Here is a 40,762-nt window from a genome sequence, read left to right on the forward strand (position 1 = left end):
AATAATATCTCTAAACCACGATATTCTATTTCCTTCAGAATCATCTTCGACTTTTTTAGTAATGCCTTCTTTGTATGCCCAGTGAGCCGCAACACCATACTCAGCTACTGCATGCATTTCTTTTGTTCGGATCTGAACTTCGATAGGCTTACCATATTGGCCAATAACTGTCGTATGAATAGATTGATACATATTTGATTTCGGCATAGCAATGTAATCTTTAAATCTACCAGGCATCGGTTTCCAACGAGTATGAATCGCTCCTAATACGGCATAACAGTCTTTAATTGAATCAACAATAACACGAATTGCTAATAAATCGTAAATTTGATCAAATTGTTTTTTCTGATCGCGCATTTTGCGGTAAATGGAGTAGATGTGTTTCGGTCTACCAGTGATATCGGCTGTTATATTTAACTCTTCAACGGACTCTTGAATTTTTGAAATAGAATCAGAGATATAAGCTTCTCTTTCTTCTCTTTTAGAATTCATTAAATGAACAATTCGGTAGTACTGTTGAGGATTTAAATAGCGCAACGAAGTATCTTCTAATTCCCATTTAATTAAATTAATCCCTAAGCGATGAGCTAACGGAGCGTAAATTTCAAGTGTTTCATTAGCGATACGTCTTTGTTTTTCTGGTCTATGAAATTTTAAGGTCCGTAAATTATGCAAACGGTCAGCTAATTTAACCATAATTACTCTTAAATCTTTTGCCATCGCTAACAACATTTTACGATGATTTTCTGCTTGTTGTTCTTCATGAGATTTAAATTTAATTTTTCCTAACTTGGTAACACCATCTACTAGCATAGCAACTTCTGGCGAAAACTCTCTTGAAATATCTTCAAAAGTATACTCAGTATCTTCTACAACATCATGAAGAAATCCAGTTGCTACAGTTACAGGATCCATTTTCAATTCAGCTAAAATACCCGCAACTTGTATGGGGTGGATAATGTAAGGCTCTCCTGATTTTCTAAATTGATCTTTATGAGCATTTGTAGCAAAATCACAAGCCTTTTTGACAAAAGCCACATGACTGCTATTCATGTAAGTAACGGTTAGCGCAATTACTTCTTGTGCAGTGTAATCTTTATTTTTGGGCATCTTGTCACCTTCTTTTCATTTATCACTAATTTAAGCCTCATTATTCTTTCTTATTTCAACTCGATTAGTATAAAAATAAGCACTCCAAATGGGTGCTTTAAATACTGATTCACCCTATATTATACTCATATTAATGATTAATTTCAATATAAACTCAAAAATCAAAAAATTATGAAAAAAAGAATGCAAGTCACATCAGACTCGCATTCTTTCTACTTTATTTATTCAGTTATTTCATATACGAGTTAGAACCCAATTAACCTTTTACGATTGCTACTCCATTTGAAGAACCTAAGCGAGTTGCTCCTGCTTCAATAAATTGGTGAGCATCTTCAGTTGTACGAACTCCACCACTAGCTTTAACGCCCATGTCTGGTCCAACAGTAGCACGCATCAATTTGATGTCTTCAAGAGTTGCTCCACCAGTTGAAAAACCAGTAGATGTTTTTACAAAATCAGCTCCTGCTTTTTTAGCAAGTTCACAAGCTCTTACTTTTTCATCATCTGTTAATAATGACGTTTCAATAATAACTTTAGATAACGCTTTTCCTTTTGAAACAGCTACAACACTTTCAATATCACTTTGAACTAAAGCGTCGTTTCCACCTTTGAGCGCGCCAATGTTGATAACCATGTCTACTTCAGTAGCACCATTCTTAATCGCATTTTCTGCTTCAAAAGCTTTAACTTCAGCTGTATTAGCTCCTAAAGGAAAACCAATAACGGTACATACGGCTACATCTGTACCTGCTAATAATTCTGCTGCTTTTTTTACCCAAGTTGGATTTACACATACAGACATAAAGTTATATTCTGCTGCTTCTTCGCAAAGTGTGATGATTTGTGCTTCTGTTGCTTCTGGTTTTAATAATGTGTGATCAATTGTTTTATTTAATTCTACTGTCATTTTATATCCTTCTTTCTTATAGTGATGATAGCATTTTCATTATACCTGACTTTTCAGTCTGGGACAAAAAAGAAATTTCTCATTTATACATTAACTCAAAGTGATACGACGTCGCTGCTAATGCATACAATGGAGCAGTTTCTGTTCTTAAAATTCTAGGACCTAATGCACAAGGCAAAAATCCGCTCTCAATAAAGGCATCAACTTCTTCTTTAGACAATCCGCCTTCTGGACCAAAAACAATTAATAATTTCCCACCAGCAGGCAATAGTTTCAACCCTTTAACGAAATTTTGGTCTTCACCTGCTTTAGCACTTTCTTCATAGGCAACTAAGCACACATCAAATTGATTTTTCATTTCAACAAGTTGCTTAACTGAAGAAAGCGGTTGAACGGTCGGTATTTTTGTGCGATGAGATTGTTCCGCTGCTTCTTGAGCAATTTTTTGTAATCGCTCGGTTTTCTTAGCGGCTTTTTTCGCATCCCACTTTGTGATAGAAAAAGAACCTGCAAACGGGATAAAGGCATGAGCGCCTAATTCGGTTCCTTTTTGGATAATCAAATCCAGTTTATCTCCTTTAGGCAATCCACTAGCAATTGTTACTTCAATCGGTAATTCTTGTTGCCTAAGGTCATCTTCTACCCAATTCAATAAAACATCTTGATCTTCTATTGCATTTATTTCAGCAATAAAGGCTTTTTGATCTTTGGTTACAAGGTAGACACGATGACCAACTTTCATCCGCATCACTTTTACCATGTGATGAAAACTATCTCCATCAATTGAAATGGTTTGATTTTGATAGTCTGTTAAGTCATCTTTTAGAAAATAACGCTGCATCTATTCATCCTCCGCTAAAGGTTTTTGAGCGACAATACTGCACCAGTCTTTCATTTGTTGCACTTGAATAATTGTAAAACCTTGTTTCTTTTGTTCTGAAAGAATCAGTTCTTTTTTATCTTCAATAATTCCTGACGTTAAAAATAGACCGCCTGGTTTCAATGCTTCATAAGCTTCTGGTATAAGAGGAACGATAATCTCAGCTAAGATATTTGCTACAACGATATCAGCTTCAATCGTTACGCCTTTCAACAAATCATTGGCTTTGACAACTACATCTTTTGCGTAGTCATTTAAATTGATATTTTCAACAGCTGCTTTGACCGCAACATCATCTAAGTCATACGCATGGACATGTTTAGCGCCTAAAGCTTTACTTGCAATGCTCAATACTCCTGAACCTGTCCCCACATCTAAAATCGTTTCATTTCCACGAATATAGGTTTCTAGAGCTTGTAAGGAAAGAATCGTCGTTGGATGCGTACCTGTACCAAATGCTAAACCTGGATCTAAGCGAATCACACGCTCATCCGCATGTTGCACTTCGTAATCTTCCCAACTTGGGACAACGGTTAAAAAGCGGGTCACTTGCAATGGACGGTAATATTTTTTCCAAGCGGTTGCCCAGTTCTCTTCCGTTACTTCTTCAATTTTCAATCTATTTGGGGCAATCGTTAAACCAAAACTCTCTAAAGCTTTGATTCTTTGTTGAATGCCAGGAACCAATTCAGGTAAAAAAAGCGTGTCTGGAAAATAAGCTTTGATAATAACGCCTTCTTTAGAAAAGTCGGCTTCATCTAAGGCCCAGATTTCACCAAAACCATCATCCGGTGTATTTAAAAAATCTTGTCTGTCTTCAATCGCAACTCCTTGCGAGCCAGATTCAATCAGAATATTTGAAACAGCATCTACCGCTTCATTTGAGGTTTGTATTTGTAATTCAGTCCACTTCATTTTATCGCTTTGCCTCCAATTAACAATTTTCTTCGGTTAATTTAATATTTTGGATAAAGTAGTTTCTCTTCACTATATCGATTGATATCTTTCAACGTTTTAATTGTTCCGTCAAAATTCAGATCATTCCAGTTTAATTCAAATTCTTCAATTGCTGGATCAGTAGCAAAATCTAACAAATCAGATTGGCCTTCTGTTACAACGATGCGCAAGGTTTTAAGTATGGCATCAATATACCCTTTTTCGACACCCATTTTAAAATCAAACGGAAACGCTTTTAAATAATTATCCATTTGAATCTTTGATTTCTTAGGGTCAAAGAAACAGATTGCGTCTTCAAACTGAATGATTTCATTTTGTGTAGCTGTTCCTTCAATATCTTCAATAATAATATTATTTTCTTTCTGTTCTGCAAAAATTGAAAAATATACCTCAATAACATGCTGTTTTTTATTCCATTCTAATTTCCAATCAAATTCAAAATCACTTTCTTCTAACGCTTCACCTAAATAATCTACTAGTGTTTCTTGTGCCATTCTTTTTCGCCTCCATTAATTTGTTGGTTCATCCCAGCCGAAATCTGCTTCAATTTTACCTTTTTTTCTTGACACATATGGATTTCCTGCAACAGTATACCGAAGCGGCGCATCCGTCCATTTCCCTTTATTTGGAATGCCAATTCTAGGCGATACTTCAATTTTCTTAGGGCTTTTTCTTGTGTCGACATCAATTCTTAAAGGAGGATCCCAGGCAAGTGTGCCGTCATCCAACTTAGTGATGTTCATTGCCTTTGTTAATTTACCAGGGCCATCGGTTACTACAAAACCAGCTTTCCCTCTCCGTTCAGCCATTAAATCCATACCTGTATAAGGTTCAATAGCTCGAATTAAAATTGCTTCTGGTTTTCCTTCTTCTTGAACAACGACATTCAACATTAGATGAGTGTGCATACTATAGATGTAAATCGTTCCTGATTCTTTGTACATAGATGCTAAACGAGGCGTCTTCTTTAACCCATAACTATGAGCCGCTCCATCTATTTCGCCTAAATAAGCTTCCGTCTCAACGATCCAACCCGATGTCACCCCTTCATCAGTTTCTTTGATGACTAAACATCCCAATAAATCTTGAGCTATTTCTTCTGTTGTTTTAGTATGATCTTTCCAAAAATCCAATTTTATTCCTCTTTCTTGTTTTGTTCATTTTTAGTGATTGTTTCTTCAAGTTCTAGTATACAATAAAATAACACTTAGATAAAAAGAAAGTCATTTTTAAGATTGATAATTAAATAAATCACTTTGAAATTTTCATTGTGTTTAATTTATAAATTTCTCAAACTATTATTTTTCGCCGACTTGAATATTAGTAACCTTTAATGAATGTTACTTCCCCTTCATCAGATGTTGGTGGTTGGAAATTTTCGTAATATTGAGCTGCAGTTTGTTTGTCTAACATAATATCATTAGGATTCTTTCCTTTTCGGTCGGAAATTCTTTGCAAAGTAATTTCTTTAGGGGTAACGATTACAATGATCTCTGGTTTTATTCCGAATGGAACCAGCATATTTCTATATTCATCACGCATTTCACGTGACCAAAAGGAATAATCTAGAACAACATTTTCATTTTTTGTAATTAGTGCTTTTAACTTTAGATCAAGAACCGTTTTGATTTCATCGTAAACATCAGGTGGCAGTGGGTGAACTGTGAGTCCTCTATTAAATGACTCTACATCATAAGATAAACGAACGAATCCTTGTTGTTTTAACATCTGAGCATAAGTCGACTTTCCTGATCCTGCTGTTCCACACATGAAAATAACTCTGCTTGTTGAATAATATGGCTCTTTCATCTGAAATACCTCCATAGTTTATAGTTCCCTTCAAGGATCGTTCATCTGTCCGATTATTAAATTTTTAATACTTAAACTTAATCTCGGATTAACGAAATTCATCTTGGTGCTTTTCGAAAAAATTATAATAGGTTTGAATATTTTCTAACTGTGACCGTTTTTTCATGCCTGCTAATTCTGAGTCTAGGTCATAAAAATTTTAACTTTTCAGAAATGATATTTAATATCTGTAGTTTTCCCATAATTATTTCTCCCATAAAGAATCGTAATGGAATCAAAATTAATTCTTTCTAAACTGTGTTTGACCAAAGTTTGAAAGGGATAAAAAAAATCATAGATTGTTTGTTTGATTTTGAGGAAAAAGTCAACTTTTGTTTCTATATTAGGAAATGAAATTGAACTTAAATAGTTCATAATAATTTCCTTTCTAGAACATCTTCAATTTAATTATCATTATGAAGGAAGATTATTATGAAGTAAACTAAGTATCCTTTTTGTTGTTCTTATTTAGATCATGTACAACAATAGTGCTTTTCATTTGATGCTGCATTAATTTTTTATTTTTTTAGATACACAACCTAATATTTACGACAGTTAAAAAGGTCCTCTCCAACAATTGGAAAGCACCTTTTATAACAATTGTTTAGTTCATTTCAAACGCACCCGTGTAAAGTTGGTAGTATTCCCCTTTTTGAGTAATCAATTCATCATGAGATCCTCTTTCAATGATACGTCCTTGTTTCATTACCATGATGGCATCTGAATTGCGAACCGTTGAAAGTCGATGAGCAATAACAAACACCGTTCTCCCTTTCATCAGCGCATCCATCCCACTTTGGACAACCGATTCTGTCCGTGTATCAATACTTGAAGTAGCTTCGTCAAGAATCAAGACTGGCGGATTCGCTACGGCTGCTCTAGCAATTGCAAGTAATTGTCTTTGTCCCTGAGAAAGTGAACCGCCATCGCCCGTTAATTCAGTATCGTAACCATGTGGCAATTGTCTGATAAAGAAGTCGGCATTTACTAATTTTGCAGCTGCTTCCACTTCTTCATCACTAGCATCTAAACGTCCGTAACGAATATTGTCTTTTATCGTTCCGGTGAACAAATGCGTATCTTGTAGTACAATGCCTAATGATCTTCTCAAATCATCTTTCTTGATTTTCTTGACATCAATCCCATCATAAGTGATGGCTCCTTCTTGAATATCATAAAAGCGATTAATTAGATTGGTGATCGTTGTTTTCCCAGCACCAGTTGCGCCAACAAAAGCAATTTTTTGACCTGGTTTTGCAAATAAATTAATGTTGTGAAGAATCGTTTTATTGGTATTGTATCCAAATGTAACATCTTTAAAACGCACATCACCCGTCAATTCTTTATAGATAGCTTCCTGAGCAGCTGTTGTTTGTTTCCAAGCCCAACTACCTGTACGTTGACTAGCTTCCTCGATTGTTCCGTCAGCTTGTTTAGTGACATTGACTAATTCAATTGTTCCTTCATCTTCTTCAGGTTTTTCATCTAACAAATTAAAAATACGTTCTGCACCCGCTAAAGACAAAATAACTGCATTAAACTGTTGCGAAATTTGAGCTACTGGCATGGTAATACTTTTTGTAAACTGAACAAAAGATGCAACACTCCCTACTGTTAACGCTGTAAGTCCCGTAATCGAGAGAATAGCTCCGATCACTGCGGTCAATAAATACATAAAATTTCCAATATTTGCCATAATTGGCATTAAAATATTTGCATACGTATTTGCTTTCGTCGCATTTTCTCTTAGTTCCTCATTTAATTCACTAAAATCAGCAATTGCCTCTTCTTCATGATTAAATACTTTCACGACTTTTTGGCCCTCAATCATTTCTTCCACGTACCCATTTAACGTTCCCAATGCTTTTTGTTGGATTGAGAAGTAAAGACCACTCTTGCTCCCAATTGTGCGAATCACAGCAACCATGATACCTACCATACATAAAACAAATAACGTCATTGGTATATTAATGATAAACATCGCAATAATAATCGATAAAATCATAATCAGCGAAGAAAAAATCTGTGGAATGGATTGGCTGATCATTTGTCTTAACGTATCCGTATCATTCGTATAATGACTCATAATATCACCCGTTGCATTGCTATCAAAGTAACGAATCGGCAAAGACTCCATATGTGTAAACATTTCATCACGAATATCTTTTAAGATGCCTTGAGACACTGTGACCATTGTACGGTTAAAGATGTAAGTGAATACAGCACCGGTTAAATACAATAGTGCCATCCAACCAATAATACGCGCTAAATCAGAATAATCAGGCGTTTGCTGAGTCAGCAAAGGCGCAATATAATCATCAATCAATGTCTTTGTAAAACTAATCCCAATCGCATTGGTTGCAGCACTAATGATGATACTGACCACTACGATGATGATGCGTAATTTGTATTGTTTCGTTGCATAAGAAAGAATACGTTTGAATATTTTTAACGGACTAACAGCTGGTCGCGTAATCGGTTTATTCTTCAACTATCGTCCCTCCTTTTACTTGAGAATCGTATACTTCTTTATAAATTTTATTATTTTTCAACAATTCGTCATGTGTTCCAATCCCATCGATCTTACCTTCTTCTAATACGATGATGCGGTCAGAATCTTGGATAGATGAAATGCGTTGTGACACAATGATTTTTGTTGTATTTGGAATTTCTTCTATAAATGCTTTTCGAATATAAGCATCTGTTTTTGTATCCACTGCACTTGTTGAATCATCTAAAATCAAGATTTTAGGCTGCTTTAATAACGCACGTGCAATCGTTAACCGTTGTTTTTGTCCACCGGATACATTTGAACCGCCTTGGTCCAGAACCGTTTCATAGTTATCCGGAAATCCTTGAACAAACTCATCTGCTTGGGCTAATTTAGCCACACGCTGAATTTCTTCTTTGGAAGCTTCTTTATTTCCCCATTTTAAGTTGTCGCTAATCGTTCCAGAAAACAACGTGTTTTTTTGCAATACCATTGCGATTTGATCACGCAAGGTCACTAAATCATAGTCTTTTACATTATGACCTGAAACATATACTTCTCCTTCAGTTGCATCGTAAAGTCTTGGAATTAATTGAATCAGTGAGCTTTTCCCACTCCCAGTTCCGCCAATAATCCCAATTGTTTCGCCAGATTTGATTGTAAAGTTGATTTGACTTAAATCAGCTTCCTCAGACAACTCATTGTATTTAAATTGAACATTTCTAAATTCAATCTCCCCATTCTCAATGGTCATTAGCGGGTTTTCTGGATTAGACAATGAGGCTTTTTCATTTAAGACTTCAGTAACACGCTCTACTGAAGCTTCAGAAATAACAATCATGACAAAAATCATTGATATCATCATGATGCTGCTTAAAATTTGCATCATATACGTAATAAAACTCGTTAATTCCCCCGTGCTCATTGTTCCGCCGACAACATATTTTGCTCCAAACCAATAAACGAGCAGTAAACAAGAATAAATTGCAATCTGCATAACCGGAGCATTAAGGGCCGTAATTTTTTCAGCTTTCGTAAATAGGTTTTTGATATCTGCAGAAGCTACTTTAAATTTTTCGATTTCTTTTTCTTCACGCACAAATGATTTTACAACCCGTACACCGTTAATATCTTCTTGCACAGTTTGATTTAATCGATCGTATTTTTTGAAAACTTTTATAAAATAAGGATGTACACGATAGATTAAGCCGATTAAAATAAATGCGACTATCGGAACAATAATTAAAATAGTTAACGACAATTTCAAATTCGTATAAGCTGCCATTGCAAACGCAAAGGCAATCATGAAAGGTGCTCGAATAATCGTTTTTAAAACCATTTGAAAAGCCATTTGAATATTTGTAATATCTGTTGTCAGTCTGGTAATCAGGCTTGATGAAGAATATTTATCAATATTATCAAATGCAAATGTTTGAATATTTTCGTAGATGTCTTGACGAAGATTTGTTGAAAGTCCTACTGCAGCATCGGAAGAAAATTTCCCGCCCAGTACTCCAAACAACATAGAAAAACAAGCCAACACAAACATTAGTGAACCTATTTTCAAAACATAGCTAAGATCGCCTGCTATCAACCCTTTATCAATAATTTTTGCCATGAGAAAGGGGATGAATATCTCAACAGCAACTTCTAATGCCATAAAAAGCATCGTTAAATAGGCTGGTTTCTTATATTGTCGCAAAGATTGCATTAATTTTTTATACATTATTCTTATCCTCTCCTTTTAATCGAGCAAGTATGCCTGCTCCATTAAATCATGAATCCGGTAAATTGTTTTTATTGTTAAACGCATCTCTTCTTCAGGAATAGCTTTTAAAACCTGACTATTTTCTTGATGAAAATCATGAAAAACTGTTTGATATAATGCTAACCCTTTTTTGGTTAACTGAATATTTACTACTCGCTTATCGTTTAGGTTTGATTCTTTTTTTATATAATTTAAATCTTCTAGCGTTGCGATGTTTTTTGTAACACTAGGTAACGTTACACCAATAGACTCAGCAATGTCACTGACACGTACCTCAGTTAACTCCTTTGATAAGTTATACAATGTTTTGATAATATAAACGTGTCTTTTTTGTAATTCAGGAGGTGGTTCAGGTAAGAACCGTAACGTTTGTTTGGCGCTAAAACAGGCATCAATATATTTTTCAGATAGATGACTATCCATGGCTTTTTCTCCTTTCAAATTAAGTTACTTAACATAGTTACTATAGGTAACTATGTTAGCAAAAAAAAGAATAAATAGATAGTTAAATCTACTTATTCTTTCAAAGTAATTTTATTTAGTCTTTATTTTCTTTTACCTAAGCTTGTTAAAAATTTAACTGTCTCTGGATCGTAATGAGAGAAAAACAAACTTTCTTTTTGGTTTAATCCTAGAATCGTTGCCATTTCTTCATCCGTCAATGAAAAGTTAAAGACATCAAAATTTTGAATCATACGCTCTTTTGTGACTGTTTTAGGAATGACCACAATATTCCGTTGAATCAAATACCGTAAAGCAACTTGCGCTACAGATTTGCCATAGTTCTCACCGATTTTTTTCAATGTTTCATTGTTAAAGAAATCATTTCTCCCTTCAGCGAATGGTCCCCATGATTCAATTTGAGTATTGTATTCTTCCATAATACTTTGAGCTTCTACTTGTTGGTTAAATACATGCGTTTCAACTTGGTTCACCATAGGTTTGATTTCGCTGAACTCAGCAATATCAATAAAACGGTCCGGATAAAAATTACTAACCCCAATGGCTTTTATTTTTCCTGCTCTATAATATTCCTCCATCGCACGATAAGTTCCATAGTAATCATTAAACGGTTGGTGGATCAAAACCAAATCCAAATAATCAGTTTGCAATTTTTCCATAGACTCTTCGATGGAAGCTTTTGCTTTTTCATATCCTGCATTTGAGATCCAAACTTTTGTTGTGATAAAAAAGTCTTCACGAGGAATTCCGCTCTTCTTCACAGCATTTCCAACAGCAGATTCATTCCCGTAGGCTTGTGCGGTATCAATTGAACGATACCCTACCTCAATGGCTTCACTTACAACACGTTCACATTCTTCAAGATCATTTACTTGATACACTCCATAACCTAAAATTGGCATTTTTATGCCATTTGCTAACGTAACTAATTCCATTTAATTGGCCTCCATGTTTTTATTTTACTTATTTCTCTATGAAAAACCAACAATGCGATGTGGAATATAGGGTTCTTCTAAAAATTGAACATCTTCTTGAGTAAGTTTAAAATCTACCGCAGCAACAGCTGTTTCTACATGTTCGAGTTTAGTTGCTCCAATGATCGGTGCAGCTACCCCCTCTTTTTGCAAGAGCCATGCAAGTGCTACATGCACTCTACTGACTTCATAACGTTCCGCTAGTTGTGCAACTCTTTCAATAATTTCAAGATCCTGATCAGCTGTTTTGTCATATTTAAGACGCGCTATCTTATCCGTGTCTGTACGTTTTGTCTGAATCGATAAATCTCGTGTCAAGCGACCTGAAGCTAAAGGACTATAGGGCGTCAGAGAAATTTTTTCTGATAAGCAATAAGGAATCATCTCGCGTTCTTCTTCACGGTAGATTAAATTCAAATGATCTTGCATAGATATAAATTTAGTCCACCCATTCCGTTCTGCTATATTTTGTGCTTTTTGAAATTGCCAAGCATACATTGAAGAAGCACCAATATATCTTGCTTTACCAGATTTCACGATATCATGCAGTACTTCCATCGTTTCCTCTATGGGCGTATCATAATCCCAGCGATGAGTAATATATAAATCAACATAATCGGTTTGCAATCGTTCTAAACTTTGGTCAATTTGAGAAAGAACAGCTTTTCTTGATAGACCTCCACCGTTTGGACCATCAAACATATGACCATGGACTTTTGTTGCTAATACGATCTCATCTCGATTAGCATACTCTTTTAATGCTTTTCCTAAAATTTCTTCACTTTTCCCAATTGAGTAAATATTCGCAGTATCAAAAAAATTGATACCCAGTTCCAATGCTCGTTTAATAATCGGGAGACTTTCATTTTCATTTAATACCCATTTGTGAATCCATTTTTCTGGATCTCCAAAACTCATTGCTCCTAGACAAATCCTTGAAACATCCATTCCTGTATTTCCTAGTTTAGTATATTCCATCTATTCACCCCTTAACTAATAATGAAGCTATCTCATAAGGTTCATTTTACTAAATGATGCTTGTTCTTACTACTCAAAAGCCTTTTCAATAAAAGTTACCTTATTAGTGACCAGGATACACCTTGAAGTGAACTTTAAGTCAAGTAAAAACAACTTTTTTTTAATGAAGAAAATTCAATATTCCTTGGACTATGTTAATCATAAAAGTAAAATAACTGAGTCGTCGATTGCTCAATTAAATTGAGTTCAGTTCCCACTTTTGCCCAATGTAGTTACTTTTTTAAAAACAGAATAAGACTCCCCTATGTTAGTGGACTTTGCATTAGGATAATCTGATTCCATATACCAGTGTCTATAATCTATTGATTGATGATGACATTATTTTTTATGAGCCTAGTTTTTTTTATTCTGTATGCTAGCTAAAATACTCATAGCTTTTTGATAATCTACGTTAGGGCTTCCATCTAAATTATTATCTGTGATCTCAAACCCTAGTTTTTGATACAAGTGAATTGCTGCATAACTCCACGTTTGAGTGTGCAGATAAATAGGTGAATTTTTTTCAAGTTCTTGCAATAGTTTAAGAGTTCGATTTACCATTGCTTTTGCGAGTCCTTTTCCTTGATAACCTGGTTTTACAGCTACCCAATGAACTAATGGGTAACGCACACCATTCGGTGATTCCTTCCACCAAGCTAAGCATGTGCCAACCTTTTCTCCTGAAGAATCTACGACAAATAACAATCGCGTTCTCAGATCTTTAGAGTATGGCGCAAATTTTTCCTCGAAGTAATTCAATGCTAGTCCCTCATTCTCAAATTCCGAAACAGCCGTTTCAATGGCTGCCCATCCTACTTCATCGCCCTCTTGATAACTTTTAAAGTAAAAACCTTCAGGTAAAACGGGTTCATTAACTGGAAGATTTTTTGAACGATACATCCAAATTTCCGCATATGGAATTGTTTTATCTAACAAAAAAGCACCATCTTTCTTTTATTGTTGAAAATAATTAACGATTTTTAGAACATTATACTTAAGACCTACTCTTTCAATCTTTTATTCATGCCACAACAAATGACTCGAACAATAAAATTTTAAATATACTTAATTTTATTATAATACTAGCACTATTTATAAGAAAGTGTTTTAAATACGTTTATATAACTCATGAACTAGTTAGTACAAAAGACTCAATATTTGAGTTTCATTTTTAAACCTCTTATTTTCTTTTGAATAGAACTATTTTTTATGTGTGTTCGCTTTACAAAAAGAACAAACGTTCGTATAATAGAATGAAAGGAGGGGTTCTTATGTCATTCAATTATGCTAAAGAACGAAGCGATGATATTTTTTGTATTGACGTTAAATCTTTTTATGCGTCTGTGGAATGTGTTGAACGTGGCTTACATCCTCTAAAAGCTCTATTAGTTGTTATGAGTAACGCAGATAAACCCGGTGGCATCGTGTTAGCTGCTTCGCCAATGGCTAAAAAAGTATTAGGTATTAGAAACGTTACTAGGAAATGGGAAATCCCTTATCACCCGGATTTGGTTATCGTACCACCTAGAATGAGCTATTATATTAAAAAGAATACTGAAATCAACGATATTTTTCGTAAATACGTTTCTGATGAAGATCTACATATTTATAGTATCGACGAATCGTTTATTTCTGTCCGAGGAAGTCTAAAACTGTTCAAAAAGAAAAGTGCTTATGAACTGGCTAGAATGATTCAATACCATATTTTTAAGAAGACCGGTCTATATGTAACGATTGGCATTGGCGACAATATGCTGATGGCTAAACTAGCTTTAGACAATGGGGCCAAATATAATTCAGAATTGATTGCGGAGTGGCGTTACGAGGACGTTCCGAAAACAGTTTGGAAAATCGAAAACATGACAGACATGTGGGGCATTGGAAGTCGAACAGAACGACGATTAAATAGTTTAGGCATTAAGACAGTCTATGACTTAGCACACGCAAATTTCTATCAATTGAGAGATTCAATGGGCTTGATTGGTGAACAACTTTATGCTAATGCTTGGGGTATCGACCGTAGCGATATTAGAGACTCCTATCGTCCTTTAGAAAAAAGTTATGGCAACTCTCAAATTCTCAAAAAAGACTATTTTAAAAGACAGGAAATCAAAATTGTTATTCGTGAAATGGCTGAACAAGTTGCTACCCGAATTAGAAAGCATCATTGTCAAACAGGATGTGTCAGTCTTTCTGTTAGTTACTCTAAATATGAGGAAAAAGATGGTTTTTCGCGCCAATTAAAGATACCAAGTACTTCTAATACAAAAAAATTAGTTGAATACTGCTTTGAAATCTTTAATAAGTATTACGAGGATGACAAATCCGTCCGGCGCATAGGAATTACCTATTCAAAATTATCCTATACGAGTGATATTCAATTGGATCTATTTGAAAATCCGACTGAACAAATTACAAATGAAAAATTAGATTTACTAGTCGATAAAATAAGAGATAAATATGGTTTTCAATCATTAGTACATGCTAGTAGTCTTATGGATGGCGCAACAGCTATTAATCGTAGTTCTCTTGTTGGTGGTCATGCTGGTGGAATGGAGGGCATAAAATGAACTATTTAAATGAGGAATACCATGATCGTGGTATTAAAAAATGGGCAGGATTTTATTTGTCAGAACATACAGCTGCTCAAGAAAATTTAACGGCGGAGATGAAGAAAGTCAATCCACAAAAAAAACAGATGGATTCTGAAGAAATTACGTCAGTAATAAATGAAGCTATCCTAAAGAATAAATCCGTTGCTATACAGATTGAAGCGGTAGACCAAAATGGATATTACAAAGATGATGTCATTGGTCTAGTTATTGGCGGAGATGAATTAGGTATTTATGTAAATGATACAAAAATTGATTTTGATGAGATTCACAACATTCAATTTGTTAGTTTAAAAAAATGGACTAATCTTACTAATGACATTTAATAATAAAATGGAGGGGAACTCATGAATACTGCTATTATTACGGGGAAGCTTGATTCAGATATTAAAGTAATCAATACAAAAAACAACACACCTTTCTGTAGATTCACTCTGCTTTCGGATGGTCGCAAGTTTAATTGTTTGATTACTGGAAAGAAAGCTTTTGGTTTTATGTATGAGATAAAACTTGGTTCAGAAATTACGATTGAATCAGTCATTAACGATCGCAATCAATTAGTGGTTCAAAAATTCAAACTATTAAGCCCACCTAATTACTTTGGACAGGTATTTGATTATAAAGGTCACCGAATGCCACACAAAAAGGTTATGTTTTAAGGTTTATTCTTATTATTGTTACTATCTAAATAGGTCAACAATTTCAATAAGTTAATCCGCCCATTATTTTTAATACAAGTTTGGTAGTTGCCTAATCAATTTAAGCAATAGATTCATCGATTATCCTGCATATCAGGTGTAGGATAATTTTCTATTTTATTGTACGTATTATTATAATGTATTTCCTTTACCTTTCATTACACCAATAAACTGATTTAACATGCCTAGAATACATAAAAAAGACCCCAGAAAGGAGTCTTAAAAATTATTTCACTTTATAAATAACTGTTGTAAGTAAAATATGTGGTTCAGTCAGAACTTGAGTGACTGAAACAATTTCTCCTTCATTTTCACTTACTTCTCCTAACAATACTTCTAAATCATTTTGTACGGTTTCACGACCTTCGAATTCTCCCAAGGGATTACTCGCAACAGTTAAAACTCGATAGTTCACCATTTGTTATCCCTCCTTTCTAATACACATATTATAACAGAAAACGTTTCCAACACTATACAGATAGCTCATAAATTTTTGACTGTTTTATGAACTTCAGTCAAATGCTTAACCTTTTATCTTACATAATTCAATTTCTACTTTATCTGCAAATAACTGAACCAAACTATTTTAATTTTTACTCTTAAACCCTATGTAATTAAAAGTCATCAAAAAAGTCCACGATCTTTTTAACAAAGATACTCAAAGTGGACAAAATTTTGGATAATAAACGCGTTGTTTTAAAGAAGTTGTTTAGCTGATTCAATCGTGATTTCAAGTAATTTATTAATAAAAGAGTATTCTTTTTTCATTTGTTCAAATTCGGCGCCGCAATCTGTGAAACGCGCTTTACCTTCAACTAAAAAACCGGTTCCTTGATAATTATTGAATCCCTCTACTTCACGACTTCCTAATGTTAAAATCACTTTATCATTTTTAGAAACATCATTTTGAGTGCTGGTAAATCCTGCAATGGGGATTAAAATACGTTCATCCTCTGTAATACGAATATATGAATTCCAAGTGCATCTAACATTTGGTTGATCCCCACTTCCCCATGAAGTTATGGATACAACTCCCTCATTTTTACTTACCTCAATAAATTTTTCGCTTAACATATTTTGCCTCCTCTTAATATCTTGCTATAATAGTTCATGGCTGCTTGAAGCGAGCGTACATTATAAATTACACAAACTAGATAAGCAGAAATCCAACATATTGATTGTAGTATATATTCTCTAATATCCAATTGATTTAAATCAATTATTTTCAGCAGTTGAAATGTAAGAAACGGATGCGTAACTAAAATGAAAATAATCATAAAAAATGAATTGTCTGTTGTTTGAGTTTACTTTTGACAGGACCATCTATTGCTAAAGAAAAAAGCTAAACTAAGCAATAAAAGACGTTAATCTTATTTAAGCAATGTCCTCACAAATTAATGAGGTAGTCCCTTTTTCTCCATTACTGCAAAGTAATTATTCTCGCTGTTTGCAAAATTGAATACTCTCCTTGAAGGTATATCCATTATTTCTCCAACTGTAACATGTTGCTTTTCTCTGCATCCTTTGTTGGAGCAATAAATTGTAAATACCCACACACCTGTATCTAACTTTTATTTTTTAGATACACAAAATCCTTTTATAATGCTAAAATAAATTACATAAAACACGTTATATAAATGCAGTGGAATTTATTTTATGGAGGCTATTTAGTGGATAACTTTATTTTATTTATAAACTTTATACTATTCATTGCTATACTAATTTATTTGATTCGATCTTTATTAGCCTTTATCAAGGATAGAAACAATAAATATCAGTGGATCCATCCGCTAAGTTATTCATTTTTTTTCATTTATTTCGCACTTTTAAGTACTGATTCAGATTGGTTATTTTACGCCGGTTGGCTATTAATGGTTTTTTCATTTTTTATCGATCATATCGCTAATAAATATAAAAAAGGGGTAAATGTGTTTAATCCGTCTGATACCTCTAAGAAAAAAGCTATATTATACAAAGTTACTCTATACATATTTCCAGTAGTGATTCTACTTATAATTTCACTTTATTTTATAATTCCTCAAAAATATTAAAAGCAATCAGACTTTTCTGTCTTTATTTTTAAAATGGAGCATTATTTATATATATACTTTAAACAAGTTACCCGCTGACCTAGTGTAATTCTTTTCTATTTATTTTAATAATCAGTTTAGTACGTAAAACAAAAAAATGGAGGAATTAAAATGACTGTAGGAAATAAATCAATGTTGCAGATTAAAAATGGACGAGAAAAAATTGGCGTTAACTTTACTGGTTTAACAGAAATAATACAAAACGAAGAAGGTTTAATCTTTTTCAATAAAAAAGAACCTATTTATTTTGAATTGCTTGAATATGCTTTTGATGGTGCTGTTTACAATACTGTTGTTGAATCAAAACAAAATGGGCTATCCGTTACTAAAGAAAAAAATAAATCTAAGAAAAAAGCTCAATTAAGGAAGATTGTTGGAGGAGCTATTTTAGGAACAATGTTATTTCCAGGTATAGGTACATTAGCAGGTGCATATGTAGGAGGAAAAAATAGAAATAAGAAAAAAGAGAAAAACAATTCAGTTACCGAAGATAGTTATCGGGTTATTAAAACTCAGAAACGAGTAGAAGTTCCTAGCACAGCTATGTTGAAATTAAAAAACATAACCACTTCAGAAAAATTCAGCATCCAAATCGTTTGTGATTCTTCTAAAAATGCTCAATTAATAAACTTTAAAATTAAAAATCCTACACCTACCTCTCTTGTAGATATTTCTAAAAGTAATGTTGAACAAATAAAAGAATACAAAGAGCTTTTAGATTTAGATATCATTAACCAAGAAGAATTCAACAAAAAGAAAGTAGAAATATTAAATCTATGATAAAGCTAAGAATTTAATATTTCTTAGCTTTATCCAAAAAAGAACTGCTATTATAGCAGTTCTTTTTTGGAAATTATTATAAAAATTAACTAGCTCCTACAATCAATATATAGTGACTGCTATGAAGTAGAGTTAAAATTCGTTAGCATCTTCTTAGATTACTTTTTTTGTTATGATAACGCTTTGTAACATAATGTTTCTTTACAAACAAATAAACCTTCCGATAAGAATAATATAAATTTATTCTTATCGGAGGGTTTACATTTACTGCCATTATTTTATTGAGATTAAATCCGTATAAATTTTTTTAGTCTATCATCGATTTTACAATCAATTTTAATTTGGTCAATCTACCAACCTCAAAAAATTTTCTATTGTTTCCACTCCTCTTAACTGAATCCTTTTCAAGTAAATCAAATAAAACGGATGTACTACACTGAAATCACTTAACGGAATCTTTTTTAAGATGCCGTTTTTTCAGTTCTTCTTCAACAGCTTTCTGATACACAAAAGTAATGCCTACATTTTTTCCAACCAGTCTTTTTATTGCACCAATACTTCCAATCGTCATAACTTTTGAAAAGCTATCTAAATGGATTCCTTTATTTTTTATGGCTGTTTCAAAAATAAGCCGTGATCCAGATCCCTCTTCACGCACCAAAATCGTCGTAGAAAATAAGTCATTAATGCTTTGATCCTGTTTCCATAAAGAGCATTTCTCGGAACAGACAGCGATAAACGGTTCTTCAGCAATCTTTTGAAATTCAAATATTGATTGATTGAATTCCCCTTCCACAAGTGCAAAATCGATTTTCCCATGTTCCAATAGTTCGATTAAATGTCGAGTATTGTCTGTTACCATCGAAATATCATGTGTTGGGTATTGATTTAAATACGACTCAATGAAGTCCGGCATCATATATTCCCCAATCGTCAATGAAGCTCCAAATGTAAGAGTAGTGTGTTCTACAGTAGAAGCTAATTGTTTTTGCACTTTAGTGATTTCTCTTTGCAGCAAATAAAGATCCTTTTGCAGTTGCATGCCTTTAGCTGTTAAGGACAGTTGTCTGTTTTCATAGCGAATCAGTTCGACTCCTAATTCCTGCTGCAAATGCTGGATGTGTTGAGTAACCGCGGGTTGAGTAATGTGCAGTCTTTTGGCTGTTGCGGTGTAATTCATTTCTTCTGTCAACGTAAGAAACGTTTGGTATCGGTAATCTAACATCTCAAACAGTCCCTTCATAATATTATCTTATAAAGATATAATAAATGATTATTTTATTTTATACAAATTACCTTATATGATAAACCTATAAACAAAGGATTGAAGGAGATTTAATATGTATACTCAAATGAAAAATACCCGTTCCATCTTACCTGGTCTAATGATCAGCATCCTAATTTCACTCATCAGTCAGTATTTGACCAATTTTATACCGAATCTAGGTGCAGCACTGATTGCTATTTTTCTAGGTATCCTTTTAGGAAATACTTTTTTGAACAAACCTTATTTGAAAAGAGGAACTAAATTTTCTGAAAAAACACTCTTAGAGTGGTCGATTGTATTAAACGGCATGATTTTAGATTTTCAAATCATCAAGCAAGTTGGTTCTGCCGGATTTATTTTTGTGATTCTCCAAATGGTCTTGACGATATTATTTGCTTATTGGATTGGTCGAACTATGAAGTTTAATAAAAAGATGTCTTTATTGATGGGTGCGGGTAACGCAGTCTGTGGCTCTTCTGCTATCGGGACTGTTTCTCCGGTGATTGAAGCTGATAAGAAAGATAAAGCCATGTCTATTACTATAGTCAATGTCATGGGGACGCTATTGATGGTCTTATTGCCTATCCTCTCTTCTGTTCTGTATCAAAATGAAGTCGTTCAAACATCTGCTCTGATCGGTGGAACAGTCCAATCTATCGGACAAGTCGTTGCTTCAGCTAAGCTGGTCAGTACGGACGTAACTAATTTATCCATTGTCTTTAAACTCATGAGAGTTCTCCTCATTGTTGGTGTAGCCTTATGTTTCAGCAAATTAAATACCAAAGAGGAAGAACCGCTATTTTCTAAAACGACTACCAGCTCAACTTCTGAAGTGAAAAAGAGTTCTAGTCTAATGACTGTTCCTTGGTTTATTATCGGCTTCTTCTTTTTGTTCATGCTTAGAAGTTTTCTGCCTTTGCCTTCCCTAGTGATCCACAGCTCGGAAGTCATCAGCAACCAATTTGAGATTACTGCTTTAGCTGCGATTGGACTACAGGTCAAGTTCTCTGATATCTTAAAAGAAGGACCTCGAACTATGCTGTACGGTTTACTGATTGGCTTCTTCCAAATCGTATTGGCTGTTGTATTAATTACTTGGCTGTTCTAATAGAATCATTTACTAGATAGAAAAAGTCGTTTTACATCAATGATTCCAGTAGTTAGTTGCACATAGAGAAATACTTTCAAACAAGGAGAGCATAGAAATGAAACAAGAAACTATCTTAAGAAAGATGATCCCCGAGGACTATGATTCTATTTTGAATTTAGTGATTAACACTTGGGATTATCGGTCATGGGTCCCAAACAATTTGGTAGCCTCAATGGCCGATTTTTTTCTAAGTGATCTATTACTAGAATCAGACGATGTTTTTGTTGCTCAAATAGGTGACGACATAGTAGGAATTGTAGCAACCGGATTAGTAGACCAAACCAATATTCAGAAAATCAGTACTAGGAAGAATATTTCTTCATTGGAAAAAATATTACGCATTACTGAACCTGATTCGATCTTTTTGAAATACATTCAAACGCTGGAAATCAATGAATTCCTTTTAGAAAAAAGCCAGAAAAATTATGACGCCGGTTTAAATTTGCTTATCGTGAAAGAAGAATTTAAAGGATTGGGTATTGGTGGACTGTTGTATAATCATTTTTATGATTACCTTAAACAACACCAAGCAGAAAACTTCTATTTGTTTACCGACAACTCTTCTAATTACCATTACTATGAACACAAGGGTCTATCCCGCGTAGCTGAGAAAAAATATTATTGGGAACCAGGAAATAATGATACCTTAGAAATTTACTATCTATATGAAGGAAAACTAAACTTATCCGACTAAACGAATTAACCGTTCCAGTTCAAAGTTTATTTTATGAATATATGAATGACATACAAGCAGTTGAGTTGATTCGTCATCTACAACTTTCTTATACTCCACATGTGTTCGATCGAATATTTTTTTACCTCATAGCGTTAATTTTTCGTAACCTTCGATTTCCATATAAATTCCTCTTGCATTCATATAGCTTGTTCCATTTGCGTACCCTTAATATAACAATAATCCGGCCATTCCGAAATTTATACGCATGTGAACAAAAAAGCCCAGAACCACAAAGGGTTCTGAGCTCATTTCATTGTTAAATTATCGTTCGTCCATAAACGCTTTTGCTGTATATTGGGCTTGCTGAATCGTTTGCCCGGCATCATTATTCTCATGTTGTGTTCCACCAATTAATAGACCGAGGAAGAATAAATTATCCATACGTCCATATTGTTGGTTAAGCACACGACACTGTGGCCAATCGACTAAGATAAATTTCCCATTCACATGCGGCAGAATTAATCGGCGATGGAATAGATTTTTAATTAACTCAGAGTGTTTAGTCAGTATTTCAATATTGTTTATAAAACCTGTTGCGTTAACGACAATATCAGCTTCGGCTTCGCTATCCTCCGTCACAAATTGGAAGCGTCCATTTTCTAAAACATTTACTTCTTTTAAACCAGCAACGGTTTCTACTTTACCCGCATCGATTAATTCAAATAACCACTGATAGCTGTAGTAAGGTACTTTCGTTTTGAAAAACAACATAATCTGATAATAGTTTTTCATATACTCTTGTTGGTCTTCACCTGACAATGCATTATATAAATGCGGAAGATTTGGAACAGAATTAGCCGCGTATTTCTGAACAGCTGCCAATTCCTGGTCTTTCATATCAAATGCTTTGCGGAAAACGTCTAGCGTTCCTGATTTATAACGATTATAAACTGCCATAGGCTCAGCATTCTCTTGTTTTAAATCATCTTTAATCGTATCGAGTATGACTTGGAGCGGAATAAACCCACCGTGTACTTCTTTTTGTTCTTCCACCCAATTTTTTGTTAAGTGATATGTAAAATCATCCTTCTCATAAGGAATAGCTACACAGTAGAACGGTTCTTTTAAATCATAAAATGTTAGAGGTTGCTCTAATTCATAATTAGACATGAAGAAACGCATCAAGTCAACACCTGTAGCACCACTTCCAACAACTGAAATCTTTTGATTATTGTCAAAATTTGCCAGTTTTTCTTTCATTGGGTAAGGGTTATGAATATAATTTTCAGTACCTTTTAAATCATAGAAATCATTGTATTCAGGATGTCCGACTGAAAAGAATACCGCATCATAGACACTATCTTGCCAGCCGTCTTCTGTTTTAATACGGTACACAAAATTGCCGTCTTGTGTGTCATCTGCTGGTTCTTTTGTTGCAGCATCTAGCACTTCAACGTCAACAACAGTATTTTGAACGTGGCGTACTTGTTCGTGCGTATAGAATGGGGAAAAGCGCTCCACTAAATATTTTCCATAATGTGGCCGTGAAACGAGTTGCTCAAAATTCGTTGGTTCTTTAAAATGATGTTCTAACCACTCCGTAAAATCTAATTCATTATTTTCATCCACACTCAACACATCCGAAGAGGTGTTTAACATAATTGATTCGTCGTCAGTTGGTTCATAAGGTAACCCTGAGCCTAGAGACTGACGGGGTTCATAGACATCGATTAAGTCATCCGCTTGGAAATTCGGATGAGTTATTAAACTTTTTAATACATTTGAACCAGAAATTCCAGCTCCTACAATAGCAATATCCATTGTTATCCTCCTATAACTACAAAACTAATCCAACTAATTATACCTGAATAATTCATACTTTTAAATATCAAGTTATTTTAGTCGTTATTTTTCAATTTCGGATCGGTTTATCGAAATTAAAATGTTTTTATCGATTTTCAAAGCTAAAGAAAATTTTTTTGTCTCATCCCACGAATTTTGATTTTGGTTCAAAACATATGGTACGCAAGAAATTAACCACACTGTATGCCAAGAGACTAAAAAAACAGCGTGAGTCCGTTGCCTCACGCTGCCTAAATCAGATTTTATTTTTAACTAAATTTAGCTCATCCACACCATTTGACGAAAAGCCAATTTATTTTGGTAAGCAAATGGTAGGCAAATCATTAAATCAAGTCATAAAATCCCCAATAAAAACACTGTTATATCAACGATTTATTCGTCGTCCATCTTAAGTACAGACATAAACGCTTCTTGAGGTACTTCAACTGATCCGACTTGTTTCATACGTTTTTTACCAGCTTTTTGTTTCTTCAATAGTTTTTGACGACGGGTTACGTCACCACCATATAATTTAGCTGTAACATCTTTACGCAAGGCTTTGATGTTTGAACGTGCAACAATTTTTTGTCCGATTGCTGCTTGAACTGGAATTTCGAATTGATGTCTTGGAATGATCGTCTTCAATTGATCAACAATGGCTTTACCACGGTTGAAAGCAAAGTCTTTATGGACGATAAATCCTAAAGCATCTACTTTTTCACCGTTCAATAGAATATCCATCTTAGAAAGAGCGCTCTTCTTATAGCCAATCATTTCGTAATCTAAAGAAGCATATCCTTTAGTACTTGATTTTAATTTATCAAAGAAATCATAAACGATTTCTGATAATGGAATTTCATAAACCACGTTTACACGGTTATCATCCATGTAATCCATTGTTAAGAAGTCACCACGTTTGCGTTGTGAAATTTCCATAACTGCACCAACGTAATCATTCGGAACCATGATTGTTGCTTTAACGTAAGGTTCTTCGATTGATTCAATTACACCTGGCTCAGGCATTTCAGCCGGGTTAGCTACGATTTGTTGCGTACCATCTGTTAAGTTAGCGTGGTAAATAACGGATGGAGCTGTTGTAATCAAATCTAAGTTAAATTCACGTTCAAGACGTTCTTGAATAACGTCCATGTGTAAAAGTCCTAAGAACCCACAACGATACCCAAATCCAAGCGCTTGAGACGTTTCAGCTTCGAATTGTAGAGCTGCATCATTTAATTGTAACTTGTCTAAAGCGTCTCTTAAATCGCCATAACGAGATGAATCAATTGGGTACATTCCACAATAAACCATTGGCGTCATTTTGCGGTAGCCTTCTAATGATTCTTCAGCAGGATTGTTTGCTAATGTGATTGTATCCCCAACTCGCGTATCTTGAACGGTTTTGATATTAGCTGTAACGTATCCAACGTCACCAACCATCAAGAAATCACGTTTGATCGGTTTAGGTGAGAAGATGCCCACTTCAGCTACTTCAAATGTTTTTCCGTTACTCATCATTTTCATGGTATCTCCAGGTTTGATCATCCCTTCCATCACACGAATATTCAATACTACTCCACGATAAGCATCGTAAGCTGAGTCAAATATTAAAGCTTTCAAAGGACTGTCAGTATCACCAACTGGAGCAGGAACTCTTTCAACGATTTGTTCTAAGATATCTTCGATTCCAATACCAGCTTTAGCGCTCGCTAAAACGGCATCGCTTGCATCGATTCCAATTACATCTTCAATCTCAGCACGAACACGTTCTGGATCTGCAGCTGGTAAATCTATTTTGTTGATAACCGGAATAATCTCAAGATCGTTGTCTAACGCAAGATAAACGTTTGCCAATGTTTGGGCTTCAATTCCTTGGGCTGCATCTACAACCAGAATAGCTCCTTCACAGGCTGCTAAACTTCTTGAAACTTCATACGTGAAATCGACGTGACCTGGTGTGTCAATCAAGTGTAACGTATATGTTTCGCCATCTTTTGCCGTATAGTTCAATTCAATCGCATTTAGTTTAATGGTGATGCCTCGTTCACGTTCAAGATCCATAGAATCCAATAATTGTGCTTGCATGTCACGATCAGCGACCGTGTGCGTCATTTGTAAAATACGATCGGCTAATGTTGATTTTCCATGGTCAATATGGGCAATAATGGAAAAATTCCGAATGCGTTTTTGTCTTTCCAGTAATTCTTGTTTATTCATTTAGTCGTGCCTACCTTCATTATTTATTCCGAAAAAGTGTCACTGTAAATTATACCAGTGAAACCCTTGAATTACAATGGATTAGAGCGAAACGAACGTTTAAACTAAAAAAGAAAACCTAAGCAGTTATACTTAGGTTTTCTTTTCAGTTTAACTAAGGCTCACACTTATTTAAAGAAATCGGTTCATTTCTTTTTCTTATCTGCTTTAAAGGCATCTTTTACTTTATCAAAAATAGAACCGTCTTGTTCGTCAACGTCCATACCACTTGCTTTAGCAAATTGTCTCAACAATTCTGTTTGTTCTTTTGATAAGTTTTTTGGTGTAACCAGTTTAATTTTTACGTGTTGATCTCCAGTACCAGTACCACGTAATTTAGGAGCACCTTTGCCTCTCAAGCGGAAGTTCGTTCCAGTTTGCGTTCCAGCAGGTATTTTAAGTTTAACATTACCGTGAACAGTTGGAACTTCGACTTCATCTCCTAAAGTAGCTTGGACAAAATTGATTGGCAATTCATAATAAATTTCTGATCCATTACGTTCAAATTCTCTGCTAGCTTTCACACGGAAAACAACATATAAATCACCGTATGGTCCGCCATTCTTGCCGGCTTCACCTTGACCATTTAAGCGCATTTGATTGCCGTCTTCAACACCTGCAGGGACAGTCACTTTAACTGTATGTTTGTCTTTCATATGTCCAGAACCATGACAAGTTGGACAAGACTCTTTAATTTCTTTACCAGTACCATGACAAACATCACACGTTTGACGAGTCATTACGCGACCAAGCGGAGTATTTCGTTCAACATTTAATGAACCTGTACCACGACATTTAGAACACGTTACAGGATGAGTACCAGGTTTAGCACCATCTCCATGACACGTTTTACATTCTTCTTCACGATTGTAGCTGATGGTCGTTTCTTTTCCGAAAATAGCTTCTTCAAATTCAAGATTTACTGAATACTGTAAATCTTCCCCTTGACGAGGTGCGTTTGGATTTTGTGAACGACCACCGCCACCAAAGAAAGATTCAAAGATATCTTCAAATCCGCCGCCACCGAAACCACCACCAAAGCCTCCGCCGCCGAAACCGCCGCCTGCTCCAAAGTTTGGATCTGTACTTGCATGGCCATATTGGTCATAAGCAGCGCGTTTATTCGCATCGCTTAATACTTCATAGGCTTCTGCAACTTCTTTAAATTTATCTTCTGCTCCAGCATCTTTGTTGATATCTGGATGGAACTTTTTTGATAATTTTCGGTATGCCTTTTTTATTTCATCGTCAGAAGCACCTTTTGATACTCCTAACACTTCATATAAGTCTCTTTTAGCCATAATTTCCCTCCATCGTTACGTGACAATTTTTTAATAAATCTTTAAATTTGCCTTAATGAGCATAGCATATCTAGAAGAAAAAGCCAAAAGCAATTTGCCTTGGCTTTCCCCTTCCATCCTCTAGTTATAAAGATTATTTGTTTTCGTCATCGACTTCTTCAAAATCAGCGTCTACAACATCATCAGATCCACCTTGTGCATCTTCAGGGTTTGCTTCTGCTTGAGCTTGAGCAGCTTGTTCATACAATTTAACTGTTAAAGCTTGAACGATTTCGTTTAATTCATCGCGTTTAGTTTTCATTGTTTCAAGATCATTTGCTTCAACAGCAGCTTTTAATTCATCACGAGCTTCTTCAGCTTTTTTAACTTCAGCTTCATCAACTTTACCTTCAAGTTCAGTGATTGTTTTATCAACTTGGAATAATAATTGATCCACTTCGTTACGTAATTCTACTTCTTCTTTACGAGCTTTATCTGCTTCAGCATTAGATTCTGCATCTTTAACCATACGTTCGATTTCTTCATCTGTTAAACCTGAAGAAGATTTGATTGTAATAGTTTGTTCTTTTTGAGTTCCTAAGTCTTTAGCACTTACGTTAACAATTCCGTTTTTATCAATATCAAATGTTACTTCGATTTGAGGAATACCACGAGGTGCAGCAGGAATATCAGTCAATTGGAAGCGACCTAACGTTTTGTTGTCAGCTGCCATTGGACGTTCACCTTGCATTACGTGTACATCAACAGCTGGTTGGTTATCAGCAGCTGTTGAGAATACTTGTGATTTACTTGTTGGAATTGTTGTATTACGGTCGATCAATTTAGTAAATACGCCACCCATTGTTTCAATACCTAATGATAATGGAGTAACATCTAATAATACGATATCTTTAACATCACCAGTGATAACTCCACCTTGGATTGCAGCACCCATTGCTACAACTTCATCTGGGTTAACAGATTTGTTTGGTTCTTTGCCAGCTTCTTTACGTACAGCATCTACAACAGCTGGAATACGTGTTGATCCACCAACTAAGATAACTTCATCAATTTCAGATGTGCTTAAACCAGCATCTTTAAGAGCTTGACGAACTGGTCCTTTAGTACGTTCTACTAAATCATAAGTTAATTCATCAAATTTCGCACGAGTTAAGTTGATTTCCAAGTGCAATGGTCCAGCTTCACCAGCAGTAATAAATGGTAAGCTGATTTGTGTTGAAGTTACGCCTGATAAATCTTTTTTAGCTTTTTCAGCAGCATCTTTCAAACGTTGAACAGCCATTTTATCTTTAGATAAATCAACACCGTTTTCTTTTTTAAACTCAGCTACCAAGTAGTCCATGATTTTGTTATCAAAATCATCTCCACCTAATTTGTTGTCTCCAGCAGTAGACAATACATCAAATACTCCGTCACCCAATTCAAGGATAGAAACGTCAAATGTACCACCACCAAGGTCAAATACTAATACTTTTTCTTCTTTATCTGTTTTGTCTAAACCATAAGCCAATGCAGCAGCAGTTGGTTCATTTACAATACGTTCAACTTCAAGACCAGCAATTTTACCAGCATCTTTTGTTGCTTGACGTTGTGCATCATTGAAGTAAGCAGGAACAGTGATAACAGCTTTATCAACTGTTTCGCCTAAATAGCTTTCAGCATAACCTTTCAAGTATTGTAGAATTGTTGCTGAAATTTCTTGTGGTGTATATTTTTTACCATCAACTTCAACTGAGTATCCAGCTTCGCCAATATGACGTTTGATTGAACTAATTGTATTAGGGTTTGTTACAGCTTGACGTTTTGCAACTTCTCCTACTTGCATTTCTCCATTTTTAAAAGCTACAACTGAAGGAGTCGTACGGTTACCTTCTGGATTCGGAATAATTTTTGCTTCTCCGCCTTCTAATACAGCAACTGCTGAATTTGTTGTTCCTAAGTCAATACCAATTATTTTACCCATTCTAAATCCCTCATTTATCTATTATTTTAGTTTTTTTTTATTTTTATCAGTTTTATTGAGCAACGATAACCATTGCTGGACGCAATACACGTCCCTTTAAATCATACCCTTTTTGTAAAACTTGTACAACTGTTTCACTTGTTTGTCCGTCTTCAACGGGTACTGTTTGAACAGCCTGATGATAATTCGGATCAAACGGTTCATTTAGAGGATCAATAACGTCAATTCCTTCGCTTTTTAGGGCAGCATTGAACGTTTCCATTACCATTTCGATTCCCTTTTTCAAATTTTTGCCATGCTCGTCTGCTACTTCTATAGCTAAAGCACGTTCTAAGTTATCAATTACTGGCAGCAATTCAGTTGCTAAAGATTGTGCACGGAATTTAGCAGCGTCTTGACGCTCTTTTGCATTACGTTTTTGGATATTTGCCATTTCAGCTTGCACGCGCAAATATTTGTTTTCCATTTCTTCTAAAGCAGCTTTTGCTTCAGCAAGTTCATCTACTTCTGGTTGTTCAACTTCGACAGATTCAGTCGTTTCTTCAGGTTTAATAACCGTTTCTTCTACTGTTTCTGTTGTTGATTCTTCAACCACTTCTTGTTCTTGCTTCTTATCTTTATTTCTAGACACATCAACAGCTCCTTTTTGATTAATCTTCTACAGAATGATAGTAGTCGATTATTTTTTTTGAAAGCTCATTTCGAAATACATCCACAAGTCCGATCATTTTTGAATAAGGCATATTCGTTGGCCCCAATAATGCAATGACTCCTGAATTGTATCCTTCAATCTCATAGCTTGCCGTAATTAAACTAAACTCATTAAATAGCTCATTATTTAATTCCGTGCCAATTTTTACAGTGATTCCAGTAGTGCTGGGAATCACTAAAGAAGACAAGTCATGAGTACCATCCATCAAGGAATAAATAGACTTGAATTTTTCGACGTTTAATTCATTCGAAAAATCTAAAATATTCATTCTTCCACCAACATGCATCCTATCTTGTCCAGCCTTCAAAAAGATATCTTCGAAGGTGTTTATGAGCCCATCATTTGTTCTAACATACTTGTTTAGCAACAAAGGAATTTCAGTCTTCAGTCTTTTAAATACTTCCATTAACGGTAGACCAACCAATTGTTCATTAAAAATGCGAACAATTTTTTCTAGCTCGTTAACATCCATCGATTTTGGAATAGCAACAACTTGGTTTTCTACATGGCCTTTATCAGTTACTAAAATAGCCATGACTTGATAATCATTTAAGGGTACCAAACGAAAACCGGTTAAGATGCTTTCTTTAATTTCAGGACCTAACGTAATTGCCGTATAACTGGTCAACTGAGAAAGTAATTCAGCAGATTGAAAAACAATTTCATCCAACTGTCTAAATTGATTGCCTAAAGCATCTTTTATGACAGCAAGATCTTTTTTCTGAATTTTTGCTGGGTGCACTAGATAGTCTACATAAAAACGATAGCCCTTCAACGATGGAACACGACCTGATGACGAATGCGTTTTTTCAATGAAGCCTAATTCTTCAAGACGTCCCATTTCATTCCGAATGGTTGCTGAGCTAAAATTAATATCAGCTTCATTCATTAAGGTTTTAGACCCTATAGGCGTCTCATATGAAGTGTATAAGCGAATGATAGATTTTAAAATTAAAATCTGTCTTTCAGTTAACATGTTACCTCACCTCTTTTTTAGCACTTGAAACTATTGAGTGCTAATACATTTATTAATTTACCAAATATAATTGTTTCTGTCAATAATTTTTGCTTACTTTTTTGACTAATTTTGACGTTTAACCAAAATACTGAGTTTCCGCTTGATTTATTCGGTTTTTCGCTCAAAAAAAAGAGAGTAAAAATAAATCGCTTCATTTTTACTCTCTTTTTTTCATTAAATGATAGGAAACTCTTTTTTTGCTTTTTCTAGTTCAAACTTAATTTGAGAAAAACCAGTGCCGCCTAACGAGTTTCTACGTTCTACAGCTACACGCGCTTCTAACAATGAATAGACATCTTCTTGGATGACTGGAGCTGTTTCTTGAAACTCTGCTAAAGAAATATCTTGTAAGTAATTGCCTTTTTTTAAGCACTTCAACACTAATTTACCGACAATTTCATGTGCTTCTCTAAATGGAATACCTTTAGAAGCAAGATAATCGGCTAATTCCGTTGCGTTTGAAAAATCCTTTGTAGTTGCTTCACTCATTTTTTCTTCATGTATAATCATATCATCTAGCATACCCGCAAATATCGTCAAACAATCTTTAACGGTTTTTACTGTATCGAACATGCCTTCTTTGTCTTCTTGCAAATCCTTATTATAAGCTAGCGGCAAACTTTTCATCACCGTCAATAATGAAAATAAGTTGCCATATACTCTGCCAGTCTTACCACGTATTAGTTCTGCCATGTCAGGATTTTTCTTTTGCGGCATGATTGAACTTCCAGTTGAGAATGCATCTGTTAAACTAGCAAATTGATACTCGTGACTTGTCCAAAGAATGATTTCTTCGCAAAAACGAGAGAGATGCATCATTAATATACTGCTATTTGATAGAAATTCTAAGATGAAATCACGGTCGCTAACAGCATCCATACTATTTGAATAAACCGAACTGAAACCGAGTTGTTCAGCAGTGTATAAGCGATCAATTGGAAAGGTCGTTCCTGCTAAAGCAGCTGCTCCTAATGGTGAACAATCAATTCGTTTTAAGCTATCCTGGTATCTTTCTAAATCGCGTTTAAACATGTTGTAATAAGCCAATAAATGGTGCGCAAAAGATATTGGCTGTGCATGTTGCAAATGTGTATATCCAGGAATAATCGTTTCGACATGTTTTTCCGCTTTTAACAAAATAACTTTTTCAAGATCCACTAGTACTTCAGCGATTTCGCCAACTTGATTTTTCAAATAAAGGTGCATGTCTGTGGCCACTTGATCATTTCTGCTTCTTGCAGTATGCAATTTTCCAGCAACAGGTCCAATCTCTTTATGGAGCAGCGTTTCAATATTCAAATGAATATCTTCATTATCAATAGAAAATACCAACTCTTTTTTGCGGGCTTTTTCTAAAAGACGTTCTAGCCCTCTGATGATTTCATCTGCTTCTACTTGACGAATAATAGTCGTTTTAGCCAACATTTTAACATGCGCCAAACTTCCTATGATGTCTTCTTCAGCTAAAACTTGGTCTACTTCAATTGAAGCACCAAACTCATCAATCCATTTTTGGTTTTCTCCTTCAAAACGACCGCCCCATAATTTTTTCATATTTGTCATCCTATCCGTATTTAAGAGTACTTTCTTTTTGGTTATTTATTTTTAATAGCATCCTTTGGTTTATTAACTTCTGCGTGAACTTTTGTTGGCAGTCCCCATAATTTAATAAATCCAACCGAAGCTTCTTGATTAAACGTATCTGCAGAAGTGTAGGTTGCTAACTCTTCATCATAAAGAGAATTTGGTGATTTTCTGCCTTCCACAATTGCATGTCCTTTAAATAATTTTACCCGTACTGTTCCATTTACATACTTTTGAGTTGATTTTAAGAAAGCAATCAAACTTTCTGTCAAGGGGTTGTACCATAAACCGTTATAGATCATTTCGGTAATTTTTTGTTCGATAAGCGGTTTAAAGTGGGCAATGTCTTTAACAAACGTCAAATCTTCCAATTCTTTATGAGCTGTCATAAGCGTAACCGCTCCAGGAGCTTCATAAACTTCACGCGATTTGATTCCAATCAATCTATTTTCGATATGATCAATCCGTCCAACTCCATGTTTTCCAGCAATGCTGTTCAACTGTTGAATTAAATCTGACAATTCATATTTCGAACCATCCAGTGCGATTGGCACACCTGCTAAAAACTCAATTTCAATAAGTTCAGGTATATTCGGTGTGTTTTCTAAACTCGCTGTTAAATCATATGCCACTTCCGGTGGTGCAATCCAAGGATTTTCTAAAACGCCACATTCATTGCTTCTTCCCCAAAGATTTTGATCAATAGAGAATGGATTATCTAAATCAATCGGAACTGGGATGGAGTGTTCAATCGCATAATTGATTTCTTCTTCTCTTGACCATGTCCAATCACGAACAGGTGCAAGTACCGTTAATTGAGGCGCTAGAGAATGAATGGCTACTTCAAACCGAACTTGGTCATTTCCTTTTCCTGTACAACCATGTGCTACAGCTACGGCATCTTCTTTTATAGCTACTTCAACCAATTTTTTAGCAATGAGTGGACGAGACAACGCCGATATCAATGGGTATTTGCCTTCGTAATACGTATGTGCTTGTAAAGCAATCAATGCAAACTCATTTGCAAATTCTTCTTTAGCGTCGATCGTATAAGAAGCAGAAGCTCCGATTTGTATCGCTTTTTCTTTAATGAAATCTAAGTTTTTTCCTTCTCCTACATCTAAACAACAAGCAATGACTTCGTATCCTTCATCTATTAACCACTTAATAGATACTGAAGTATCCAATCCTCCTGAGTAAGCTAAAACTACTTTTCCTTTATTCATAAAAACACCTCATCCGATTAATTTTCTTGCATGAAAGTATCCTAACATGGCAAGAAGATTAAAACAAGCTTAAAGTGTTTTTTTATGCTAAATAGTGTATTTTTTAGCTTTATTCCGGAATAATATTGTATAAATTTATCGTTTATTCATAAAACGTGTATAAATTAGAACCACTGGTTAAAAATACCATTCATCAATTTATCATTAATAGACAAAAAAAAAGACAAGAAACAATCGGTCTCTTGTCTTTTTGGTTTAATTGATTTGGCATTAAGACAATTCATCTACCTGAGTTGAATAATCCTTTTTTTCAAAAAAATGTACCGTATCTAATTCATCTTGTTTCAATTGAGCGATCAAAGCATCAATGGAATCAAACTTTTCTTCACCTCGTAAATAGTCATGCCAAAACACCGTAACTTCTTCACCATAGATATCATCGCTAAAATCAAGAATGTACACTTCAACCGTCAATGGACGATTCGGTTCAAAAGTTACATTATGACCGATAGAGGCCATTCCTTTATAAACTTGACCACCAACTAAAATTTCAACAGCATACACGCCTATGCGTGGCAGCTTAACAAAATTTTCAACTTCAATATTGGCTGTCGGGAAACCAAGTAACCTTCCTCTAGCATCGCCATGTACGACTCTTCCTGGAGTAGCATAAGTATACCCTAAAAGTTTATTTGCAACAGCCATATCGCCGATTTCTAAAGCTAAGCGAATGCGTGTAGAACTGATTTTTTTTTCTTTTAACGTTTGTTTCTCCACCACTACAATGTCAAAACGATTATTTGCGTACATTGGCAAATGCTCCATTGAAGCCACTTCTTTTTTACCAAATGTATAATCAAAACCAGCAACAACCGTTTTTGCATGGAGATTAATAATGTATTGTTCCACAAAATCTTGCGGAGATAAGCTAGCAAAGGCAGACGTAAAGTCTACTTCATAAAGGTAGTCAACCCCTATTTTATCCATCAGTTCTTCTTTACGAGAAACAGTGGAAAGATATTTGTGTTGATCAGGATCTAATTTTTTAAATACAATAGAAGGATGCTGATTAAACGTCATCACAGCTAATTTCAGATTGTTTTTATCAGCAATGTTTTTTGCTCTACCAATCACTTCTTGATGCCCTCTATGCACACCATCAAAAAAACCTAAAGCTAATACCACTTCATCTTCAGGGATTTCATTTGCTTGGTATGGATGACGCAGTTTAATGATTTTCATAGTGTAAAAACTCCTCTATATATTATTCCGTAAAACTTTGACGGGTTTTAAAAAATCTTTCTTTTGTGGATGGATAGCATAAATACTGACCGCTTTTTGCAGATAAGTAAAGACAACTGGCATAGATAACTCTTTAGGCACCGTATCCAGTGGCAGTACAGAGCCATTTTTTACTTTATCCAATAAAACTTCATCAATGTCGAATGACGCTAATTCTTTTAATCCAAATTCTAAAGGAAATAATGCTTCTTCAATTTCTTGCTGTTCCATTTTTTCAGCAACTTGAGCTAAGGTTAAACAATCGCTTGCTTTAAAAGTTCCACTTAATATACGTGTTAAGTCTGACATATGTGCCGGGTAACCCATCTTTGCGCCTAAATCCACTGCTAACGTACGGACATAAGTTCCTTTTCCACAAGCTACCTCAAATTTCCATGAAACAGTTCCTTGCTCTTCATCTACCAAAATATCCGAAGTACGTTTAAATGATTTTATGTCAGCTATTCGAACAGGGCGTTCAACCGTTTCACCAGCGCGAGCGTATTCATACAACTTTCTACCATTTACTTTTACAGCAGAATACATGGGCGGAACTTGAGTGATTTTTCCTTCCATTTCTTTCATTGCAGCGTCAACAGCTTCCAATGTTGGAATACGTTCTACTTTCACTTGTTCAACAATTTCACCACTACGGTCTTCTGTCGTTGTTGAATAGCCCAGTGTAATTTCACCTATGTACCCTTTACCTGTTTCCATCATGTATTCTACAACTTTTGTGGCTTTTCCAACACAAATAGGTAATACACCGTCGACATCTGGATCCAGAGTACCTGTATGTCCAATTTTTTTTGTTTTTAAAATTTTTCTAAGTTTAAATACACAATCATGGCTGGTCATGCCACGTTCTTTCCATAAAGGGAGAATACCTTCCATCGTTTAACCCCAACCTTCCATTTTTAACTCTCCTAGTATACCATATTTTTTTACTAATCGTCATGCTTTAAAAGTTGAGTAAACAACTAAAAATAATGGTTTTTTAATCAAAAATTTGATATGATTATACAGTTAATGATTTTCTGTAGGAGGATTACAAATGAATCCCATTAAAATAGTGACAGATTCTACTGTCCAATTATCAAAAGAAGAACAAGAAAAATACAATATTACAGTTGTACCACTAGCTGCAATGTTAGATCACTCGCTATATTATGATGATATTACTGTCTCTAAAGCTGAATTCTTACACCTAATGGAGAAAAGCCCAGTGTTGCCTAAGACTTCTCAACCTTCTATTGGGCAAATGGCGGAAACGTATAACCGCTTAGGATCCAATGGCAGTGAAGTCCTTTCGATTCATGTAGCTGGCTATTTAACCGGCACATGTTCTGCAGCTCAACAAGGAGCGATGTTATCTTCATCAAAGGTAACGATATTCGACAGCCAATTTGTCGATCGTCCACTAGCCTATCAAGTAATAAGGGCAGCTGAGTTAGCGCAACAAGGAGCGTCTATAGAAGAAATCAAACAAGAACTTGAATTGATTAAATGGAATACTAAAATGTATATTGGGATTGTCAACTTAGACAATTTAATTAAAGGTGGTCGCATGAACCAAACTTTAGGTCGAATTTCTACTTTCTTAAATATTAAACTGATGTTAAACTTCACACCTGAAGCGTTAATACCAGAAGTAAAAGGTAGAGGATTAAAAGCTTTACAAAAGAAAGTAGAAAGTATCATTATGGAGATGAAATCATCAGCTGACATCAAACAAATTGGTTTTACTCATATTGGTTTAAATCCTTTTTCCGAAAAAATTATTCGTTCACTGAAAGAAAATTTCCCTGGAGTTCCAATGCACATTGGTTATGCTTGCCCTACTTTAATGGCTCATGCTGGTAAAGAAGCATTTGCTATTTCTTACCTTAAAAAATAATTATTAAAAGAGGCTGGGATTTTCCCAGCCTCTTTTGCTATTCAATATTTAATTTTTTGATGCACAAATTGAACGGGTTTATAAAGTGAAACGTAAGACATAGGTTGGTTCCATAGCAATTGAACAGGTTATTTAGTCGGTATTTTTAACACTTGGCCAACCGTTATGACATTAGCACTAGCTAACTTATTAGCGGTGACGATTGACTGAACTTTCACCCCATATTTATTAGCAATACTGTATAGTGTATCTCCTGATTTAACCTTATAGTTCATTGTCGTTGCTGCAAGTTTAGCAGGAATCTTTAGAATCTGACCGATTTTCAGCAAATTTGGGTTAGTCAATTTATTGGTATCCACTAACTGTTGAACCGTTACATTGTGTGCCTTAGCAATTTTGATCAATATATCACCCGCCTTGACAGTATAATTAGTAGTCGGAATAATGAGTAGTTGACCAACACGAATCAAGTTCATATTCGTTAGCTGATTAGCTGTTGTCAATTGTTGAACTGTAACACCATACAATGCGGAAATTTTAGTTAATGTATCTCCAGATTTAACAACGTGTTGACCACTGCTAGCTTTAGTTGGTATGGTCGATAATAATTGGCTCACCGTAACGAATGTATAACCTTTTGCTTTCAATTGGTTGATCATCGTTTGAAGGGCTCCTGGAGTGCCTGGTGCTCCTTCTCCTGTGTGCATCAAAACAATCATTCCTGGAGTTTCATTATTTACTACTTTTTTAGTGATTTCTGATGAAGAAACACCTTTCCAATCGACAGTATCAATTGTCCAACCAATGGTGTTTGTATAACCTAAATTTCCCACTGCTAATAATGTAGCCGTGTTTACCGAACCAAAAGGTGCACGGAAATAAGGTTTCGTGGTCTTCCCCACCGTTTTTTTAATAGCGGCGTCTGCTTTATCTAATTCTGTTTTAATCTGAGTTGCGGTCATTTTAGTGAAATTAGGATGATAATAAGAATGATTTCCTATTTCGTGACCTTGAGAAACAATCATTTTAATCAATTGTGGATGATTTTCAGCTGCTTTTCCAGTAATGAAAAAGGTAGATTTAATTTTATTGGTGTTTAAAATTTGTAGAATCTTAGTAATATTTTTACCATCGGCCCCATCATCAAATGTTAAGGCAACCACTTTAGACGTCGTATTTCCTTTAGTAACATACTGAGAGCTAGCTGCAGTAACGGGTAAAGCAAAAGCTAAGCTGATTAAGAGCAAAAATGATACTAGAAGGCTAACCAATCCAAATTTAAAACGCATTTTACTCACTCCTTTATTTTTTTAAGTAAGTTTTTCAATGCGATTTTATACTATGTTATTGGCCCTTCTTTCACCTTTATTATACCACTTCGAACAACTATTCTAGTTTTTAATAAATTTTTTTAATCCTTTTATTTTAAAATTTTTACAAAAAAACCTCCAAAAGGTTGCCCCTTGGAGGTATTTTTTAGTCTTTATTTAAATTACGCAACAATTCATCAATATGATTTCCATATTCAACAGATTCATCACGTTCAAAACTGATTTCTGGCGTTTTGTAGAGCGACAAACGTTTGCCTAACTCACTTCTAACTAAACCAGATGCTTTATCTAATCCTAATTGCGTTTTTTCACGTTCACTAGCTTTATCAGATAGAATACTATAAAAAACAGTTGCTTGTTGGAGATCACCGGTTACACGTACGTCGGTTATATTTACATCAGCAACCCGTGGATCTTTCACGCGTTTTTTCAAGATATCATTTACTTCTCTTTGAATTTCTTGTGAAACACGTCCAATTCTATGATTTGCCATGTTTAACCCTTCTTTCTTACGTATTACTTACGTTTAATTTCAACCATTTCATAAGCTTCAATAATATCATCAACTTCAACTTCATTGTAATCTTTGACCATAAATCCACATTCAAAGCCTTTTTTAACTTCTTTAGCGTCGTCTTTAAAGCGTTTCAAACTTGCTAATTCGCCTTCAAAGATAACGATATTATCACGAATCAAGCGGATGCTGCTGCTACGAGTGATGTAACCATCTGTAACAAATCCTCCGGCAATTGTTCCAACTTTAGATACTTTGAATGTTTCACGAACAACCGCTTGTCCGGTTACTTTTTCTTCGTATTCAGGGTCTAATAGACCTTTCATAGCTGTTTCAATTTCATCGATTGCGTTATAAATGATGCGGTGTAAACGGATATCTACTTGCTCTTGATCAGCTTGAATTTTAGCTTGAGGAGTTGGACGAACGTTAAAACCGATAATGATAGCATTACTTGCAGCAGCTAGAGTAATATCACTTTCGTTGATTGCTCCAACAGCAGTATGAATCATTTTTACACGTACGCCTTCTACATCAATTTTTTGCAAACTTGATGATAATGCTTCAGCAGAACCTTGTACGTCTGCTTTGATGATAACATTAACTTCTTTCAATTCTCCTTCTTGCAAACTAGAGAATAAGTTATCGATTGTTACGCGGTTCGTTACCGAACGTTGCTCAGCCATTGCTTTTTTCTCACGTGTTTCGCCTGCAGCACGAGCTGTTTTTTCGTCTTCAAAGACAACAAATTGATCTCCCGCTTGAGGAGCAGTGTTTAATCCAGTGATTTCAACTGGAGCAGAAGGACCAGCATGTTTAACGCGACGGCCATTTTCGTTGACCATTACACGGACACGTCCATAAGTGTTTCCAACTACAATAGGGTCTCCAACATTAAGTGTTCCTTCTTGTACAAGTAAAGTCGCAATTGGACCTTTAGATTTATCTAAACGAGCTTCGATTACTGAACCAAGAGCTAAACGTTTAGGATCAGCTTTCAAATCTTCAACTTCAGCGACAAGTAAAATCATTTCTAATAATTCGTCTAAGTTTTGACCGAATTTAGCTGAGATTTCAACGAATATTGTATCTCCGCCCCAAGATTCTGGAACTAAACCGTATTCTGTTAATTCTTGCATCACACGTTCAGGGTTAGCATCTGGTTTATCCACTTTGTTTACAGCTACGATAATTGGAACTTCAGCAGCTTTAGCATGATTGATAGCTTCAACTGTTTGTGGCATAACTCCATCATCAGCCGCAACAACGATAATTGTAATATCCGTTACGTCTGCTCCACGAGCACGCATTGTTGTGAAGGCAGCGTGTCCTGGTGTATCTAAGAAAGTAATGGTTTTTCCATCAACATCAACTTGATAAGCACCAATATGTTGTGTAATTCCGCCGGCTTCGCCTAAACTTACTTTTGTATTTCTAAGTGAGTCTAACAAAGTTGTTTTACCATGGTCAACGTGTCCCATGATTGTGACTACTGGTGGACGAGTGATAAGATTTTCTTCAACCACTTCTTGATCAAAGTAAATATCTAAATCAGAAACGTCTACTTGAATTTTTTCTTCTGTTTGAATACCATATTCTTCAGCAAGTAATTCAATAGCTTCTTTACCTAAACTTTGGTTCAGAGTTGCTACAACACCAAGCAAGAATAGTTTTTTGATAATTTCAGCTGGTTCACGGTAAATCTTTTTAGATATATCCGCTACAGTCATACCATCTGTGTACACTAGAACTTCAGGTAGTTCTTTAAATTTACGTGCAACTGGTGGTGCTACTGGTTTAGTTTCACCTTTTTTACCTTTTCTCTTACGTTTGTTAAATCCACCATGTGTTCCTACGCTTCCACGGTTAAATGGTCTGTTACCAGTACGTTTATTCTTATTTGGACCTTGAGTTGTCGTACGTTGTTGTGTTTGGTTTCCAGTCCCAGTTTGGGCAGCTGAACTACTTGTAGTAGTTGGTTTGTTTGTTGCTGCCGGTCTGTTTGTTGCTGCTGGCTTATTTGTTGCAGCCGGTTTGTTCGTTGCTGGTTTGTTTGTTTGATTGGATTGATTCTTCTGATTCGTTATAGGATTACCACCTTTTTGATTTTTTGTACTTGAAGTACTTGTTGATCCATTTTTATTAGTTGA

36 protein-coding genes are annotated in these 40,762 nt (G+C 35.0%); 7 read left to right on the forward strand and 29 right to left on the reverse strand.

Annotated features, from left to right (window positions below; all coding sequences use genetic code 11):
* The 13 genes from CAT7_RS08470 to CAT7_RS08535 all read right to left on the reverse strand — a co-directional run.
* Positions 1 to 1,110: RelA/SpoT family protein (locus CAT7_RS08470; protein ID WP_007724455.1), on the reverse strand; the 1,110-nt coding region annotated here is incomplete at its 3' end.
* Between the two features lie 256 nt (positions 1,111 to 1,366).
* On the reverse strand, positions 1,367 to 2,017 hold the full coding sequence (gene deoC / locus CAT7_RS08475) for a deoxyribose-phosphate aldolase (protein ID WP_007724456.1): 651 nt from the start codon (positions 2,015 to 2,017) through the stop codon (positions 1,367 to 1,369).
* A gap of 79 nt (positions 2,018 to 2,096) precedes the next feature.
* On the reverse strand, positions 2,097 to 2,858 hold the full coding sequence (locus tag CAT7_RS08480; protein ID WP_007724457.1) for a 16S rRNA (uracil(1498)-N(3))-methyltransferase: 762 nt from the start codon (positions 2,856 to 2,858) through the stop codon (positions 2,097 to 2,099).
* On the reverse strand, positions 2,859 to 3,812 hold the full coding sequence (prmA, locus tag CAT7_RS08485) for a 50S ribosomal protein L11 methyltransferase (protein WP_007724458.1): 954 nt from the start codon (positions 3,810 to 3,812) through the stop codon (positions 2,859 to 2,861).
* A gap of 41 nt (positions 3,813 to 3,853) precedes the next feature.
* Positions 3,854 to 4,348: a DUF3013 family protein gene (locus CAT7_RS08490; protein WP_007724459.1), complete on the reverse strand. Its 495-nt coding sequence runs from the start codon at positions 4,346 to 4,348 to the stop codon at positions 3,854 to 3,856.
* A gap of 15 nt (positions 4,349 to 4,363) precedes the next feature.
* A complete protein-coding gene (locus tag CAT7_RS08495; protein ID WP_007724460.1) occupies positions 4,364 to 4,987 on the reverse strand; it encodes a DNA-3-methyladenine glycosylase in 624 nt (207 codons plus the stop codon).
* Between the two features lie 187 nt (positions 4,988 to 5,174).
* A complete protein-coding gene (locus CAT7_RS08500; protein WP_007724461.1) occupies positions 5,175 to 5,663 on the reverse strand; it encodes an AAA family ATPase in 489 nt (162 codons plus the stop codon).
* A 643-nt stretch (positions 5,664 to 6,306) separates the two neighbouring features.
* Entirely contained in the window at positions 6,307 to 8,193 is a 1,887-nt protein-coding gene (locus CAT7_RS08510) for an ABC transporter ATP-binding protein (protein WP_007724465.1), read from the reverse strand.
* Positions 8,183 to 9,919, reverse strand: coding sequence for an ABC transporter ATP-binding protein (locus CAT7_RS08515; protein WP_007724467.1), 1,737 nt, complete (start codon positions 9,917 to 9,919; stop codon positions 8,183 to 8,185). The genes CAT7_RS08510 and CAT7_RS08515 overlap by 11 nt, the downstream gene beginning before the upstream one ends.
* 18 nt (positions 9,920 to 9,937) lie before the next feature.
* Complete coding sequence (locus tag CAT7_RS08520; protein WP_007724468.1) at positions 9,938 to 10,384, reverse strand: MarR family winged helix-turn-helix transcriptional regulator; 447 nt, start codon at positions 10,382 to 10,384, stop codon at positions 9,938 to 9,940.
* A gap of 122 nt (positions 10,385 to 10,506) precedes the next feature.
* Positions 10,507 to 11,358 carry an aldo/keto reductase gene (locus CAT7_RS08525; RefSeq protein ID WP_007724471.1) on the reverse strand — a complete coding sequence of 284 codons (852 nt, stop codon included), beginning with the start codon at positions 11,356 to 11,358 and terminating at the stop codon, positions 10,507 to 10,509.
* A gap of 36 nt (positions 11,359 to 11,394) precedes the next feature.
* On the reverse strand, positions 11,395 to 12,375 hold the full coding sequence (locus CAT7_RS08530) for an aldo/keto reductase (RefSeq protein WP_007724472.1): 981 nt from the start codon (positions 12,373 to 12,375) through the stop codon (positions 11,395 to 11,397).
* 393 nt (positions 12,376 to 12,768) lie between these two features.
* Positions 12,769 to 13,350: a GNAT family N-acetyltransferase gene (locus tag CAT7_RS08535; RefSeq protein WP_007724473.1), complete on the reverse strand. Its 582-nt coding sequence runs from the start codon at positions 13,348 to 13,350 to the stop codon at positions 12,769 to 12,771.
* A gap of 335 nt (positions 13,351 to 13,685) precedes the next feature.
* Here CAT7_RS08535 and CAT7_RS08540 point away from each other — a divergent pair, with 335 nt between their 5' ends.
* Genes CAT7_RS08540 through CAT7_RS08550 form a run of 3 tightly spaced genes read left to right on the forward strand, consistent with a single transcriptional unit; the run spans position 13,686 to position 15,685 of the window.
* The gene (locus CAT7_RS08540; protein WP_007724482.1) at positions 13,686 to 14,984 is read left to right on the forward strand and encodes a Y-family DNA polymerase; all 1,299 of its coding nucleotides are present in this window, start codon (positions 13,686 to 13,688) and stop codon (positions 14,982 to 14,984) included.
* Positions 14,981 to 15,352, forward strand: a complete 372-nt coding sequence (locus CAT7_RS08545; RefSeq protein WP_007724484.1) for a hypothetical protein — start codon at positions 14,981 to 14,983, stop codon at positions 15,350 to 15,352. Before CAT7_RS08540 ends, CAT7_RS08545 begins: the two co-directional genes overlap by 4 nt.
* A 21-nt stretch (positions 15,353 to 15,373) precedes the next feature.
* Positions 15,374 to 15,685, forward strand: a complete 312-nt coding sequence (locus tag CAT7_RS08550; RefSeq protein WP_007724486.1) for a hypothetical protein — start codon at positions 15,374 to 15,376, stop codon at positions 15,683 to 15,685.
* A 265-nt stretch (positions 15,686 to 15,950) separates the two neighbouring features.
* Here CAT7_RS08550 and CAT7_RS08555 read toward each other — a convergent pair whose 3' ends face one another.
* Together CAT7_RS08555 and CAT7_RS08560 are read right to left on the reverse strand one after the other, a co-directional pair.
* Positions 15,951 to 16,142, reverse strand: a complete 192-nt coding sequence (locus tag CAT7_RS08555) for a hypothetical protein (RefSeq protein ID WP_007724488.1) — start codon at positions 16,140 to 16,142, stop codon at positions 15,951 to 15,953.
* Between the two features lie 278 nt (positions 16,143 to 16,420).
* Positions 16,421 to 16,798 carry a pyridoxamine 5'-phosphate oxidase family protein gene (locus tag CAT7_RS08560; RefSeq protein WP_007724491.1) on the reverse strand — a complete coding sequence of 126 codons (378 nt, stop codon included), beginning with the start codon at positions 16,796 to 16,798 and terminating at the stop codon, positions 16,421 to 16,423.
* 1,127 nt (positions 16,799 to 17,925) lie between these two features.
* Between CAT7_RS08560 and CAT7_RS08570 the strand changes: the two genes are divergently transcribed.
* Positions 17,926 to 18,594 carry an SHOCT domain-containing protein gene (locus tag CAT7_RS08570; RefSeq protein ID WP_007724496.1) on the forward strand — a complete coding sequence of 223 codons (669 nt, stop codon included), beginning with the start codon at positions 17,926 to 17,928 and terminating at the stop codon, positions 18,592 to 18,594.
* 442 nt (positions 18,595 to 19,036) lie between these two features.
* Here the strand turns inward: CAT7_RS08570 and CAT7_RS08575 are convergent, their stop codons facing one another.
* The gene (locus CAT7_RS08575; protein ID WP_007724498.1) at positions 19,037 to 19,819 is read right to left on the reverse strand and encodes a LysR family transcriptional regulator; all 783 of its coding nucleotides are present in this window, start codon (positions 19,817 to 19,819) and stop codon (positions 19,037 to 19,039) included.
* A 115-nt stretch (positions 19,820 to 19,934) separates the two neighbouring features.
* Here CAT7_RS08575 and CAT7_RS08580 point away from each other — a divergent pair, with 115 nt between their 5' ends.
* Positions 19,935 to 20,969 carry a YeiH family protein gene (locus CAT7_RS08580; protein WP_007724502.1) on the forward strand — a complete coding sequence of 345 codons (1,035 nt, stop codon included), beginning with the start codon at positions 19,935 to 19,937 and terminating at the stop codon, positions 20,967 to 20,969.
* Between the two features lie 97 nt (positions 20,970 to 21,066).
* Positions 21,067 to 21,705, forward strand: coding sequence for a GNAT family N-acetyltransferase (locus CAT7_RS08585; RefSeq protein WP_007724504.1), 639 nt, complete (start codon positions 21,067 to 21,069; stop codon positions 21,703 to 21,705).
* 303 nt (positions 21,706 to 22,008) lie between these two features.
* Here CAT7_RS08585 and CAT7_RS08590 read toward each other — a convergent pair whose 3' ends face one another.
* From CAT7_RS08590 to truB, 10 genes are all read right to left on the reverse strand, one after another.
* Positions 22,009 to 23,508 (reverse strand): FAD/NAD(P)-binding protein, encoded by a 1,500-nt coding sequence (locus CAT7_RS08590; protein ID WP_007724506.1) that lies wholly within the window; start codon positions 23,506 to 23,508, stop codon positions 22,009 to 22,011.
* A gap of 414 nt (positions 23,509 to 23,922) precedes the next feature.
* A complete protein-coding gene (gene lepA, locus CAT7_RS08595) occupies positions 23,923 to 25,746 on the reverse strand; it encodes a translation elongation factor 4 (RefSeq protein ID WP_007724512.1) in 1,824 nt (607 codons plus the stop codon).
* A 185-nt stretch (positions 25,747 to 25,931) separates the two neighbouring features.
* Positions 25,932 to 27,089 (reverse strand): molecular chaperone DnaJ, encoded by a 1,158-nt coding sequence (dnaJ, locus tag CAT7_RS08600; RefSeq protein WP_156780538.1) that lies wholly within the window; start codon positions 27,087 to 27,089, stop codon positions 25,932 to 25,934.
* Between the two features lie 130 nt (positions 27,090 to 27,219).
* Positions 27,220 to 29,049: a molecular chaperone DnaK gene (gene dnaK, locus CAT7_RS08605; protein WP_007724515.1), complete on the reverse strand. Its 1,830-nt coding sequence runs from the start codon at positions 29,047 to 29,049 to the stop codon at positions 27,220 to 27,222.
* A gap of 52 nt (positions 29,050 to 29,101) precedes the next feature.
* Positions 29,102 to 29,680 (reverse strand): nucleotide exchange factor GrpE, encoded by a 579-nt coding sequence (gene grpE, locus CAT7_RS08610; protein ID WP_007724516.1) that lies wholly within the window; start codon positions 29,678 to 29,680, stop codon positions 29,102 to 29,104.
* A 19-nt stretch (positions 29,681 to 29,699) separates the two neighbouring features.
* Positions 29,700 to 30,737 carry a heat-inducible transcriptional repressor HrcA gene (gene hrcA / locus CAT7_RS08615; protein WP_007724518.1) on the reverse strand — a complete coding sequence of 346 codons (1,038 nt, stop codon included), beginning with the start codon at positions 30,735 to 30,737 and terminating at the stop codon, positions 29,700 to 29,702.
* 216 nt (positions 30,738 to 30,953) lie between these two features.
* A complete protein-coding gene (gene argH / locus CAT7_RS08625; protein ID WP_007724520.1) occupies positions 30,954 to 32,333 on the reverse strand; it encodes an argininosuccinate lyase in 1,380 nt (459 codons plus the stop codon).
* A 41-nt stretch (positions 32,334 to 32,374) separates the two neighbouring features.
* Positions 32,375 to 33,589, reverse strand: a complete 1,215-nt coding sequence (locus CAT7_RS08630) for an argininosuccinate synthase (protein WP_007724522.1) — start codon at positions 33,587 to 33,589, stop codon at positions 32,375 to 32,377.
* A 270-nt stretch (positions 33,590 to 33,859) separates the two neighbouring features.
* Positions 33,860 to 34,831 (reverse strand): riboflavin biosynthesis protein RibF, encoded by a 972-nt coding sequence (gene ribF / locus CAT7_RS08635; RefSeq protein WP_007724524.1) that lies wholly within the window; start codon positions 34,829 to 34,831, stop codon positions 33,860 to 33,862.
* A gap of 15 nt (positions 34,832 to 34,846) precedes the next feature.
* Positions 34,847 to 35,764 carry a tRNA pseudouridine(55) synthase TruB gene (truB, locus tag CAT7_RS08640; RefSeq protein WP_007724526.1) on the reverse strand — a complete coding sequence of 306 codons (918 nt, stop codon included), beginning with the start codon at positions 35,762 to 35,764 and terminating at the stop codon, positions 34,847 to 34,849.
* A gap of 160 nt (positions 35,765 to 35,924) precedes the next feature.
* Between truB and CAT7_RS08645 the strand changes: the two genes are divergently transcribed.
* The gene (locus tag CAT7_RS08645; RefSeq protein WP_007724529.1) at positions 35,925 to 36,767 is read left to right on the forward strand and encodes a DegV family protein; all 843 of its coding nucleotides are present in this window, start codon (positions 35,925 to 35,927) and stop codon (positions 36,765 to 36,767) included.
* Between the two features lie 128 nt (positions 36,768 to 36,895).
* Here the strand turns inward: CAT7_RS08645 and CAT7_RS08650 are convergent, their stop codons facing one another.
* The 3 genes from CAT7_RS08650 to infB all read right to left on the reverse strand — a co-directional run.
* The gene (locus CAT7_RS08650) at positions 36,896 to 38,056 is read right to left on the reverse strand and encodes a LysM peptidoglycan-binding domain-containing protein (protein ID WP_007724531.1); all 1,161 of its coding nucleotides are present in this window, start codon (positions 38,054 to 38,056) and stop codon (positions 36,896 to 36,898) included.
* Between the two features lie 187 nt (positions 38,057 to 38,243).
* Positions 38,244 to 38,591, reverse strand: a complete 348-nt coding sequence (gene rbfA / locus CAT7_RS08655; protein WP_007724533.1) for a 30S ribosome-binding factor RbfA — start codon at positions 38,589 to 38,591, stop codon at positions 38,244 to 38,246.
* Positions 38,592 to 38,614: 23 nt separating this feature from the next.
* Positions 38,615 to 40,762 (reverse strand): translation initiation factor IF-2 (gene infB / locus CAT7_RS08660; protein ID WP_007724535.1); only part of this gene is annotated, 2,148 nt, incomplete at its 5' end.

It is taken from the genome of Carnobacterium sp. AT7 (genome assembly GCF_000171855.1).
Classification (GTDB): Bacteria; Bacillota; Bacilli; order Lactobacillales; family Carnobacteriaceae; genus Carnobacterium_B; species Carnobacterium_B jeotgali.

What these genes read in the sequence shown, in the direction of transcription:
- deoC (WP_007724456.1), bottom strand. Translation starts at nt 2,017, where the DNA reads ATGACAGTAGAATTAAATAAAACAATTGATCACACATTATTAAAACCA.
- CAT7_RS08480 (WP_007724457.1), bottom strand. Translation starts at nt 2,858, where the DNA reads ATGCAGCGTTATTTTCTAAAAGATGACTTAACAGACTATCAAAATCAA.
- prmA (WP_007724458.1), bottom strand. Translation starts at nt 3,812, where the DNA reads ATGAAGTGGACTGAATTACAAATACAAACCTCAAATGAAGCGGTAGAT.
- CAT7_RS08490 (WP_007724459.1), bottom strand. Translation starts at nt 4,348, where the DNA reads ATGGCACAAGAAACACTAGTAGATTATTTAGGTGAAGCGTTAGAAGAA.
- CAT7_RS08500 (WP_007724461.1), bottom strand. Translation starts at nt 5,663, where the DNA reads ATGAAAGAGCCATATTATTCAACAAGCAGAGTTATTTTCATGTGTGGA.
- CAT7_RS08515 (WP_007724467.1), bottom strand. Translation starts at nt 9,919, where the DNA reads ATGTATAAAAAATTAATGCAATCTTTGCGACAATATAAGAAACCAGCC.
- CAT7_RS08520 (WP_007724468.1), bottom strand. Translation starts at nt 10,384, where the DNA reads ATGGATAGTCATCTATCTGAAAAATATATTGATGCCTGTTTTAGCGCC.
- CAT7_RS08525 (WP_007724471.1), bottom strand. Translation starts at nt 11,358, where the DNA reads ATGGAATTAGTTACGTTAGCAAATGGCATAAAAATGCCAATTTTAGGT.
- CAT7_RS08530 (WP_007724472.1), bottom strand. Translation starts at nt 12,375, where the DNA reads ATGGAATATACTAAACTAGGAAATACAGGAATGGATGTTTCAAGGATT.
- CAT7_RS08540 (WP_007724482.1), top strand. Translation starts at nt 13,686, where the DNA reads ATGTCATTCAATTATGCTAAAGAACGAAGCGATGATATTTTTTGTATT.
- CAT7_RS08545 (WP_007724484.1), top strand. Translation starts at nt 14,981, where the DNA reads ATGAACTATTTAAATGAGGAATACCATGATCGTGGTATTAAAAAATGG.
- CAT7_RS08550 (WP_007724486.1), top strand. Translation starts at nt 15,374, where the DNA reads ATGAATACTGCTATTATTACGGGGAAGCTTGATTCAGATATTAAAGTA.
- CAT7_RS08555 (WP_007724488.1), bottom strand. Translation starts at nt 16,142, where the DNA reads ATGGTGAACTATCGAGTTTTAACTGTTGCGAGTAATCCCTTGGGAGAA.
- CAT7_RS08560 (WP_007724491.1), bottom strand. Translation starts at nt 16,798, where the DNA reads ATGTTAAGCGAAAAATTTATTGAGGTAAGTAAAAATGAGGGAGTTGTA.
- CAT7_RS08570 (WP_007724496.1), top strand. Translation starts at nt 17,926, where the DNA reads ATGACTGTAGGAAATAAATCAATGTTGCAGATTAAAAATGGACGAGAA.
- CAT7_RS08575 (WP_007724498.1), bottom strand. Translation starts at nt 19,819, where the DNA reads ATGTTAGATTACCGATACCAAACGTTTCTTACGTTGACAGAAGAAATG.
- CAT7_RS08580 (WP_007724502.1), top strand. Translation starts at nt 19,935, where the DNA reads ATGTATACTCAAATGAAAAATACCCGTTCCATCTTACCTGGTCTAATG.
- CAT7_RS08585 (WP_007724504.1), top strand. Translation starts at nt 21,067, where the DNA reads ATGAAACAAGAAACTATCTTAAGAAAGATGATCCCCGAGGACTATGAT.
- CAT7_RS08590 (WP_007724506.1), bottom strand. Translation starts at nt 23,508, where the DNA reads ATGGATATTGCTATTGTAGGAGCTGGAATTTCTGGTTCAAATGTATTA.
- lepA (WP_007724512.1), bottom strand. Translation starts at nt 25,746, where the DNA reads ATGAATAAACAAGAATTACTGGAAAGACAAAAACGCATTCGGAATTTT.
- dnaK (WP_007724515.1), bottom strand. Translation starts at nt 29,049, where the DNA reads ATGGGTAAAATAATTGGTATTGACTTAGGAACAACAAATTCAGCAGTT.
- hrcA (WP_007724518.1), bottom strand. Translation starts at nt 30,737, where the DNA reads ATGTTAACTGAAAGACAGATTTTAATTTTAAAATCTATCATTCGCTTA.
- argH (WP_007724520.1), bottom strand. Translation starts at nt 32,333, where the DNA reads ATGAAAAAATTATGGGGCGGTCGTTTTGAAGGAGAAAACCAAAAATGG.
- CAT7_RS08630 (WP_007724522.1), bottom strand. Translation starts at nt 33,589, where the DNA reads ATGAATAAAGGAAAAGTAGTTTTAGCTTACTCAGGAGGATTGGATACT.
- ribF (WP_007724524.1), bottom strand. Translation starts at nt 34,831, where the DNA reads ATGAAAATCATTAAACTGCGTCATCCATACCAAGCAAATGAAATCCCT.
- truB (WP_007724526.1), bottom strand. Translation starts at nt 35,764, where the DNA reads ATGGAAGGTATTCTCCCTTTATGGAAAGAACGTGGCATGACCAGCCAT.
- CAT7_RS08645 (WP_007724529.1), top strand. Translation starts at nt 35,925, where the DNA reads ATGAATCCCATTAAAATAGTGACAGATTCTACTGTCCAATTATCAAAA.
- CAT7_RS08650 (WP_007724531.1), bottom strand. Translation starts at nt 38,056, where the DNA reads ATGCGTTTTAAATTTGGATTGGTTAGCCTTCTAGTATCATTTTTGCTC.
- rbfA (WP_007724533.1), bottom strand. Translation starts at nt 38,591, where the DNA reads ATGGCAAATCATAGAATTGGACGTGTTTCACAAGAAATTCAAAGAGAA.